Below are 56,244 nucleotides of genomic sequence, written 5' to 3'. Positions count from 1 at the left end.
TGACGCCGAGGTCGGCCATCGTGGCCACGTACGCGTCGCGCAGCCGCCTGTACCAGGCGTCCAGGTAGCGGCCGCTCCGGGTGCGCACGTACGCCTCGATCGGCGCGACGTCGAAGCCGAGCTCCACCGCGTAGGCGACGGTGGGCGTGGCGTACCAGGCCGGGCCCTCGGGCCTCTCGCCCCTGGGCATGAAGGGGCTGGGGAGCCGGTCGCCGTCGACGGTGCGACCGTTGACCTTCACGCGGGACAGGTCGACGTGGCTGAGGTCGACCAGCCACGAGCCGGGCAGCGCCGGGTCGAACGTCGAGTTGCCGCTCAGGCAGGTCGGCCCATTCAGTGTCGGGCCCCGAGTGAGTCCGGGTGCTGCGACCCAAGGCGATCGTCGACGGTGCGGGCGGCGTTCTGCCAGTCGGTGATCGCTCTCTCGGACATTCCGGCGTGCAAGAGGCTGGTGCCGGCATGGAAGAGCACTCTGCGCCCGTCCGGCCACCATGGGTGGGCCCCCGCCAGAGCGGTACGACGCCCGCCGGGAGCGCGAAAACGGCTACCCTGCGGCCCTGCGCCATGTCGGCAGCCACCTCTTGAGCGGCCTGCACCACTGTGTGGTGGCCAGCGTTCTCTACGACGAGTTTGCCATGTTCCCGGCACCGCCAGACTGACGGGCGGCCGGATCGACGCCTGCCGACACCACCAGCCTTGCGAGCCCTCAAGCGGAAAGGGCGCGCTCCGGCCGTCCGTCACCCTCGACGTCGACCGGGCCTGTCGACGGGCAGCCGACCCTAACCATCGCGGTACAACACGCACCACTACCACCAAGATCCGGACCATACGCGGGCCAACTCCCCACATTGAACCCGTCGGACCGACATCCTTGCTGGTCAGAAGGCTGTACCGCCAGTACCACTAGCAAACGAAGAATCTGCTGGCGGGTCTCCGCCTTCCCCACCAATACCAGTCACTCACCGTGCCTGAGACCGTGCCGCAGGTCGTCCGACTCCTCAGCGCATCCAGCGCGCCAGCACGGCCAACTCTGGGGAGAATCTGGGGAGTATGAGCGGCGCTGGGGAGCGCCTGGGGAGAATGGGCTGCATAACGCGGGACGAATCTGAAAGACACTGAAACATGCATCGGCGCAGGTCAGAAGCGCGGATATCCATATAGACGCAGGTCAGTGCGTCTAGGTAGGCAACTTCAAGAAGATCTCGTCCTGGGCCGCCATCCTGTTCGCACCGACCCTGGTCGGCACGATCTACGGCATGAACTTCGACCACATGCCGGAGTTGCACTGGGTACTCGGATACCCCTTCGCGGTCGCCCTGATGGCGGTTGTATGCACCAGCCTGTACGTCATCTTCAAGCGGCGGGACTGGCTCTGAGCAATCGGCTCACGAGTGCTCGCGCGCCGGGTTCGGCGGCGCGAGCACAGCCGCCACAGGCGCCGCTCAAACCGCTGGGGAGAATCTGGAGTACCCCGCCCTGGACGCGTCCGGACGGCCACCGCTTTCCTGACATGCCCTTGTCCCCTCGCGCTTGCGCGTCCAGGTAAGTCAGGCGACCCAAGAACCTCCCTCCGAGTTCCTCCCGGCTGAACCGGGAATACAGGCAGAGCGCCTCGTGGCGCACACGGATCTTTCCACGACCCGGCGGCGGGGCAGTGTCTGGATGCCCCGGACGTCGTCACTGCTGCGGACGCCGTCGGGCACGAGTCCGAGGTGCTGGCCGTCCCAGCCCTGGAGGTGGCCGCGGTGGCCGCCGTCGGCCCCTTCGAAAGCCGGCGAAAGTGGTGGCCGGCACTCCGCCCGCCATCACCCCGGCCGTCATCAGCACTGTTATGAAAACCCGCATGCCTAATCGAATTGGCACGCCGAAACCTTAGGAAATCGAGCAACCGTATGCGTAGAGCGCGGGAACGAACCGGTCTGGTTCCCGGGAACTATCCCCGCTGCTCCACGGCAAACATCAAGACGCGTTGTTCGTCTGCATATTGACTGCATATGGACAAGTGGCAGCCATGCCGGCACGAAACCCATCCGCCGTGGCACGAAGGGCAGCGGGCAGCGGGTGCCCTTACGGACGTACTCATCAATTGCGGCCTTCCCTTCACCCGGAAACGTGCGACCGGGAATTGTCAGGCAGGCCCTGGCCCCGCCGGTCAGCGGCTGTCCAGCCTCGTACAGAGCCAAGTACCTGATCCAGCCGAGCTCACTGTGTCGCCCTCATGGCGCGCAGGATGATCGGTCGGTGAAAGGCACCGGTCGCCTCGTCTGTCACCGTGGCGGTTGCATCAGGCCGGACTGGTAGGCGAAGGCGACGAGCTGCGCACGATCGCGGGCGCCCGTCTTGGTTTTGGCCCGCTGGACGTGGGTGCGGACGGTCAGGGGGCTGAGGAAGAGTGCGTCGGCGATCTCGTCGTTGGATTTGCCCTCCGCGACCACGGCCAGTACCTCGCGCTCTCGCGGAGTGAGGCTGCTGAATCGCTCGGGGGCAGGGGCGACGGAGCTGGGCACGGGCAGGGCGAGGAAACGGGTGATCAGTGAGCGGGTGGCTACGGGTGACAGCAGGGCGTCACCGGAGGCGACCGTGCGGATGCCGTCGAGGAAGGCGTCGGCGGTGGTGCTCTTGCCGAGGAAGCCGCTCGCACCCAGGTGCAGGGCCTGGGCGACGTGCTCGTCGGTCTGGAACGTGGTGAGGATGAGGACGCGTGTGTCCTGCAGCTCGCTCCGGTCGCAGATGGCGGCGGTCGCGGCCAGTCCGTCGGTGCCGGGCATTCGGATGTCCATCAGAACGACGTCCGGGCGGTGGAGGCCGGCCAGCGTGACGGCCTGCTGCCCGTCGGCGGCCTCGGCGACGACCTCCATGTCGTCACAGGAGTCGATCAGCACCCGGAAGGTCGCTCGCAGCAGGGCCTGGTCGTCGGCAATCAGTACGCGGATCGTCATGGAACGTGCTCTCTGGTCAGGTGCTGATGGGAAGTTCGGCCGTGACGGCGAAGCCGCCCTCCGGGCAGCGCCCCGCACGAAAGCTGCCCCCGGCGAACTGAGCACGTTCGCGCATGCTGATGAGACCGAAGCCTCCGCCGGGCGCCCGCGGGGGCGTGATCGGACTTCTGTCGTTGCTCACGGTGATCGTCAACTGCCCCCGGCCGTAGACGAGGCGGACATGTGCCGTGTTCACCGCGGCGTGTTTGGCAACGTTGGTGAGCGCTTCCTGCACTATCCGGAAGGCGGTCAGGTCCACCCCGGCCGACAGGGCCTTCACGGGGCCTTCGACGGCGATCGTGATGTGCAGTGCGGCGGCGGCGAAGGCCGCGACCAGGTCAGGGAGCCGGTCAAGTCCAGGTGCGGGGTTCAGCGATTCCTCGGCGGTCTCAGGCTGACGCAACAGGCCCACGGTTGCCTCAAGTTCGCGCAGCGCCGCCGTGGTCGTACCGGTGAGCTCGGTGAGGATGCGGCCGGTCTGCTCGGGACGAGTGGAGAACAGGTGGGCGGCTGTGCCGGCCTGGGCGTTGGCGAGGGCCATGTGGTGGGCCACCACATCGTGCAGTTCCCGGGCGATACGGACGCGCTCTTCGGTGACGCGGCGCTGTGCTTCCTCATGGCGGGTGCGTTCGGCGTCCTCGGCACGTGTACGGACGGTGTCCATGTACGCGCGGCGCGCTCGCACGGCCGATCCATGCAGGATGGGCAGCAGGATCCAGAAGGCCAGGCTCACCGCCTCGTTCGCCCAGGGCTCGTCCTCCGCATCCCAGCGCAGGGCAATGGGCACGAGGATGACGGCAACCAGGAGACCGTGGATACGGATGGCTCGCAGAGAGACCTGGAGAGTCAGTTCGTACAGGGCGACGATGACCGGGAGCAGCAGGAGTGGTCCGAAGGCGCTGCCCTGGGCACCTGCGACGGCGGTGCCGAGGGTGGTGAGGACGACTACGGCGCCGGGGCGTCGGCGGCGCGCCAGCAGGCTCGTACACGTGACTGCCGCGAGGGCGAAACCCGGCCACCACAGGGTGTCGTCGCCGGCCCGGCGGTACTGGTTACCGGTGGCCGCACATATCAACAGGAGGAAGGCCGCTTCGACCAGGCGGGGATGGCGATCGACGCGGCGTCGCAGACGGGTGACCATGGTTTCTCCGAGCAGTACCGTGACCGTGGGCTGAAGAAGTGGACGGAGCGGAGGCCGGTCCGGGCCGCTCTTGGACTGGAGTGGAGCGGCCCGGTCGGCATGTGCGTCAGACCGTCACGGAGGCCCGTGGATCGTCGGCGGGCAGATCATTCGGCGTGGAGACCCGCTGGGTGAGTGCTTCGCCCTCGACGTCGACACGGGGCATCAGCCGGTCCAGCCAGCGCGGCAGCCACCATGCCCGCTTGCCGAGGAGCGCCAGGACCGCGGGCACGAAGGCCATACGGACGACGAAGGCGTCGAAGAAGACGGCACTGGCCAGTCCGAAGCCGACCATCTTGACCAGGGATTCGCCGCCCGTCATGAACCCGCCGAACACCGCCATCATGATCAGCGCTGCTGCCCCCACGACCTGGGCGCTGTGCCGGAATCCGGTGACGATAGCGTGGTCGGCCCCTTCTCCGTGGATGTGCGCCTCCCGGATCCGGGAGACGAGGAAGACCTGGTAGTCCATGGCGAGGCCGAAGACGATACCCACCAGGAAGATGGGCATGGTGCTCATGATCGGGCCGGTTTCGTCGACGCCGAAGAGGCCGGCTCCGTGGCCCTGTTGGAAGACCGTGACGATCGCGCCGAGGGCCGCGCCGACGGACAGCAGGAAGCCGAGCGCGGCCTTGAGCGGCACCAGGATCGAACGGAAGACCAGGGCCAGGAGGAGGAAGGCGAGACCGACGACGACCGCGAGGTAGGGAATGAGGGCGTCCTGCATCTTCTGGCCCACGTCGATGTTCAGGGCGGTGGTGCCGGTGACCTTGAAGTCGGCGCCGGTGGAGGACTCCACCGCACTGCGTTCGCTGCGGATGGTGTGCACCAGGTCCTGCGTCTGCCTGCTGGTGGGTGCGGTTGAGGGGACAGCGGCGATCACCGCTGTGTCTTGGGCCTCGTTGAACCGTGCCGGGGAGACGGAGACAACTCCCTTGGTGCCGGTGAGCTTGTTGGAGACCGCTGTCACGGCCGCCTGCGGGTCCTTGGCCTCCTTGACGTCGACCACCACGGTCAGCGGGCCGTTGAAGCCGGGGCCGAAGCCCTCGGCGAGGGCGTCGTAGGCGCGGCGCTCGGTGGTCGCGGTCGACTTGGCCTCATCGCCAGGCATGCCCATCCGCAGGTCCAGCGACGGCACCGCGAGCGCCCCGAGACCGATCACCGACAGGAGCAGGACGGGCAGCGGGCGGCTCACCACGAACTGCGCCCAGCGAACACCCCAGGGGGCCTTCGTGGTGGTGCCGGCCGTCCTGGTCCTGCCGACGAGGCTGAGGATCTTGGTGCGGGAGCGACGTCCGCCCGTGCGGTCACGGCGCGAGAGCACCGCATTCGGCCAGAAACCCAGAAGTGCCGGCACCGCGGTCAGGGCGATCAGGACTCCGACCACGACGGCGCCTGCCGAGCCGACACCCATCTTGCTGAGCACCGGGACGCCGATGACGGAGAGACCCAGCAGAGCGATGACGACGGTGAGTCCGGCGAAGACGACCGCGCTTCCGGCCGTGCCCACGGCCAGGGCCGCGGACTCCTGCGGCTGGTGTCCCTTGGCCCGCTCCTCGCGGTAGCGCGAGACCACGAACAGGGAGTAGTCGATGCCGACGGCGAGGCCGAGCATCATCGCCAGTTCACCGACCGTCGAGGAGAATCCGAAGGCACTGCTCAAAGCGGTGATTCCGGCCAGGCTGATACTGACGCCGAGGATGGCGGTGAGCAGGGGGAGGCCGGCGGCGGCGAGTGAGCCGAAGGTGATCAGCAGAACCACTGCGGCGACGAGAACGCCGAGTACTTCACCCAAGCCCTGCGCGGCCTCGGTCTCCAGCGCGGAGCCGCCGACCTCGACGGTCAGGCCCGCGTCCCGGGCCTGCTCGACCGCCTTGGTCAGGTCCGTCTTGCTGGCGTCGGTGAGATCGTCGCCGACGACCTTGTAGGTGACGGTGGCGTACGCGGTCGACTCGTCCTTGCTGACCGCGTTCGTGTCGAAGGGGCCGGCCGCGTCGGCGACCTGCGGCCCGTCGGCCACCGCCGTGACGAGTTCATCGATGGCCGACCGGTCGGCGGCGGAGGTGACCTGCCCGCCGTGTTCCGCGACGAACACGATGCGGGCCTCCGCACCGTCCGCCTCGGCGCCCGGGAACCGCTCGTTGATCAGGTCGAATGCCTGCTGGGACTCGATGCCGGGCAGGGAGGACGAGTCCTCCGATGCCTCGGACGCGCTGGAGGCCCCGAGGAACACGGCAGCCAGTACGGCCACCCAGGCCAGCACCACGGTGCGGCGCCTTCGGAAGGCCCAGCGGCCCACCCGATGCAAGAAAGTCGCCATGAAAGACATCTCCATATCTGGATATCGGGAACGTCGTTCACCCTGCCGGGCCGGCCGCATTCGTGTCGTCGGCCGTATCGACGATCCCCCGTACTCAAAAACAAGTAGGGCTCGGCGGGGGTGTGATATCCCGCAGGTACTCCTCCTGCGATAAAAGGCAGGAGGCCGCACAGAACAGGACGGCGGCACACCTGGCGGCGCACGCCATCGGTTCTTTTGGAGGTGCTCGATGTGTCGGTTACCGCCCACTGGCCGCGACAGCGGACCGACGGGCTCGGGTGATCCTCAGGAATCGCCGACGGAGCTGTCGGAATACAACGGCAGCAGGACGCGGAACATGGCGCCCTCCCCGGGCTGAGAGCGCACCTCGACACGGCCTTGGTGAGCGGTCACCAGGGAGCGGACGATGGACAGACCAAGTCCGGCACCGCCGGTCTGTGTGCGGCCGCGGGCGGTGTCCGCACGGTAGAAGCGGTCGAAGACGTGAGTGACCTGTTCGGCTGTCATCCCTGGTCCCTCGTCGCTGAGTTCGAGGATGGCCTGGCCCCGCAGAGTGCCGACGCCGATACGTACCGGCGTGCCGGGCGGGGTGTGGGCGATGGCGTTGCCGACGAGGTTGGAGGTGACCTGTCGCAGGCGTGACTCGTCGCCCAGAACCGGGGCGCCACCGGGCGGGCCGCCGGCCGGGCCGGTCAGGGTGACAGGACGGTCGGGTGCCATGGCCCGCAGGTCGTGCAGGGCGTCGGCGGCCAGGGTGCGCAGGTCCATGGGAGTCAGGCGAAGGGTCAGATGCGCGTCAGCGGTGGCGTCTTCGTCGAGCCGGGCGAGCAGCAGCAGTTCCTCGACGATGCGGACCAGGCGGGCTGCTTCACGTTCGATACGGCTCATGGCAGCATCGACGTCCGCACGCTGGGGCATGCCGCCCATCCGGTACAGCTCGGTGAAGCCCTTGATCCCGAACAGCGGGGTGCGCAGTTCGTGGCTGGCGTCCGCGATGAAGGTACGCATGCGCGCGTTGGTGGCCGCGCGGGCGGCGTCGCCGGCTTCGATGCGGTCCAGCATGCCGTTGAGGGCGGCGGACAACCGGCCCAGTTCTGTGCGTAGGGTGGCCGGCTGCGGCACCCGGCTGGACAGGTCCCCGCCCGCGATGGCAGCTGCTGTCTTCTCCATGCGCCGCAGCGGCCGCAAGCCGGCCCGCACCGCGAACCAGGCGACGACGCCCAACCCGATGAGCACCACCGCATCGATCACCAGCATCCACACGCCCAGGTGCCGGATCGTCGTATGGACCGGAGCCAGGGAACCGGCCACGACGACGCTGCCGCCCTTGCCCGCCTCGACGTCCTGGCCCGGGGCCAAAGGAGTAGCGATGACACGCCACTCCTCGTCGTCGCCCTTGGCCGCCACCTGGAAGGGACGTTGTTCGCGGACGGCGACCGCCGCTGTGTCAAGGACGGGAAGACGTGGGGCGCTGTGCACGGCCGGACGCAGCGTACGCCGCAGTTGCCCGTCGGAATCGAGGTAGACGACGTAGACGTCGCCCGTCAGGTCGCGCTCCACTGCCTCGCGCAGCTCCGGTGCCGTCTCGCCGGGCACGTCCTCCAGGTTCGACAGCCGCGCCGCCGTCGCGCCAGCGGCGCGCAGCCGGTCTTCCAGTTGGTGCACCAGTTGCCGCTCCAGCAAGGTGACGAGTACGGCGTTGCTGGCCAGCAGGGCGGTGACGACCAGCAACAGCGTGATGGCCACGACCCGCCCGCGGAGCGACATCCGGCTGATCGGCCCGCGCGTGGAGGCGGTACTCATGCGCGGGACCTGCGCAGAACGTAGCCGGTCCCCCGCACCGTGTGGATCAGCTTCGGTTCTGCGATGTCGATCTTGCGGCGCAGGTAGCTGATGTAGGACGCGACGATGGAGTCGTCACCGTCGAAGTCGTAGTGCCAGACCTGGTCCAGAAGCTGATGCCTGGACAGGACCTGGCCCGCGTTTTCCATCAGCACGCGCAGCAGACTGAACTCGGTCGGAGACAGTTGCACGGGCCGGCCGCTGCGGGTCACCTGGTGGCTGCCGGGATCGAGCTCCAGGTCGTCCACCACCAGGAGCCCATCGGGCCGACGGCCGCTGGTTCGGCGCAGCACGGCCTGGATGCGCAGGATGAGTTCCTCCAGGTTGAAGGGCTTGGTGACGTAGTCGTCCCCGCCTGCCCGCAGACCGCTGATGCGGTCCTCCGCCGCGTCCCGGGCGGTCAGAAAGAGAATCGGCGGCTGCCCGGTTCCCAGACCGGAGGGGCCTTCACGCAGACGACGTGCCACCTCGAAGCCGTCGAGGTCGGGCAGCATCACATCCAGGACGATCAGGTCGGGTCGGTTGTCGCGGACCGCCTCCAGGGCCTGGCCGCCCGTCTGGGCCGCGGTCACCTCGAAGCCGGCCAGCCGCAAGCTGGCGGACAGCAGCTCACACAGCGTGGGCTCGTCCTCGACCAGCAGCAGTCGTTGTGTCGTCATCATGGCACCTGTCCCCGACCGATGATCTTCTGTCTTCACTGTGCCGTCCCGCTACGCGTCACGCTTGCGGAAGACAATGAACGCCGCCGCCATCAGAACCGCCACGGACCCCACCATGACACCCACCCCTGCCCAGGGACTCAGCAAGTCGGGGTCCTGATAGCTGGTGATGATCTGCCCGCCCGCGATCGGCGGCCAGTACTTCGACACCCAGTCACCCAGTTGTCCGGGCAGGGCCGGGGCGAATGCCTGAACAATCAGCATCACCCCGAACAGTGTGGTCACCGTTGCCGTCGTGGAGCGGATCACCGTGCCCAGAGCCAGTCCGAAGAGCCCGGCCAGTGCCAGGTACAAGCCACCACCAAAGATGCCGCGCAGCGCCACGCCGTCGGAGAGCGCCAGGTGCGGAGCGCCCGCCCCGGACAGCGACGCCTGCCCGACCAGAAACCCGGCCAGCGACACCGCGATCCCGACCGGGAGCGCCACGCCCACCAGCACCACAGCCTTGGATGCCAGCACCCGCGCCCGGTGTGGAACCCCGATCAGAGTGGGGACGATCGTTCGCGCGCCGTACTCAGAAGTGATGACCAGACCGCCCAGCAGACCGAGCGCGATCTGCGCGAGCAGGTAACCGCGCAGACTGGTGGCCAGCGGGTCGAACGACGCCTGGTCCGCGGGGCTCAGGTCCGCGAACTCGCTGCCTGCGGAGGAGCCGTTCAGCGCGGCGAGTCCGAGGCAGAACGCCAGGGTGCCCACGATCACGTACAACGTCGACCGCATCGTACGAATCTTGATCCACTCGGCGTGCAGGCAGTGCCAGAAGGTCACCCTCCGATCCTTCGCACGACGCGGTCGCGGCTGAAGTCGGAGCACGAGCGGGCGCCGGCGGGCTTTCGTCGCCCTGCCAGAGGTCTGCGTGGTCGAACATGTCATCGACTCGTCTCCCTCTCCGACTGGTATTCCACCGCATCCCGGGTCAGATCCATGAACGCCCTTTCCAACGACACCTGGCGCGGAGCAAGCTCATGCAGCTCCACTCCGTTGGCCGACGCCAACGCACCGATCTCGGCGGCCTCCAAGCCCGTCACCACCAGAGCGTCGCTGCTCTCAGTCCGCACCTCAACGGCTGCGCTGAGCATGCCGCGCAGTTCCTCGGCCTGGGGACTGCGGACGAAGACCTCACGCTCGGAGTGAGCCTCGATGAAGTCCTTCATCGAGGTGTCGGCGATCAGCCGTCCCCTGCCGATGACGATGAGGTGGTCGGCGGTCAGCTCCATCTCGCTCATCAGATGGCTCGACATCAAAACCGCGCGTCCTTCCGCCGCCATCCTCCGCATCAGCGAGCGGATCCACACGATGCCCTCCGGGTCCAGCCCGTTGAGCGGCTCGTCGAAGACCAGCACCGGAGGATCACCCAGCAGAGCCGCCGCGATCCCCATCCGCTGACGCATGCCGAGGGAGAACGTCCCCGCACGTCGGCGGCTCACGTTCGCCAAGCCGACTTCCGCCAGCACCGCCTTGACCCGGCTGCTCGGGATCCCGTTGCCGGCCGCCAGCGCCAGCAGATGGTGATAGGCGGTGCGGCTGGGCAGCACCGCGCCCGGGTCCAGGAGCGCCCCGACCTCCTTCAGCGGCGTGGGCTGCGCGACGTACGGCCGCCCACCCACAGTCGCGGTCCCGGAACTGGCGGCGTCCAGGCCCACGATCATCCGCAGGGTGGTCGACTTGCCGGCACCGTTGGGTCCCAGGAACCCCGTCACTTCCCCGGGCCGGACAGCGAACGTCAGATCGTCCACGGCCAGGACCTCGCCATAGCGTTTGGACAGGCCACGTACTTCGATCATCGAGACTCCAGACCGGCGGTGGTGCACGCGACCCTCGCGTGCACCACTCACTGTCCGCCGCCGCCGTGAACCGGATCTGGAAGAACATGAACGTCATATGGGAATGCCAAGCCTGTGACCTGGGAAGGCTCGGCAGGCTGCACCGGGGAGCCCTCTGACTCACATGAAACTCACATGCCGGCCTCCGGCCGGCCATGGAACGCAGGTGGCCTTGTTGACCGGCGAACACGAACCACTCAGCGTCACTACGGCAGGGCGCCGGCTGAGCCGTCCCCGCAGGTCGCCGCGTCCGGACAGCAGCCGTCCTTGGGAAGAATCTGGGGAGTAATCGCGGCCCTGGGGAGTCCGTGGGGAGACTGGACTTCCTAACGCCGCACGATCCCGAAAGACGCCGAAAGACGCGTCTGCGCGGCTCAGAGGCGATAGAAGTCGCATCGCTGCAGGTCACCACCCCTAGGCAGACGACTTCAAGAAGATCTCGTCCTGGGCCGCAATCCTCTTCGCGCCGACCCTGGTCGGCGCGAGCCGGAGGCCGCGGCTTCTGTTGGGAAGGCCGTGCAAAGGCCAGGACGAAGCTGGTCGAGTGTCGGAGTATGGGCAGTGGTATCGAGGGCCCGCCATGGGCTCCGCTGCGATTTCAGCAACAGGGGGAACGGAAATGCCTAAACGTATGACCACCATCCTCGTAGCCACCGCGGCCGTGGTGATGGGTGTGGCTCCGGCGGCGTCGGCGCTCCCACTGCCATGGGACAGCCACCGGGTTCAGCCCGCCGGTCACATTGACGGCGGCGTCGCACCCACCGGCCATCACGAGGGCAATAGCGCGCCTGCCGGTCAGCACGACGACTGAATCACCCCCGGAGTCCGCCATCTGCGGCCCCAGAGGCTCTCGGGAAGGCGCCGGTCACCTTGGCTCGCTCGCGGTCATCCTGCGACGGTGGCCGCGGCGTCGACGGCCGACAGGCGGCCGCCGTCCCGTGCACGCCGACCTCCGGCACATCAGCACAGGCATCACCCTCCACAGCACCACTCTTGAACCCGACGCCCCACGCTGAAAGGTGTGGACGACGAGGTCGTCGACGACCTCGTCGTAGCTCGGCGAGCGGGGTCTCGTCCTCTGTCCCTTCCTCGGGACCGTCCCGTCATCGCAGATAGTCGCCGGCCTCGGCTCCGAGGACGTTCAGCAGGGCGAGGGCTTCGGCGCTGCGGGATCCCTGCGGCGCGCTGTAGAGCACGAGGTTCTGGTCGCGGTCCGTGAGTGTGAGGGAGTCGCAGTCGACGGTGATCTCCCCGACGGCCGGGTGCCGGAAGGTCTTGGTGAGCATCGGCGCGGCGTGTACGTCATGCCGCTCCCAGAGCCGGGCGAATTCGGGGCTGGAGTCCCGGAGTTCGTCGACGAGTGCGGTCACCGCGGGGTCGGAAGGGTATCGGGCGAGGGCGGACCGGAGCCCCATGACGGCGTGGTGCCGGAACTCCGCGGTGTCGGCGACCCCGTACAGCGGCGCGTCGGCGCGGGCCGGCAGGAATGCCCGGCGTGCGAGATTGCGGTCCTCCGGGGCGAGTTCGGCGAAGTCCTCCATGAGCGCCGCCGCGAGGTCGTTCCACGCGAGTACCTCGAACACGGCGGAGGTCACGAAGGCGGCCGTCTGCGGCAGCCGCTCCAGGAGCGCGAGGATGCTCGGGCGGACGTCGCGCCGGTGCAGTGCGGTCCGGCTCGGCGCGGTGCCCGCGAGGACGTGGAGGTGGTCGGACTCGGCGTCCGTGAGCCGCAGCGCGCCCGCGATGCCGGCCAGGACCTCGCCCGACGGCCGTGGTGCCCGGCCCTGCTCCAGCCGGACGTAGTACTCCGTGGAGATGTGCGCGAGGACCGCCACCTCCTCGCGGCGAAGACCCGGTGTCCTGCGTCGCGGGCCCGAGGGGAGGCCGGCGTCCTCCGGCCGGAGCCGCTCGCGGCGGGTGCGCAGGAACGCCCCGAGCTCATGCTTGTCCATACCCCAAGTGTGCACGCCGCGCGGCGACGGATCCTGGTACCGCCTGTGCCTGAATGCGCTCCGAGGACCGAATGACACTGGCGGCATGACGAACACCATCGACACCGCACCCATCGGCCTGCTCACCGGCAAGGTCGTCTTCATCACCGGCGCCAGCCGCGGCATCGGCGCGGCCGCGGCCCGGCTCTTCGCGCAGGAGGGCGCCGCCGTCGTGCTCGCCGCCCGCAGCACCGACGCCCTCGACCGCGTCGTCACCGAGGTCCGCGCGGGCGGGGGCGTCGCCGACGCCGTCGCCCTGGACCTTGCCGACCGTGGCAGCGTCCGCGCCGCCGTCGACCGTGTCGAGGAACTGCATGGACGGCTCGACGGCGCCTTCAACAACGGTGCGGCCGGACAGCGGCAGCCCGGCCCGCTCGACGCCACGACCGACGAGGACATCGACGAGCAGTTCAACGTGAACTTCCGCTCGCACTGGACCGCCATGAACGCCGAGGCCGCACTCATGCGACGGAACGGGGGTGGGGCGATCGTCAACACCTCGAGCATCGGCAGCCGCCGTGCGAACCCCGCCCTTCCCGCATACGGCGCGATGAAGCGGGCGCTCAACAGCATCACCGAGACCGCCGCGGTGAGCTGGGCCCCTGACGGCATCCGGGTCAACGGCATCACCCCTGGCGGCACCGCCACAGAGATGATCGACGAATGGGAGGCGGCGACCCCCGGCATCGTCGGGCACATCACGGCGTCGATCCCGCTCGGACGGATGGCTGAGCCCCACGAGGTCGCGGAGGCGGCCGCGTGGCTGCTCAGCGACCGGGCGTCGATGGTGACCGGCGCGATCGTGCCGGTCGACGGCGGTGCGGGCGCCTGACAGACAGGCCCTGGCCGTGGCAGGAGGCCCTTGTCCGCCGACCTCGGCAACGACCCCGTACTGGACTTCCCGGAGCACCGCCCGCCCCGGCGGGCCGCCGCGAAACTCTTCAGGGTGCGGGGTCGGCGACGAGTTCGATCTCGAAGCGGTCGCGGTTTTCGAGGCAGGCGGCATAGGTGACGGGGCCGCCGGCGTGGGGGTGGCGGTCGGCGAAGAGGAGCTGCCAGCTGCCGCCGCCGAGAGCCTTCTCGGTCAGGATCACCCGAGTACGTCGGCCGGGTGATCCTGCGGGCCCTGCGCACCGGCGAGGAGCGGATCGACATTCCACACGGCCCTGAGCAACCGGAGTTCCCTCTGGCCGGCTGAGCCCCGTCTCGCAGGTCGGCTGAGCGGCGGTTCTCGGTCCAGGAGCGACGGCTACGGCCAGACCGGCGCGCAGGCGGTACTGCACTCCCGCCGGACGCCGCTGTCCACGCTGCTGGTCCTTGCCCGGCCCCACGCCGTCGGCCGGAATCGGAATTCGCCATCGCCACAACCCGCCCGGTCGAGTGCGCCCGCGGCCAGCGTTGAACGCCTGCTCTCGCTGCGACCCGGAGCTGACCGGGATGGCTGCTGCCCAACTCGACGCTCTGGTCGGTGCGTTGATCCAGGCACGAGTGCCGGGGGGCGAGCCCCGACGGACGCGAGGCGCGGGTGCCAAGGGCAGGCGCGAGCGTTCGCACGGGCGCCCGGTGTCTCGGCCGCGATCAGGTAGGCCGGGACGCCTTCAGCTACGTGCCGGGCCGGGTTCCCTCCAAGCTCCGTCCGTGGGGCGACACGCAGGTCGCTGCGGCGGGTGGGCCGGCGTGCGCGATGCACGAGGCCACCCGGGCAGTGATCTCCCTGGTCGACACCGGGCCGAGTGTCACCACGACTTGGGACCCGACGACGCCGTATTCGCAGGACGGGACACCGGTCGCCTTCATCGATCTCGACATGGCCCAACCGGGGAGCCCACTGGACGATGTGAGCTATCCGGCCTGGCTTTGGTGCGTGCCCCAAAAGGAGAACACGCCCTCGGTGGACGTCCAGGCTGCTCAGATTCGGGTGCCGGCCGACGCCTATGGTCTGGTGGATCCTGCGCGTGGCGGGATCGGGGCCATGGCTGCAAGGTCAGGGTTTGTAGCCGCGACAGCGCGTGGCTGACAGGATCTGAGGCTTCGAGCGCGAGGAGGCACGAGGATGAACCATCGGGACCGCGTGACAGCCCGATCCGTAGCTCGCCACTGGGCACAGTGGCTGTTCGGAATGGTCGCCATCGGTGCCTTCACGCTGTTGGGCCTGGTGGCGCTGACGCACGGACCAGAGTCGTTCATCTTCTTCCTCAAGCGAGGCAGCCTGTCGCCGTTCATCGCGATCTTCGTCGTAGCGACGTCGGCATGGCTGCTGCTCCTGATGGCTGGAGCGCGCACCGATCGACACGAAACGGCCTGAGGCCTGAGCTGTCCGCGGACGACGAGATGATCTCTTCTGATTCCATCCGATTCCGACTGAGCAATACATTGCTTCAGGATTTCAGGCGCAGCTCACTGGACCGCCTGCGGAAATCCGTTGGCAGTGAGGCGTCGGATCATGTCCGTGTACGCGGACCCGGCCCCCGGTCGTACGTCACTCGGACCGGGGCGCGGCCACTATCGGGTGCGGTGCCCCGCGGCCCACTCCGTCAGGGAGAGCAAGGTGGCCTCCGCGCTGTTCGCCATGTGGTCCCGCAGGGCGTGGAGGTCTTCGGGTGTGTCGCCCAGGACCGGGTCGGTCCGCAGCAGGCGCCAGGTCTGCTCGACGACGCTCCCGGTGCCCTGCTTGTGGAAGTGCCAGCCCCAGCGGACGATGCCGTGCTCGGCTCCGCCGACGACGAAGGCGAACGCGGAACCCGGATCCGCCTGGACCACTTCGGAGTGGGTGACCCATTCGCGTCCGTCGCGGCGATTGCGTCCGCTGAACCGTGCGCCGACCCAAGGGCCCTCTCCCGGCTCGTAGCTCACGGCGCTGGCGCTCGGGCTCCATGTCTCGATCAGGGACACGTCGCTGATCAGTTGGTATACGGAGTCCGGCGTCAGGTCGACCCAGCACCGCCTGGTGAAGGCGAAGGGTGTCAGATCGAGGCCGGCCAGCGAGTCGTGCGAAGCGGGGCGGGTGTTCTCGGACGTGGTGGTGGTCACCGGGTCTCCTGGAGGTGATGGCGACAGATGGGGTGTACGCCCCTCACCCTGAGGGCCGGTGCGGGGAGCAGCCAGACCCTGTGAATCCGTACCCCAGCAGGGTGAGGCGCGGTTCGGCGGTGCCGCGCATACTCCGTTTCATGAACAAGCACGGGCAGTTGGCCGACTTCCTCCAGGCACGTCGGGGCCTTCTGCATCCCGAGGACGTGGGGTTGCGGACCTACGGCGAGCGGCGCCGGGTGCCGGGGCTGCGGCGGGAGGAGCTGGCGATGCTCGCGGGCATCAGCGCGCCGTACTACGCCCGGCTCGAACAGGGTCAGTCACGCAACGCCTCGCGTGAGGTACTCGATGCCATCGCGACCGCCCTGCGTCTGGACGAGTCCGAGCGGGCCCATCTGCACGAGCTGGCCCGTGCGCCGAAGCGGGGGAAAGCCGCACCACGCCCCCGCCCCGAGCACATCACCCCGGCCACCGGCGCGTTGCTGGCGGCTCTCGAAGGCACCCCCGCCATCGTCATGGGCCTCCGCAGCGACGTTCTGGCCTGGAACACACAGGGTCACGCGTTGTTCGCCGGTCATCTCGACCCGGGCAGCCCCGACGAACCCGGGCAACGGCCGAACATGGCCGAGCTGGTGTTCCTCGACGCCCACACCCGCGACCTCTATACCGACTGGCCCGCCAAGGCCAGGTCCGTGGTCGGCAACCTGCGCATCACCGCCGGCCGGTACCCGCAGGACCCTCTGCTGGCCGGGCTCATCGGCGAACTGATCATGCGCAGCCCGGAGTTCGCCGGCATGTGGGCCGATCACCGGGTCCTGGCCTGCGATGCCGCCGACTACGAGATGCACCACCCCACGGTCGGAACCCTGACCGTCACCCAGCAGACGCTCCGGAGTCCGCAAGGCGGCGGGGGGTCCGTGGTGATCACCACGGCCGCCCCGGGGTCGCCCTCCGCGACCTCCCTGAAGCTGCTCGCCCACGGCGCCGCGCCTCGGGAAACGGTCTCCCCGCGCGAGGACGCTGACGCGGGGACCCCCACCGCCTGAACCCTCCTCGCCCACCCCTCTCGACGCCGCCCTCTCAACCACCAGTCACCAATCACCACGGCATCGCCGCAGCGCGGCTTCAGCCTGCCCAGAACCGGCAAATCAGCGAACCAACCAGCCAACCAGTGAAGTGAAGGAACCCCCGTGTCCCACCGAATCACCCGACGAAGCAGCAAGATCATCACTGCGGTCGCCCTGCTGGCCGCCACCACGTCCGCCGCGCTCCTGTCCGCCCCATCGGCACCGGCGGCACCGGCGGCACCGGCGACGACCCACGCCGCATCGCCCGCCCACAGCACCGCGGTTGCTCCGGGCCTCCTGAGCGACGTTCGCATCGCCGAGCACTTCGACCTGGCGGCCGGCCAGATGCCGGAGAACATCGCCCTGCTGCCCGACGGCACGGCCCACGTCACGTTCGCCGGCAGCCGCCAAGTCGCCCAGATCTCCCCTCGGGGCGACACCCGCATCCTGGCGACCCTGCCCGCGCCCGCCGACGGCGGAGTCAAGACACCCGTCCTCGGCTTCCCGCTGACCACCGGCATCGTCCACGCCGACGGCGCCACGTACGTGCTGTACGCGACCGGCACCGCCGACCTGACGGGCCTGTGGCGGCTGACCCCCGGCAAGGCCCCCCAGCGCATCACCGCGCTGCCCGCGAACGGCCTGCCCAACGGTCTGGCGCTGGACCCGCACTCCGAGCGGCTCTACATCACCGACTCGGTGCTCGGCACCGTGTCGACCGTCCCCCTCTCCGGAGGCCGGCCCACCACCTGGTCGACCGCGTCCGAGCTCGCCTCGACCGGCTTCCTCGGAGCCAACGGCGCGAAGGTGCACAACGGTGCGCTGTGGGTGACCAACCTCGACGAGGGCACCCTCCTGCGCATCCCGATCCACCCCGGGAACCGGGCGGGCGCACCGCGGGTGACGGCAACGGGCCTGACCGGCATCGACGACTTCGCCTTCACCGGTCGAGGCAACGAGGTGCTCGCCACCCTCAACGGCCCCAGCGAGGTCGTGAGCATCCAGCCCGACGGCACCAGCACCACCGTCCTGGACGCCGCCGACGGACTGCAGAACCCCACCTCCGTCGCCCTGCGCGGCAAGGAGGTGTACGTCCTCAGCGCCGCCTACACCACGCAGCAGGACCCCAACCTCCTGCGCGCCCGCCTGAACGGCCACCACCGCTGATACACGCCCGGCACCCGAGCGGCCCGGACGAACCAATGACAGACGACACAGGAGCACCGTCATGAGCGACATCACTCTCGGCGACGTCGAGATAACAAGGGTCGAGGAACTGCACGGGCCGGTCGGTATGACCCCGGACGTCTTCTTCCCCGCATCACCGAAGCAGGAGTGGGACAGGCACCGTTCCGTCGTCGTCCCGGACTTCCTCGACGAGGAGACCGGCATCTGCCGGGTCGCCGTGCAGACCTGGTTGCTGCGCAGCGAGGGCAGGACGATCCTGATCGACACCGGGGTCGGCAACCACAAGGAACGCCCCTACGCACCGGTCTGGAGCCACCTGGAGCTGGACTTCCTCGGCAATCTCGCGCGGGCCGGCGTACAGCCCGACGACGTCGACATCGTGATCAACACCCACCTCCACGTCGATCACGTCGGCTGGAACACCCGTCTGGAGGGCCAGACCTGGGTTCCGACCTTCCGCAACGCCTCGTACCTGATGCCCAAAGCGGACTTCGAGTTCTGGAACCCGGCCGACAACCCCAAGATCGCCGGCGGAGTCAACCAGAACGTCTTCGAGGACAGCGTCGCACCGGTACACGCGGCCGGCCAGGTCACGCTCTGGGAATCGAGCCTGCGCATCGACGCCAATCTCACTCTGGAGGCCGCACCCGGCCACACCCCGGGGTCGAGCGTCGTGATGCTGGCCTCCGGCACCGAGCGCGCCGTCTTCGCGGGCGACCTGCTGCACTCCCCCTTCCAGATCATGCAGCCCGAACACAACAGCTGCTTCTGCGAGGACGCCCACGCCTCCCGCAAGACCCGGCAGGAGATTCTCGGCTGGGCCGCCGACTCCAACGCGCTGGTCCTGCCCGCCCACTTCGCCGGCCACGGCGCGCTGGAAGTGGAGCGCAACGGCAGCGCGTTCGGCGTCAAGCGGTGGGCCTCGTTCGACCGGCTCTGACCGCTGCGCGGACCCCGGCTCTCCGGCCTGTGCCGGAGAGCCGGGGTCCGGCCCGGGGTCCGGGCGCCACTTCGCTCCGGACACCTTCGCCCCAACCGCCCGACCGCTCAACCACTCAACCGCGCCCAACCGCCCACCCGGGCCCGAGGAAAGGAACCGTCGTGAGCCACGACACCGATCCCGTCGTCACCACCGCTCAAGGGGCGGTCCGCGGTCTGCGCCAGGACACCACCACCGCCTTCCTGAACATCCCCTACGCCGCTCCGCCCCTCGGCACCGGCCGGTTCGCCCCGCCGCGGCCGCACGCACCGTGGGACGGCGTGCGCGACGCCACCGTGCCGGGGCCCAACGCGCCTCAGTCCGAGCGCAAGCTCGGCGCGGTCGACATGTCCCCCTACTTCGGTGCCGGCTGGAGCCGAGGAGCGGACTACCTCACCGTCGACGTCCGGCAGCCCGCCGCCATGGACGAGGACCTGCCTGTCGAGGACCTGCCTGTCATGGTCTTCGTCCACGGCGGCGGATTCGTCGCCGGGTCGACCCGGTCCCCGCTGTACGACGGCTCCGGCTTCGCCCGGCACGGCGTCGTCCTCGTCACCCTCAACTACCGTCTCGGCATCCCGGGGTTCCTCGACCTCCCCGGAGCGCCCGCCAATCGGGGCCTGCTCGACGTGCTGGCCGCGCTGCGCTGGGTGCGGGAGAACATCGCCGCCTTCGGCGGTGACCCGGGCAACGTCACGCTCTTCGGTCAGTCGGCCGGGGCCACCATCGTCGGCGGCGTCCTCGCCACCCCCGAGGCCACAGGCCTCGTCCACCGGGCGATCGTCCAAAGTGGCAGCGGACTGGGCGCGTTCACCCCTGAGCAGGCCCGCCGTGTCACACGGTCGGCGGCCGACACCCTGGGGATCGAACCGCACGCCGACGCGTTCGCGGGCATCTCCGACGAGCGCCTGGTCGAGGCCGCGGGCCGGCTCGCCGGCATCGACCTGCGGACCCGGACGCACTTCGACCCCCTTGTCGGGCTCAGCCCCTTCAGCCTGGTCCTTGAGACACAGCCCGCCGAATCTGTCGCCGCCGGACCGGGGCCGGACGTCGACCTGCTCATCGGAACCAACACGGAGGAGGGAAACCTCTACCTCGTCCCGGTGGGGAACTACACCGCGTCGACGGCGGCCGACGTCGACGCGGTGGCGGCGCGCTCGCACCCGGACCCCGCGCGGCTCATCGAGACGTACCGCACGTCCCGGCCCCAGGCCTCCTTCGGTGAGCTGAGGTCCGCGATCATGGGTGATGCCCTGTTCGGCGCGGGCACCCGGGCGTTGGCCGACGCGCATGCCGCACGCCGCGGGTCCCGCACTTTCGGCTACGAGTTCGCGTGGCGCTCCCTGGCCGTGGGAGGCGAACTCGGTGCCACCCACACGATGGAGCTTCCCTTCGTCTTCGACCGTACGCACCTTCCCCGGCTGCACGGCCCCGACGGCCTCCTCGGCCCGCGGCGGCCTCCCGCGGATCTCGCCGCACGGGTACAGGGGGCGTGGATCCGGTTCGCCCGGACCGGCAACCCCGGCTGGGAGCCGTACACCCGCGAGCGCCGGACCACCATGCGCATCGACACCGAGTGGACCCAGGTCGACGCCCCCCGCAGCCGGGAACGGCAGGCCTGGAGCGGGCCAGGCCGTTGACCGGCTCGTCGAGCACCGGGCACGCTCGAATCCGGGGCGCGGTCCGGGCCGGCCGCCGTCACAGCCGGCCGGTGAACACCTCGGCCAGCTCCCGCCACTCGGTCAGCGGCAGGCCGCCCCCGCCCTGGTCCGCGGTCAGCACCTGGAGAGCGACGTGGTCGGCCCCGGCGTCGAGGTACTCCAGGGTCCGGGCCCGTACGCGCTCTGCGTCGCCCAGGGCGAAGAGCGCGTCGAGGAGCCGTGCGCTGCCGCCGCCCTCGAAGTCGTTCTCCGTGAAGCCCAGGCGCAGCAGATTGCTGCTGTAGTTGGGCAGTTGCAGGTACATGCTCAACATGGCCCGTGCCGTGGTGCGGGCCCGGTCGAGGTCGGTGTCGAACACGACGGACAGTTCCGGGGCGAGCAGCGCGTCGGGGCCGAGCGCCTCGCGGGCCTCCGCCGTGTGCTCGACGGTGACGAGATACGGGTGGGCTCCCAGCGCCCGGCCGGTGGCGAGCTTCAGCATCTTCGGGCCGAGCGCCGCCAGAACCCGCCGTCCGGCGCCGACCGGCGCAGTGGCGGCGTCGAGGGCGTCGAGGTACGCCACCATCGCGCTGTAGGGCTTCGCGTACTGCGGCGCCAACACGCTGTGGCTGACGCCCAGACCGAGGACGAACCGGTCGCGTGAGCTCGCGTCGAGCCCCGCGATCCGCGCGCCGACCTCCTGCGCGGTGTGTTCCCAGATGCTCAGGATCCCGGTGGCCACCGTGACCGTACGGGTGGCGGCGACGACCGCCGCGGCGTCGTCCGGGGAGGGGTTGCCCCCCAGCCAGAGCGTGCCGTACCCCAGCTCCTCCAGCTCGGCGACCGCCTCCGCGATCGCTCCCCAGCCGGTCTCGTCCACTTGCGATCTGCGCAGGGCACCGCTCCAGATACCGATGCGGCCGAAGGACTGGTGTGTCTCTGAAGTCATGCTGTGATCAACTCCGATCCTTCGCCTGCTGTTCCCGGCGTTCCCCGCACCGACCCGGCCAATCGACCCGGCCAATGGCCACCTCCTGATATCCTTTCGCGCATGAGTCGCGCGGCCGGAGACGTCTTCTTCGCCGATTGCCCCGCTCGGCTGGCGATCGAGATCATCACCGACAAGTGGGCCGTCGTCGTCCTGTTCGCGCTCAGCCGCAGACCGTGCCGGCACGGCGAACTCGTCGACCTCATCGGCGGCATCTCGCGCAAGGTACTGACTCAGACACTGCGCCGACTCCAGGGTTACGGGCTCGTCGACCGCCAGGTGTACGCCGAAGCGCCCCCGCGGGTCGAGTACAGCCTGACCGACCTCGGCCGGACACTCGTCGAACCCATCTCCGTGCTCACGGATTGGGCGAGGTCGTACGGCGAGGCCATCGTCAGCTTCCAGGCCGCCACGGAGACGGCCACGGAAACCGCGACCGAGGCCGCGACCGAGACCGAGACCGTGACGGAAGCCGCGCCGGAACCGAAAAGCAGCGGACAACACGGCGGACGCCGGTAAGGGTCGAGCGCGTAGGTCCGCGCGGACACCGGGCGGGTGCCGAACACACGACTGTCGCGCCCCCCGTCAGGGTGAGCGCGACTGCCGTGTACGCACCGGCACTACCGGCGAGGGCGGCGGCCCTTGTCCATACCCTTCATGTCCTCGTCGACTCCTTCGACGACGATCTGCTCCTTGCGGACCTGACCGGTGACGGTCTCGTCCTCCATGACCTCCTCGGTGGCCAGCCGCACCCGCTCCACCGGAACCGCCTCGGTCTGCACGACGGCACGCTCGGCGTGCAGGGTGACCTCGCGCTCGCCCTCGGCGATCTCCGTGGCCCTGACATCGCCACGGTTGGCGTCCGTGATCGGCTCCCGCACGACGTGCACTTCCTCGTGGCGCAGGGGAACCGTCTGCTGGACCTCCTCCGTCACGACGTACTTGCGCAGCCGCGCGCGCCCCGTCTCGTACCGCTCCGTGGCGACGCGCAGGTGCTCCTCGGACCGGGTCATCGCCACGTCCTCGGACGTACCGCCCCGGGCCTTGCCCATGTCCTTGGCCTTGCCCTTGACACCCGTGCCCGCGGTGCCGGCCGCCGCCCTCTTGGTGCCGGACGTGTCGGCGAGCCCGCGCGTTCCCGCGGTGCCCTTGCCGCCGGCGGTGCCGGCGATCCCGGCGGCCCCGACCGTGCCCGCGGCGCCCGCGGCACCGGTGGTGGCCCAGCCGTCGCCCGGCTTGTTGGCCTGCTGCCAGGCGTCGTCCCAGCGTATGCCGTAGTACTCGTACAGCCGGACCTCTTCCGACTCGGAGAGATGGCCGCCGCTGTCGACGTCGACGTTGGGTGCGTCCTTGACCATGTCCTTGCGGTAGGGCACCTCAAGGTGGTCCTCGACCATGACCGCTTCGCGGATCGGCACGAACGACTCGCTGGTGCCGAAGAAGCCAGTCTTGATGCTGACCCATTCCGGGCGACCGGTCGCGTCGTCGAAGAAGACGTGGCTGGCGTCCCCGATCTTGCTGCCCTCGGCGTCGTACACGGGGTGTTCCAGTACTGCCGGGATCTGCTCCTGGGTGATCATCCTTCAGCACCCTCCTTCTAAGTCCGGTGTCCTGCCCGAGTCACCTCAACAGAAGGTACGAAACATCTAAAAAGCGACAATAGATGTAGAAAGCGAAACTATCGCCCACCGTAAGAACCTCCGTCATGGAGGGGGCGAGGGCGGAGTATCGGCCGGCGCCGGCACACCCCACCCTCGCTTCCCCTCTCTCTTCCACCTCTCTTCGTGAGGTCTCCTACACCTCTCCTCGTGAGGCTCTTCGTCAGGCCGCCAGCGCCGCCGGCGCACCCGCCTCGGCCAGCAGGCCGATCAGGGTGGCCCTGGCTCGGGCCACCCTGGAGCGGACGGTTCCGATGGGGCAGTCGCTGAGCTCGGCCGCCTCCGCGTACGGCAGCCCCATCATCTGGGTGAGGACGAACGCCTCACGCCGCTCGTCGGGCAGCGCGGCCAGCAGGTCGAGGAGTACGACCCCGTCGTCGAAGCCCGGCAGGTCGCGCGGCTGAGCCCGTTCCACCGCCAGACGCCAGTCCGGTACGTCGGACAGACGAGGCCGGGCGGCGGCGTACCGAATGCTGTCGACCACGGCGCGACGCGCGATGGCCAGCAGCCACGTACGGGCCGAGCAGCGGCCCTCGAAGCGGTGCAGGCTGCCGAGCGCCCTCAGGAACGTGTCCTGGGCCAGGTCGTCGGCGGCCTGGGGGTCGGCGGACAGGTACGCCACGTAGCGCACGACGTCTCGGTGCAGGGCCCGCACGAACCGGTCGACGGCCTCCGGGTCACCGGTCCGCGCGGCCAAGGCCCAGGCCGTTATCGACTCGTCGGCGGACGCCGCCGCGTCGCTCGGGCGGCCGGAACCGCTCGGACGGTGCGGGCGGCTCGCGGCCCCCCGGTCGCTTCCGTCGCTCGTATCGCTTCTGTCGGGTGAAACAGGGAGGGCAGGAGTGATCACAAGGTGTCCTTCTCGGGTCATCCGTGATCCGGACCGACGGCGCGTGCGCGCAGGGTCGGTCCGGCGAGGGGGATTCGGCCGTACACGGAGGTACGGCCGATGCCCGAGGCACGCGTGTGGCGCCTCGGGGATCCGGCTGTCTCAGATGGCAGCGGACCCCGCGGGCGGACCCCGAGAAGTGATGGCGTGGGCGAGCAGGAGCCGCCGCGGCGACCGGTCGGAGGAGTCGCGGCGAACACGGACACGCGGGCGGTGCGGGGGCGTGGGCAGCGCGAGCAGCAACCGCAGCGGGGCGACGAGCCGGCCGGCGACCGCGCGCAGGATACGGAAGGCGGCGCGCTCTCCGTACGCCAGCCAGAGGCCGCACAGCAGCGCGGCCACCAAGTGGGCGGCGAGCATGCCGAACGAGGACGTTCCGGCCATGTCGTGCGCCGGCCCGCCCATGGAGCCCGAGGGGGAGCCCGAGGTCAGGTGTCCGGGCCCCATGGATGCCATGTGCCCCGCGTGTCCCATGTGCATGGCACCCATGTCACCCATGGTGTCCATGGTGTCCGTCGTAGGCGTGCGCGCCCGACTCGACGGCCCCGCGAGCGAGAACGACGTGTGGAGCAGGCCCTGGGCGACGACCACCACCGAGACGATCAGGGGGAGGCCGCGCTCCCGGCCGGCCAGGCACCAGCCCGCGCCGCCCGTCGCCACCGCCCCGGCCGCCATGGTCCACCAGGACACCGGGGAGCCGGACATCATCACGTGTCCGAGGGCGGCGAGCAGCACACAGACGACCGCGAACACCGCGGCCCGTACTGCGCGAACACCCCACCCAGCAGTCATGACGAGCCTCATCCTCGCATTCGTCGTGCGTGCGTCATGGGGAGGTACGGGAATTGCCCCCTCTCCCCGCTCAACACGCGACCCGTGATCCAGAACACAGGGACCGGCCGGAACTCCACACGGGTCCGGAACGACGTCGGCCGTGGGCGGGAGCGTGACCGGAAGTCACGCTCACCGCAACCGAGTTGTTCAGTGCCCAGCCCGTACGTTCCGTACGTCCACCGCCGTCAGCGCCAGTGCCAGCGGGCCCGGCGCCAGGAACGCCAGCGGCAGCAGCATCCACGCGCACAGCACGGCCGCCGCGAGGGCGAGCAGCACGAGGCCGCTGCCGCCCACGTCCCTGACGGAGTCCCGCGCGGCGCCCGCCACCGCCGCCCGCCAGTCCGTGAGCGACTCGGGGCGCCCGCACGCGCGCAGGCCGACGACGGCCGCGGACCCGCCGATCGCCGCCGCGACGACCGCGAACAGCGGGGCGCCGGGCAGTCCGGCGCGGGCCATGGCCAGGTCCGCCCAGCACAGCAGCACGCCGGCCAGGGTCACCGTTCCGGCCACGAGGTCGCCGCCGCGCAGCCGTTGCCGCAGGACCGCCGAGTACCGTGCCGCCGTGGCCGGCCGGTCCTCACGCGCGCCGCGCACGACCGCGCACGCCGACGACAGCGCGGCGGGCAGCGTGACGACCGGCAGCGACGCGAGCGCCGTGCACACCCCCACCATCAGCACGTCCGCGAACAGCGTCATGCGCGGCCCGAAGATCTCCCCCGCCTCACGAGACTGCCCACCACCCGTTCCTCGGTTTCCGCTCATCCCTTGATCCCGGAGTTCGCCATGCCCTCGACCAGGAACCGCTGGAAGGCGAGGAAGAACAGCACGATCGGCAGCAGGGCGATCACCGACATCGCGAACATCGGTCCGAAGGCCGAGGTGCTCGACGCATCCACGAACGACCGCAGGGCCAGCGTGAGCGTGAACTTCTCCGGTGAGAAGAGGTAGATCAGCTGAGTGAAGAAGTCGTTCCAGGTCCAGATGAAGGTGAAGATCGCCGTGGTGATCAGCGCCGGCCGGGTCAGCGGCAGGATGACGAGGAAGAAGCTGCGGAACGGGCCGCAGCCGTCGATCCGCGCCGCCTCCTCCAGTTCGCGCGGCAGCCCGCGCATGAACTGCACGATGAGGAAGACGAAGAACGCCTCCGTGGCGAGGAACTTGGGCAGGATCAGCGGCCAGTAGGTGTTCACCATGCCCAGTTGGTTGAAGATGATGTACTGCGGGATCAGCACCGCGTGGTGCGGCAGCATGATCGTCGCGATCATGAAGGCGAAGAGCGGCCCGCGGAAGCGGAACCGCAGCCGGGCGAAGGCGTACGCGGCCAGCGAGCAGCTCAGTACGTTGCCGACGACCGCGCCGCCCGCGATCAGCAGCGAGTTGCCGAGCAGCCGCCACACGGAGACGTCGTTGACCCCGTCGAGGGCGGTCGAGTAGTTGGACCACTCCAGGCTGCTGGGCAGCAGGTCGAGGCTGGCGATCACCTCATCGGCGGGCTTGAGCGAGGTCGCGAGCAGCCACGCCAGTGGGTACAGCATGACGAGGAGCGCGGCGAGGGCGCCGAGGTGCAGGGCGACTCGGCGCCGGGCGACCGGCCCGCGTGCGACGGCGGTTGAGGTGGTGGTGGTCATCGGTCCCCCTCGGACGCGTAGAAGACCCAGGTGCGTGACGTGCGGAACAGCACCGCGGTGACGGCGCCGATGGCGAGGAGCAGCACCCAGGCCATCGCGGAGGCGTAGCCCATGTGCGAGGCGACGAAACCGCGGTCGTAGAGGTAGAGGGTGTAGAAGAGCGTCGAGTCGGCCGGGCCGCCCTTGCCGCCGCTCACCGCGAACGCGGGCGTGAAGACCTGGAACGCCTGGATGGTCTGGAGCACCAGGTTGAAGAAGATCACCGGGGAGAGCATGGGCACGGTGACGGACAGGAACCGCCGCCACGGGCTCGCCCCGTCCACGGCCGCGGCCTCGTACAGCTCCGGGGGGATCTGCTGGAGTCCGGCGAGGAAGATGACCATCGGGGCGCCGAACTGCCACACCGTCAGGAGCGCCACGGCCAGCAGCGACCAGCCCGGCTGGTTGACCCAGCCGCCGGTGCCCAGCAGGTTGTCGACCGTGCCGCCGTCGTTGAAGATCGCCCGCCATACGAGGGCGATGGACATGGAGGCGCCGAGCAGGGAGGGCGCGTAGAACGCCGAGCGGTAGAAACCCCGGCCGCGCCGCATGGACTTGAGGGCGAGCGCGACGACGAGGGCCAGGCCGAGCTGGAGGGGTACGGCGATCACGACGTAGGTGAGGGTCGCGCCGACCGAACGCCAGTAACGCGGGTCCTCGGTGAACATCTGCGTGTAGTTGCGCAGGCCCACCCATTTCGGCGGGTTGAACAAGTCGTAGTCGGTGAAGGAGAGATAGAGCGACACGGCCATCGGGAGCAGGGTCAGCACCACCGCGCCGAGCACCCATGGCGAGAGGAACACCCAGGCGGCGCCCTCGCGTCGGCGTCCAGCGGGTCGTCGCTTCGTGGCGGTGGTCCGCGCGGCGCGGGCGGGGACCGGTGTCTCGGTGGTGGTCATGACCTCAGCTCCGCCTTCGCCTCGGTGATGTAGTCCTCGGCCGCCTCACGGGGCGACATCTGCTCGAACGACACCTGTTCGTAGTCCCGTTGGAAGGTCGTCTGCAGTGCGCTGTCCCCCGAGGGCGGGGCCTGGGGCGGCGCCTTGAGCTTGCCTTCCACGGACGCCTGGTAGTCGAAGACCGTCTTGTCGAAGTCCTTGAGCCCGGGGGCGATCCGCTCGCGGAGCGACTCGTTGACCGGGATGCCGCGGGTGGCCCCGAGGATCTTCGCGGCGTCCGGGTCGTTGAGCATGAAGTCGACGAGCTGGACGGACTCCTTCGGGTGGCCGGAGTCGGCGGCGACCCCCATGAACATCGAGGGCTTGAAGTACTGCCCCGGGGTGCCGTCCTCGCCGGACGGCATCGGCCCGAGGGTGACCCCGTCCGGCACCAGCGCGAGGAACCCGCTCGACGGCGCGTCCCAGTTGTGGTCGGAGAAGGCCTTGCCGCGCCCGAGCGGGGTGTTCTCCACCGTGCCGTCGAGCTGGGTGGTCTGCTCGGCCGGCGAGACGGCGCCCTCCCTGCGGAGCCCGTCGGCGAAGGTCCACCAGCGGGTCAGGTCGTCGACGGTGAAGCCGAGCCGGCGGTCCTCGGTGTAGAGGACCTTGCCCCGGCCTCGCAGCCACACCTCGAAGGCGTCCTCGCTCTGCCCCGGGTCGGTGCCGCCGGGCTTGCCGGTCCGTTTCGCCAACTCCCGCATGGCGTCGGCCCATTCGCTCCAGGTCCAGCCCTGGCGCGGCAGTTCGACCCCGGCCCGCCGCCACCCCGCGGTGTCGTACACCACGGTCTCGGTGCCGCGGGCCTGCGGGATCGCGTACTGCCTGCCGTCCACCACGCCGGTGGCCAGCAGGCCCGCGTCGAACTCGCCGGTGTCCAGGGCGGCGCGCTGCCGGGCGAAGTCCAGCAGGACGTCTCCGGAGGCGTACTGGTCGATCATCCGGTAGTCGAGCTGCATGACGTCGGGGGCGTCACCGCCCGCCGCCTGGGTGGCCAGCTTCTGCTTGTAGGCGTCGTAGCCGGAGAACGACGTCTGCACCTCGACGCCCGGGTGCTTCTTCTCGAAGAGGTCGACGGCCTCCTGGGTTCTGGCCGCCCGGTCCGGGTTGCCCCACCAGGTGTAGCGCAGGGACACCTTGCCGCCGGCGCCGCCCGCCCCGTCCGACCCGGTGCAGCCCGTGAGGGCCGAGGCGAGGACCGAGCAGAGCGTGAGCACCGCCGTGGCCGTCGCGACGCGGGGTTTCCAGGACTTCCTTGTCCTGTTTCCGGGCATGAGTGGGTCACCTCATTCGCTAGAAAGCGCTTCCCCGTGCCTGACCCGCCCGACCCTAAGGATGGTCCTGATGTCAGAACAAGCCCCCTGCACCGGTTCCCCTGCCGGCTCCGCCAAGGGTGCCGGCCAGGGCTCCGGTTCGGGTTCCGCTTCGCGTCGCCGTTGTGCCGTGGTGGGGCTCGGCGCGCGGGCCCGGATGTTCACGGAGGCGCTGGCCGGGCCGTACGCGGACAGCGTCGACCTGGTGGCCTTCTGCGACGTCAACACGCACCGGATGGCGGTCCACAACGGCTGGCTCGCGGACGACCACCCCGGTCGTGAGCCCGTGCCGGCGTACGCCGCCGAGGACTTCGCCCTGATGCTGCGGCGCGAGCGGGTGGACCTGGTCGTGGTGTGCAGCGTCGACCGGACCCATGACGACTACATCGTGGGCGCTCTGGAGGCGGGCTGCGACGTGGTCACCGAGAAGCCGATGACCACCGACGCGGGGCGGGCCCGGCGCATCCTGGAGGCGCGGCGGCGCTCCGGCCGCGAGGTGCGGGTGGCGTTCAACTACCGCTACAACCCGGTGCATTCGGCCGTACGGGAACTCATCGCGGCCGGTGAGATCGGCGAGGTCGGCTCGGTGCACTTCGAGTGGCTGCTCGACCTGCGGCACGGCGCGGACTACTTCCGGCGCTGGCACCGGAACAAGGCAGACTCGGGCGGTCTGATGGTCCACAAGGCGACCCACCACTTCGACCTGGTGAACTGGTGGCTCGGCACCGAGCCGGAGACGGTCTTCGCGCAGGGCGGCCTCTTCTTCTACGGCGACGAGGCGGGCCGGCGCCGGGGGCTCGCCCGGCCCTACGCCCGCGCCCACGGCTCCCCCGCCGCCCAGGGTGACCCCTTCGCCGTACACCTGGCGGACTCGTCGGTGCTCAGCGCGCTGTATCTGGACGCCGAGGGCGAGGACGGCTACCACCGCGACCAGAACGTGTTCGGTCCCGGGGTGACCATCGAGGACGACATGGCGGTCCTCGTGCGGTACGCGTCCGGGGCGTCCCTGACCTACCACCTCACGGCGTACGCCCCCTGGGAGGGCTATCGCGTCGCGTTCAACGGGAGCGAGGGCCGCCTCGAACTGCTCGTCGAGGAGTCGACGTGGCTACGGCCCGAGGTACGGACGGACGGCGCGAACCCCGTCATGCACGGCGCCGAGGTGGGCGACGAGGCCGGCCGCACGGAGGTGCTGCTGCGCCGGCACTGGGAGCCGCCGCGTGAGGTGAAGGTGCCGGTCGGGGAGGGCGGGCACGGGGGCGGGGACGTACGGATGCTGGACGACCTGTTCGGGCCGCGGCCCGATACGGATACGGACCCGCTGGGCCGGGCCGCCGACGCGATCGACGGGGCCAGGTCGCTGGTCACGGGGCTGGCGGCGAACGAGTCGTTCGAGACGGGGGCACCGGTTCGGGTGCGGGATCTGCTGGACGTCTGAGCGGGTGGGGAGCCGGGCGGTGACGCGGCCGGGATCCGGGGCTGGTCGTGCGGTCGGGGCACGAGGTCGGGGACGTGAGGTCACGGGCGAAGCGGGGGTCGGGTGCATACGATCCTGAGGTGGTTCTCTTTCTTGTGCGCCGGGACACCCCGCTCGGCACCGACGAGGCATGGCGGCGGCTCACCACGTGGGATCGGCACGCGGAAGTGGTGCCGCTGACGCGGGTCCGGGTCCTCACGGCGGCGCCGCGCGGCGCCGGCACCGTGTTCGTGGCGCGGACCGGGGTGGGGCCGGTGGCGTTCGACGACCGTATGGAGGTCGCCGACTGGCAGCCGCCTCGGGACGGCGCCCCCGGTCTGTGCCGGCTCGTCAAGCGGGGCCGACTCGTCGTCGGGTGGGCCGAGATCGAGGTGCGCCCGGCGGCGGAGTCGGACGGCGGTTCGCGGGTGCTGTGGCGGGAGGAGCTGGGGGTACGAGGGCTGCCGCGGGCCTTCGACCCCGTACTGGGCCGGGCGGGCCGGTGGATGTTCGGGCGGGCGGTGGACGGGTTGCTGTCGCGTCCCTGAAACCGGGCCGGGCCGGGCCGCCACCCGGATCCGGGCCCCGGTCGGCCCGGCTAGGCCTGCGCGGTGGGGCGTACGACGATGTCACCCACGTCGACCCCGGCCGGCTGCTCGATGGCGAAGGCGATGGTGCGGGCCACCGCCTCCGGCGCGATCGCGATCTTGCCCATCGTGTCCAGGATCTGGGCCTTGGCCTCGGGATCCGAGATGGGTTCCGCGAAGTTCGTGCGGACGAAGCCCGGTGAGACGACGGTGACGCGCAGGCTGTCGCCCGCCTCCTGCCGCAGCCCCTCGGAGACGGTGCGGACGGCGTTCTTCGTACCGGCGTACACCGACATGAGCGGGCTGATGCGCAGTCCCGCGGTGGACACGGTGTTGACGAAGTGCCCGAAGCCCTGCTCCCGGAAGACGGGCAGGGCTTCGGCGATCCCGTACAGCACGCCCTTCAGATTGACGTCGATCATCTCCTCCCAGTCCTCGACGCGGAGTTCGTCGAGGGGGGAGATCAGGCCGACCCCCGCGTTGCTGACGAGGACGTCGAGCTTGCCGAACCGGTCGCGTGCCAGCTCGACCAGGCCCGCCAGGTCCTCGCGCCGCTTCACGTCCGTGCGGGCCCAGACGGCTTCGCCGCCCGCCTTCTCGATACGGGCGGCCAGGGCCTCAAGGGGCTCAGGTCGGCGCGCGCCGAGGACGACCTTCGCGCCGCGCTCGGCGAGCAGCAGTGCGGTCGCCTCGCCGATGCCGCTGCTGGCACCGGTGATCGCCACGACCTTGCCCTCGATGCCTTCGACACCGTCGACGCCTTTGACGCCGTTGATTCCCGACATGGCGGAGAGTCCTTCCAGAGGGGGAACGAGGGCAGACCCGCGGTCACGCGGTCATGCCCTACAGTGAAAGTCGAACGAAAGTGGAGGCGCCGCCACTTCGACCACCATAAGCGGCGACGCCTCCACTTAGCAAGCCGGCGAATCGATGACGAGGGAGAACCACTGATGGCCCGAGCCGCAGAGCGTCCGCTGAGGGCCGATGCGCAGCGCAACCGGGAAAAGATCCTGGCCGCGGCGGTGCGGGTGTTCAGCGAGGAGGGGCTGGACGCGCACTTCGAGCGCATCGCCAAGGAGGCCGGGGTCGGGAGCGGCACCCTCTACCGGAACTTCCCGACCCGGGAGGCCCTGATCGAGGCGGCCTACCGCAACGAGGTGGCCCGGCTGTGCGACGCCGTCCCCGGGCTTCTCGCGGACCTGCCGCCGGCCGAGGCCCTGCGCGCGTGGACGCGTCGCTTCATCGACTACGCCACCGCCAAGTTCGGCATGGCCGACGCGCTACGAGCCGTCGTCGCCTCGGGCGGCAACCCCTACGCCGACAGCCGCGAGCTGATCCAGGCCGCCCTCTCCTCGCTCATGGAGGCCGGTACCGCGGCCGGTGAGATCCGGTCCGACATCCGCCCGACCGACATGTTCGCCGCGCTCGCGGGCATCGCCCTCACCTCGGCGCGGCCCGAGCAGCGGGAGCAGGCCGAACGCCTCCTCGACCTCACTCTGGACGGGCTGAAACCCGCGGCCGCGGGCCGGGAGCGCGACCCGCGCCGGTGACGGCGGCTGCTGTCCGGCAGCTGCTCACGGGGTCTGGTCGTCGCCGGTGAACATGGCGACCAGGCCGTGGGGTGCGCTCTCGCCGTAGAGCAGCTCGTGCAGCTCCACGCCTTCGGCGGCGGCCTCGGCGCCTCGGGGGAACATGGCCTGCTCGTACTCGGTGAGCGCGGCCTCGACGTCGTCCGGGTGTGCGGCGATGGCCTTGCCGAGTTCGGCGCCGTCGTACATGGCCAGGTTGGCGCCCTCGCCGTTCGGGGCCGAGAGATGGGCGGCGTCGCCGACCAGGGTCACCCCGGGCACCCGGTCCCACCGGAGTTCGACGGGCAGGGCGTTGAGGGTGCGCAGGACCGGTGCGCTCTCGCCGTCGGTGATCAGCGCGGTGAGTTCCGGCGCCCAGCCGTCGAACTCCCGCACGACCCGCGCGGTGACCGCGGCGGCGTCCGTGAAGTCGATGTCCGCGAACCACTCCCGCGACTCGGTGAGCATCACATAGGTGTGGAGGGTGTCCCCGCGCTCCCGGTGGGCGAGGATGCCCTTGCCCGGCACGAGCGCGAACAGCGAACCGCCGCCGACCGCCTTCACGCTCGCCGGATGCCGGGTGTCGCCGTCGAACAGGTAGGTCTCGACGAACGCCATGCCGATGTACTCGGGTGTCGCGGGGGTGAGCAGCGGCCTGACCCGGGACCACGCGCCGTCCGCGCCGACCAGCAGGCCCGTGGTGACGGTGGTGCCGTCGGCGAAGGTCACCTCGTGGCGGCCGTCGCCGAGGGCACGGGTGGCACTGACCTTGTGGCCCCAGCGGACCGTGCCGGCCGGGAGCGAGTCGAGCAGCACCTGTCGCAGCTCGCCGCGCAGCACCTCGGGGCGGCCGCCCGTACCGTCGTCGTCCTTCTCGAACAGCACGGACCCGTCCTGGCCCAGGACGCGTATCGCCTGGCGGCCCTCCAGGACGAGGGCACGGAACTCGTCCGTCAGACCGGCCGACTCCAGGGCGAGCTGGCCGTTGTAGTCGTGGATGTCGAGCATCCCGCCCTGGGCGCGAGCGGTCGGGGAGGGCTCCGCCTCGTAGACCGTGGACGCGATGCCGTGGACGTGCAGAACGCGGGCCAGTACGAGTCCGCCGAGCCCGGCGCCGATGATCGTGACGTCGGTGGCCGTAGGGGTGTCGGAGGACTCAGGAGTCTGGTGGTTCGTAGGGTTAGCGGAGTTCGTGAGGTTCGTGGGGTTCATGGTGATTCCTTACGTGTCTGTCGTACGTATGCGTATGCGTGTGCGTACGTACTCCTGCCGGACGGGCTCCCGGCGAGGTCATGGAAAAGGTCCCAGGACACGCCGACAGACCACCGACATCGGTCCGACAGCCCTCGACACGCACCCGACACCGCAGCTCCGCCACCCGGTCAGCCCGGCGAGGACCCGCGCAGACGCCTGATCCACGGGTGCGGTCCGTACGTCCGCGTGATCGCGCCGACGAGCCAGCCGCGCTGCCGCTCCGTGAGCACGGGCAGTACCGCGTCGAAGTCCGCTTCGTCCTTCGGCCTCGGCGCCTTGGCCTTGTAGTAGAGCTGCACGTCCGGGGCCAGGAACGGAACGCCCTCCTCGGACACCGCCCCCAGCGTGCTGATCGGCCTGCGCACTCGGGGGTCGCGCCGTGACACCCACTCCGGTTCCTGACCGTGGGAGTCACCCTGGGACTCGTCGAGCATGACCTGGACCCGCCAGGGGGCGTCCGGCCCGGGTCGGCACCAGATGTCGTGAACACCGAGGGGCAGCACCTCGCCCGGCGCCCACGGACGCAGGCTGCCCGGCGGATCGGCGGCCCACCACTGCCAGCCGGCCAGAGCCCGCTGGGCCACGAGTTGGTCGCGCCTCAGCAGCAGGACGTCGATGTCGCCATGGCTCCGGATCGGATGACCCACCGCGAGCTCGATCGCGAGACCGCCGGCCACCCACCAGCCGGGCCCCGGACCGGAAGACCCACAGGCCCCGGAAGACCCACAATCCGCGGATGCCCCGCGGACCCCGGCGAACATCTCGACCACTTCACTCAGGGGAGCGGGATCCCACCTCCCGAAGGGAGCCTCAAGGCGCGTCATGCCACAGGACTTCCCGGCAGCTCCGTGTACTTGGTGAACGCCGTACGGCTGTCGGGCACGAACGGCCACTGCCACAGCACCCGTCGGAACTCCGCCTCGGGCAGCCAGCCGTACCAGGCGATCTCCGCCGGGTCCGGGGCGAACTCCCCCACCGTGACCGCCTCGTGCACCGCCATCCAGTACGGGCCGATCGCGCCGTGACACAGGTACTTGAAGGCGAACCTGACCATGGCCCGGACGCCCAGCTCCTCACCCAGCTCCCGGACCGCGGCCCGCGCGTAGGACTCACCGACCTCGACGGCTCCACCCACCAGCCAGTCGTACCGTCCGGGGAACCGCGCGGCGTTGTCCGGTCTGCGGTGGACGAGTACGCGTCCGTCGGCGTCACGGCACACCGTCGCCGCCACCCGGTGCGGCCAGCCGCGGCGCACCGCCTCGGCCCGGTCGACCACGCCCACCACCCGGTCCAGTTCGTCGACGCGTTCCACCGGCTCACTCATGGGACTCGTCGGGGCTCATGAGGGTCACTCTGTCAAAAGTCCGTGGAACGTGTCCGCTCGGAGTTGCGAGACTGGGACCCATGAACGACATGGGGCGGTTCCGTCAGGCGGTCGTCGAGTGGGCCGCCGGTGGCGCGGGGGCAGCGCGGGCAGGCGCGAGCGCGCGCGACCTGGCCGACGGCGCCGGGCTGCGTACGGTCGTGCTCGTCGAGGGCGGCAGCGACCAGGTCGCCGTCGAGGCGCTGGCCGCCCGGCACGGCCGGGACCTCGACGAGGAAGGGGTCTCGGTCGTCCCGCTCGGGGGCGCGACCAGCATCGGGAGGTTCGTGGACCTGTGCGGGCCCCAAGGGCTCGACGTACGCCTCGCGGGGCTGTGCGACGTCGCGGAGGAGAGGTTCTTCCGGCGCGCGCTCGAACGGGCCGGGATCGGCTCCGACCTCACCGTCGACGGGCTGGAGTCACTCGGGTTCTACATGTGCGACGCGGATCTGGAGGACGAGCTGATCCGGTCCCTGGGCGCCGACGTCATACAGCAAGTCGTCGAGGAACAGGGCGAGTTGCGCGCGTTCCGCACCTTCCAGAACCAACCCGCCCAGCGGGAGCGGACCGTGGAGCAGCACCTCCACCGCTTCATGGGCACCCACAGCGGCCGCAAGGCCCAGTACGCGCGGGAACTCGTCGCGAGCCTGGACCTCGACCGGACACCACCCCCCTTGGAACGCCTCCTCGCCCACCTCTGACACGCCGAGGCCGGACCAGCCCTCAGGCCACCGACCCGATGCGGCGCGCCGGCGTCGACGACGCCTCGTGGTGGATCGGGGTGTGCGCCCCGGTGAGCGACACCCCGCTCCCGCCCCGCCGGTTCGCGACGATCTCCGAGGCGATGGACAGAGCGGTCTCCTCCGGCGTACGGGCGCCCAGGTCGAGCCCGATGGGTGACCGCAGCCGGGCCAACTCCAGCTCGGACACGCCGACTTCACGGAGACGTGCGTCGCGGTCGAGGTGTGTACGGCGGGAGCCCATCGCGCCGACGTACGCGACCGGCAGCCGCAGCGCGAGCCGCAGCAGCGGCACGTCGAACTTGGCGTCGTGGGTCAGCACGCACAGGACGGTGCGGGCGTCGACCTCCGTGCGTTCCAGGTACGTGTGCGGCCACTCGACGACGATCTCGTCCGCCTCCGGGAAGCGCGCCGCCGTCGCGAAGACGGGACGCGCGTCGCAGACCGTGACGCGGTAGCCGAGGAAGGCTCCGATACGGACCAGGGCCGAGGCGAAGTCGATCGCCCCGAAGACGATCATCCGGGGCGGCGGGACCGACGACTCGACCAGCACGGTCAGCGGTGCTCCACAGCGGGAGCCCCGCTCCCCGATCTCCAGGGTGCCGGTGCGGCCCGCGTCGAGGAAGGCCCGCGCCTCCTCCACCACCGTGCGGTCCAGTTCGGGGTGCGCGCCGATCCCGCCCTCGTACGAGCCGTCGGGGCGTACGAGCAGGGCGCGGCCCAGCAGTTCGGCCGGGCCGGAGACCACGCGTGCGACCGCCGCGGCCTCGCCCCGGGCGGCGGCGGACAGGGCGGCGGCGAACACCTCGCGGGCGGGTGCGGCGGCGTGCACCGGGGTCACCAGGATGTCGATGACCCCGCCGCACGTCAGGCCCACCGCGAAGGCGTCCTCGTCGCTGTACCCGAAGCGTTCGAGGACCGACTCCCCGTCCTCCAGCGCCTGTTGGCACAGTGCGTAGACCGCGCCCTCCACGCAGCCGCCGGAGACGGAGCCGATCGCCGTGCCGTCGGCGTCCACGGCGAGGGCGGCGCCGGGGCGCCTCGGCGCGCTGCCGCCGACGGCCACGACGGTGGCCACGGCGACGTCGCGGCCCTCCGCCAGCCACCGGTCCAGCTCTTCGGCGATGTCCAGCATCTCTCGGACCTCCCTCTGTCCGCGGTGCGTCCAGGGCCTGTTGCGCGAGTGGCCCTAGCGGACGCCCAGCCAGCTCTCGATCGGGCTCAGTGCGAAGAAGACCAGGAAGATCACCGTCAGGCCCCACATGAAGGCCCCGATCTCCCGCGCCTTGCCCTGGGCGACGCGGATGGCGACGTAGCTGATGACTCCGGCCGCGACACCCGCGGTGATGGAGTACGTGAACGGCATGATCACGACGGTCAGGAAGACCGGGATCGCGGTCGCGCGGTCGGCCCAGTCCACATGGCGGGCGTTCGTCATCATCATGGCGCCGATGACCACCAGCGCCGCCGCCGCGACCTCGCCGGGGACGATCGCCGTCAGCGGGGTGAAGAAGAGGCAGGCCGCGAAGAACAGTCCGGTGACGACCGAGGACAGCCCCGTCCGGGCGCCCTCGCCGACCCCGGTCGCGGACTCCACGAACACCGTCTGCCCCGAGGCGCCCGCGACGCCGCCGATCGCACCGCCCGCGCCGTCGATGAACAGCGCCTTGGACAGGCCCGGCATCCGGCCCTTGTCGTCGGCGAGTCCGGCTTCCGTGCCGACGCCGATGATGGTGGCCATCGCGTCGAAGAACCCGGCGAGGACGAGCGTGAAGACGATCATGCCGACCGTCATCGCGCCGACCTGGTCCCAGCCGCCGAACTCGACATCGCCGAAGATCGAGAAGTCGGGCATCGACACCGCGCCGCCGTGCAGTTCGGGCGCGCCGGTGGCCCACTGCCTCGGGTCGATGACACCGAGGGCGTTGAGGATCACGGCGAGCACGGTGCCGCTGACGATGCCGACGAGGATCGCGCCGGGGACCCCGCGGGCCTGGAGCATGAAGATGAGCAGCAGGGTCGCCGCGAAGAGCAGGACGGGCCAGCCGGTGAGTTCGCCGTGCGGGCCGAGGGCGACCGGGGTCGACTCGCCCGGGTGCACGAAGCCCGCCTTCACCAGGCCGATGAGGGCGATGAACAGGCCGATGCCCATCGTGATCGCGTGCTTCAGCGCCAGCGGGATCGCGTTCATGATCATCTCGCGTAGCCCGGTGACCACCAGGAGCATGATCACCACGCCGTACATCACGCACATGCCCATGGCCTGGGGCCAGGTCATCTGGGGTGCGACCTGTGAGGAGAGGACCCCTGAGACGGACAGTCCCGCCGCGAGGGCGAGCGGCACCCTGCCGACGAAGCCCATCAGGAGCGTGGTGAGGGCCGCCGCGAACGCGGTCGCGGTGATCAGCGCCTGCCGGCCGAGCGTGTCCCCCGCCGCGTCCTTGCCGGACAGGATGAGGGGGTTGAGGAGGAGGATGTACGCCATCGCCATGAAGGTGGTGACGCCGCCGCGCACCTCACGCGCGATCGAGCTTCCTCGCGGGGATATGTGGAAGTACCGGTCGAGCCAGGACCGGCCGGCCGGGACGCGGGTTCCTTCACCCGCGTCGCCGTCGGTGGTCCCGGGGTCCGGTGATTTCCTGGAGTCCAGTGACTGCTGGTGGGTCATGGTGCCGTCTCCCAAGGTTCACAGGGGCACCCGTGTGGGACCGCCGTGGCGGCACGGGTTTTGGGAAGGTGCACGACCCGGGGGACGGCCCAGGACGAACAAGGGGGTGGGAGAGGGGACGAAGTCCCCCTCCGCCGAACCACATCTGAACTGCGTCCGAACCAGATCTGAGCCAGATCTGAACCGGATGTGCACTACATCCCGGTGAGATGCTCCGGGCGGACCGGTGTGCGGTTGAGCTCCAGGCCCGTCGCTGCGCGGATCGCCGCGAGGACCGCCGGGGTCGACGACAGGGTCGGGGCCTCGCCGATGCCACGGAGCCCGTACGGCGCGTGGTCGTCGGCGAGTTCGAGCACGTCGACGGGGATCGTCGGCGTGTCGAGGATCGTGGGGATGAGGTAGTCGGTGAAGGAGGGGTTCCTGACCTTCGCCGTCACGGGGTCGACGATGATCTCCTCCATGACCGCGATGCCGAGCCCCTGAACCGTGCCGCCCTGGATCTGGCCCAGGACCGACAGCGGGTTGAGCGCCTTGCCGACGTCCTGGGCGCAGGCCAGTTCGATGACCTTCACCAGGCCCAGTTCGGTGTCCACCTCGACGACGGCGCGGTGTGCCGCGAACGAGTACTGGACGTGCCCGGAGCCCTGCCCGGTGCGCAGGTCGAAGGGCTCGGTCGGCCGGTGCCGCCACTCCTCCTCGACCTCGACGACCTCGCCTTCGAGGACGTCCACCAGGTCGGCCAGCACCTCACCGCCGTCGGTGACGACCTTGCCGCCCTCCAGGAGCAGTTCGGCGGTGGCCCAGGCGGGGTGGTACGTGCCGAACTTGCGGCGGCCGATCTCCAGGACCTTCTCGCGGACGCACTCGCACGCGTGCTTCACGGCGCCACCGGTGACGTACGTCTGCCGCGACGCCGAGGTCGAACCGGCGGACCCCACCTGCGTGTCGGCCGGCTGGATGGTCACCTGGGCGACACCCAGCTCGGTGCGGGCGATCTGCGCGTGGACGGTGACCCCGCCCTGGCCGACCTCGGCCATCGCGGTGTGCACGGTCGCGACGGGTTCGCCGCCGACGACCTCCATACGGACCCTGGCGGTGGAGTAGTCGTCGAAGCCCTCGGAGAAGCCGACGTTCTTGATGCCGACCGCGTAGCCGACCCCGCGTACGACGCTCTCGCCGTGCGTGGTGTTGGAGAGGCCGCCGGGCAGCTGGCGCACGTCCGCCGCCTCGCCGGCCGCGAGCCACTGCTGCTCCGGCGGCAGGGGCATCGCCTTGACGCGGCGCAGGAGTTCGGCGACCGGGGCGGGCGAGTCGACCGGCTGTCCGGTCGGCATGACGGTGCCCTGCGACATCGCGTTGAGCTGACGGAACTCGACCCGGTCCATGCCCACCTCGTCGGCGAGCTTGTCCATCTGCGCCTCGTACGCGAAGCACGCCTGGACGGCGCCGAAGCCCCGCATGGCCCCGCAGGGCGGGTTGTTGGAGTAGAGGGCGACGGCCTCGATGTCGACGTCGTCCAGCACGTACGGGCCGACCGACAGGGAGGCGGCGTTGCCGACGACCGCCGGGGAGGCCGACGCGTAGGCGCCGCCGTCCAGGACGATCCGGCACTTCATGTGCGTGAGCCTGCCGTCCTTGGTCGCCCCGTGCTCGTAGTGGAGTTTCGCGGGGTGGCGGTGGACATGGCCGAAGAAGGACTCGAAGCGGTTGTAGACGATCTTGACCGGCTTGCCCGTGCGCAGGGCCAGCAGGCAGGCGTGGATCTGCATCGACAGGTCCTCGCGGCCGCCGAACGCGCCGCCGACCCCGGAGAGCGTCATCCGGACCTTGTCCTCGGGCAGCCCGAGCACCGGGGCGATCTGGCGCAGGTCGGAGTGCAGCCACTGGGTGGCGACGTAGAGGTCCACACCGCCGTCCTCGGCGGGCACGGCGAGGCCCGACTCGGGGCCCAGGAACGCCTGGTCCTGCATGCCGAAGGTGTACTCGCCCTCGACGACGAAGTCGGCTCGCCGCCGGGCCGCCGCCACGTCGCCGCGGACGATGGGCTGGCGGTGCACGATGTTCGGGTGGGGGACGTGGCCGGCGTGGTGGTCGTCGCGGCCCTCGTGGATCAGCGGGGCGTCCGGCGCGGTGGCCGACGCCTCGTCCGTGACCACCGGCAGTTCCCTGTACTCCACCTTGATCTTGGCGGCGGCACGGCGGGCGGTCTCGGGGTGGTCGGCGGCGACGATGGCGACGGGCTCGCCGTGGTGGCGTACGCGGCCGTGGGCGAGTACGGGGGTGTCCTGGATCTCCAGGCCGTAGTTCTTCACGGCGGTCGGCAGGTCGTCGTACGTCATGACGGCGTACACGCCTGGCGTCGCGAGCGCCTCGCCGGTGTCGATGGAGAGGATCTCGGCGTGCGCGACCGTGGACCGCAGGAGCTGGCCCCACAGCATGTCCTCGTGCCACATGTCGGACGAGTACGCGAACTCACCGGTGACCTTGAGCGTGCCGTCCGGGCGGAGCGTCGACTCGCCGATGCCGCCCTTGGCCGGGGAACCCTGGGTGACCTCGGTCGGCGTACCGACGGGAGCGGTGGCGCGGGTGATGTGAGTCATCGTCAGACCGCCTCTCCCTGTCGGGCGGCCGCCAGGCGGACCGCGTCCATGATCTTCTCGTAGCCGGTGCAGCGGCAGAGGTTGCCCGACAGCGCCTCGCGGATGTCCGCGTCGGTCGGGGTCGGGTTGCGCTCCAGCATCTCGTCGGCGGCGACGAGCAGACCGGGGGTGCAGAAGCCGCACTGGACGGCGCCGGCGTCGATGAACGCCTGCTGGATCGGGGCGAGTCCGGCGCCCTCCCCGGTCCGCGAGTCGGAGGTCCCGGGCGCCTCGGAGGCGCCATCCGCGCCAGTCGCGCGGCCCGCGCGCTCCGCCCGCTGTTCGGCGAAGTCGGCGAGGCCCTCGACGGTGACGACGTCGCGGCCCTCGGCCTGTCCGGCCGCCACCAGACACGAACACACCGGCACGTCGTCGAGGCGGACCGTGCAGGAACCGCACTCGCCCTGCTCGCAGGCGTTCTTCGAGCCCGGCAGGCCCAGGCGCTCCCGCAGCACGTACAGCAGGGACTCGCCCTCCCACACGTCGTCGGCTTCCTGCGGACGGCCGTTGACCGTGAAACTGACGCGCATTACGCGACCCTGCCCTTCTGCTGTGTGCCACCGGCGGTGCCGCGGTACGACTCCCAGGTCCAGGTCAGCGTGCGGCGCGCCATGACGCCCACCGCGTGGCGGCGGTAGCTCGCCGTGCCCCGGACGTCGTCGATGGGGTTGCAGGCGGCGGCGCACAGCTCGGCGAACTGTTTGGCCACCGACGGGGTGACGATCCTGCCGTTGTCCCAGAAGCCGCCCTCCTCCAGCGCCGCGTCCAGGAATTCCTCGGCCGTCCTGGCCCGTACGGGTGTGGGCGCGGCCGAGCCGATCCCGGTGCGGACCGTGCGGGTGTCGGGGTGCAGCGCCAGGCCGAAGGCGCAGACCGCGATCACCATGGCGTTGCGGGTGCCGACCTTCGAGTACTGCTGTGGGCCGGCCGCCTTCTTGACGTGGACGGCCCGGATGAGTTCGTCGGCGGCGAGCGCGTTGCGCTTCACGCCGGTGTAGAACGCGTCGATCGGGATCAGCCGGGAGCCCCGTACGGACTCCGCCTCGACCTCGGCGCCCGCCGCGAGGAGCGCGGGGTGGGCGTCACCGGCGGGGGAGGCGGTGCCGAGGTTGCCGCCGACCCCGCCGCGGTTGCGGATCTGCGGCGAGGCCACGGTGTGGGCGGCCAGGGCCAGGCCGGGCAGCTCGCCGCGCAGGTTTTCCATGATCGCCGTGTACGGGACCGAGGCGCCCAGGCGGACCGACTCCTCGCCGACCTCCCAGTCACCCAGCTCACCGACGCGGTTCAGGTCCAGCAGGTACTCGGGCCTGCGGTGGTCGAAGTTGATCTCGACCATCACATCGGTGCCACCCGCAATCGGCACAGCGGTGGGGTGCGCTGCCTTCGCGGCAAGCGCTTCCTCCCAGCTGGCGGGGCGAAGGAAGTCCATGACCGGCTCTCTTCTTCGTCTCGTGGATCGTGCTGTTCAAGCCAAGATCGTGTGCGGCGGGCCCGGCTCGTTCATGAGTTGTTCACGTGGATCGGAGTCAGTACACAGCGTGTTCCTCCACCAGGGTCAGTCACCGAAACCATGAAGGAGTTGGCTGGCCACGGCACCCATCTTGTAGATTCGTATGAACGGAGGGCCTCAGTAACCCCTTGGCCTTCCTCTGGAAACATCCGACGCAGCCCTCCGGAAACATCCGATGCGGTCCCCCCTCCCCGACCATCGGCCTCTCCCCCATACACCGTAGATTTCGAGACAGAACGGCGGCGACGAGATGCGGCTGCGCGCACTGCTGGACACGGACGCGCTGGGCCTGCGGCTGCTCGGCGGCCAGGACGAGCTGGACCGCGCCGTGCGGGGCGTGATGACCACGGACCTGCGGGACCCGAGCCGCTATCTCTCGGGCGGTGAGCTGGTGCTCACCGGGCTCGCCTGGCGCCGGAACGCCGCCGACTCGGAACCCTTCGTACGGCTGCTGGCGGGCGCCGGGGTCACGGCGCTCGCCGCGGGCGAGGCCGAGCTGGGCCCGATCCCGGACGACCTGGTGGCCGCCTGCGCCAAGCACCGGCTGCCGCTGTTCGCCGTCAACGAGTCGGTGGCCTTCGCGACGATCACCGAGCACGTCGTACGGCAGGTGTCGGGCGAGCGTGCCGGGGACCTGGCGGCCGTGGTGGACCGGCACCGCCGGATGATGACCTCGGGACCCGCGGGCGGCGGCCCGGACGTGGTCCTGGACCTGCTGGGCTCCGACCTGGACCTGCGGGCCTGGGTGCTGTCCCCCGCGGGCCGGCTGGTCGCGGGCTCGCACCGCGCGGAGGCGGAGCTGCCCCCGGGGGTGGGCGCGACGCTGGCCGGCGCGCACCTGGCGGCGGTCCGCTCGGGCCGGCGCGGGCCGTACCGGGTGACGGTGGGCCCGACGACGTACTCGCTCTTCCCGGTCCGCGGCGGCGGTCGCGGCGCGGCGGGCACCGCGGGCACACCGGGCGCCGCGGGCACTTCGGTGGCACCGGGCGTACCGGCCGGGGCGGGCGGGCGCGACGTGCGCGAGACGGTCCTGTCGGAGTGGCTGCTCGCGGTCGAGGCGGACGCCGGGGACTGGCCGGAGGGGCGTCTCGACCTGCTGGAGGGCGTGACGCAGCTGATAGCGGTGGAGCGGGACCGCCGGGACGCGGCCCGCACCGTGCGGCGCCGGCTCGCGCAGGAGATTCTGGAGCTGGTGCAGAACGGCGCGGCGCCCGCCGAGATCGCCGCCCGGCTGCGGGTCGCGGCGCCCGTCCTGCTGCCGGGGCTCGGCGCGGCACCGCACTGGCAGGTCGTGGTCGCCCGCGTGGAGTGGGACGTGACGAAGGGCGGGCAGCCCGCCGCGGAGACGGGCGGCGGGACGCCGGCCGACGGGCTCCGGGGCGGCCCGGTCGCGCAGTCCCTCCTGGAGGAGATCCTGGTCGACCCGCTGTCGGCGGGACCGGAGTCGTCCGACCGGATCGCCGTCGCCCACACGGGTGACGAGGCGGTCGCGCTCGTACCGCTGCCCGCTGTCTCCTCGGAGCACGACGGCTCGGAGACCGGGCTGCTCGCCGACACGATCCTGGAGGCCGTACGCGATCCGCTGTCGGCCGGGCTCGACGGCGACGGGCGGCTCACGCTCGGCGTCAGCGCGGCCGTGCACTCGGCTGAGGGGCTGCGCGGCGCCCTGGAGGAGGCCCGGCACGCGCGCCGGGTGGCCGCGGCCCGGCCGGGGCGGGTGTGCGCGGCCGGCCACCAGGAGCTGGCGTCGCATGTGCTGCTGCTGCCGTTCGTGCCGGACGACGTGCGCCGTGCCTTCACCGCCCGGCTGCTGGACCCGCTCCGCGACTACGACCGGCGGCACCGCGCCGAGCTGGTCCCGACCCTTGAGGCGTTCCTCGACTGCGACGGTTCCTGGACCCGCTGTGCGGCCCGTCTGCACCTGCACGTCAACACGCTGCGCTATCGCGTCGGACGGATCGAGCAGTTGACGAGCCGAGATCTTTCCCGGCTGGAGGACAAGCTGGACTTCTTCCTGGCGTTGCGGATGAGCTGAGGTCACAGGGCTGCGGACGGCGCGGCCCCCGTCGTGGGGACACGGCGGGGAGCCCGCAGAAGGCACCAAGTGTCGTCTCTGTCCCACGATCTGTCCCACGACTTTGTGAAATCCTTCACCTACCCCCTTGGCCGGGTGCTCTGATTCGTGCTGAGATGCCGCCACCACTCAACAGCTCAATGGCGTGCTCGGGGAGGGCAACGTGGCGCATCCCGCCATGTCTGGTTACGGAACGAATGCCGGAGACGATCCACTCCAGACCGCGGTATGGCGGTTGCGCTCGCGCGCCTGCTGGGCCGACGCGGCCGCACTCCTAGAACCGATCACGGCGGCGGCCGCTCTGCAACGGGCCTCGCTCCTCGTCGAGCGGTGCCTCTACACCGAGAAGGGGTGGGCGGAGGCGGAGGACGCGCTGCGGACGGCGGAGGCGCTGGCCCAGAGCGACGACGAGCGGGGGGCCGCGGCGTGCGAGCGCGGACAGCTCGCCTACGCGTCCACGCTGCTCGCGGTGCGTGACCGTGCCGACGAGGCGCGGGCCGCGCTCGGCCGGGCGGCGGCCCTGATCGCGCCGGGCGCCCGGGGCCGGGCCCTGCTCGACTTCCGGCGCGGGCTGCTCGCCGAGAACCTCGCCCACTCCCCGCAGTCCGCGCGGGCCGCCTACCGCCGCGCCCACGCAGGCGCCACCGCGCACGACGCGCCACTGCTGCTCTCCTTCACCTGGCGGCACCTCGCCGGACTCGCTCTGCGGGAGGGCGAGTTGGCGGAGGCCCGGCACGGCTTCGCCGAATCCCTGCGCATCCGGGAGGAGTTGGGCTACCTCGTCGGCACGGCCCCGGCGCTGGCGTCGCTCGCAGACGCGGAGACCGAGCCGGAGGCGTCCCGGCTGCGGGCGGAGGCGGGCCGGCTGTTCCGGCTCCTCGGGGGCGTACCCACGTGGCTGGCCGGTCAGTTGGCACCACCGGCGGCCACGGCCTGACGACGCATGCCGTCCGGGTGGGGGCCGCCCGGTGGGGTCTTGACCGACCGGCCCGGCCGGTCGGACCCCCGGCCGCGGCCACCCTCCGGTCGCCGCCGACGTCGGGCCGGTGCGTGCGTGCCGCGCGCCGCTGTACGCCGGTGTCCTACGCGCCGGCGAAGTGTTCCCGTATCAGGGACTGCGCGGTCGGGATGTCCTGCGCGGTCAACGCGTCGAGCACGGCCGTGTGTTGGGCGGCGTCGGCCAGCAGGTCGGCGCGCGGGCGGCGGACGGGGGCACCGGCCATGGGCCACTGGGCACGGCGGTGGAGGTCGTCCGCGAGCTGCACCAGCTGGCGGTTGCCCGAGAGGGCGAGGACCGCGGCGTGGAAGACCCGGTCCGACTCGGCGTAGCACGCGTGGTCGCCGGTGGCGGCCGCCGTCACCGTCGCGTCGGCGAGCGGGCGCAGTTCGTCCCAGCAGGGCGCGCCGACGGTACGGGTCAGTCGCAGCATGACCGGCATCTCGACGAGGGCCCGGATCTCGGCCAGCTCGGCCAGCTCCCTGGCCCCGCGCCGTATGACACGGAAACCCCGGTTCGGTACGACCTCGACGGCCCCCTCGTTCGCGAGTTGCTGCATGGCCTCGCGCACCGGGGTCGCCGAGACGCCGAAGCGTTCGCCGAGGGCGGGGGCGGAGTAGACCTCACCCGGGGCGAGGTCGCCGGCGACGAGGGCGGAACGGAGGGCGTCGAGGATCTGGCCGCGCACGGAGGCCCGCTGGATCACGGGCCGACGGGCCGCCACGGAGGCGAACGCGGAGCCGGAGCCGGCGGCGGATCCGGCGGCGCGCCTGCCGGGGGCGTCGGCCGGGCCCGGGGTCCGCGGGTCCCGTACGGCCTCCTGGGTCACGGCGGACAACCGTGGCTGGGGGATCGGGGTCTCGCTGTGGGTGTGCTCGCCGCGGGCCGCCTGCTCGGCCGGGACGGTGGGGACCGCCGGGGCCGCGGGGCCCGTCCGCGCCACGGTGTCGTCGCGCGGGGCCTCGGCACGGCCGGTCCCGCGCTGCCGCGGACCGCCGTCCGGCCGCGCCTGCGGCGGGACCCGCACGGCGGCCGCGCCGGTACGGGCCCGGGCGGTACGGGCCTCGGGGGCGCGCGCTCCCGAGGGAGGGACCTCCGCGGGAAGAGCCTCCGCGGGACAGACCTCGAACGGGTCTCCGGCAGTGCCGTACGCCTCGCGTGAACCGGCCTTCTCCACGGGAGCCTCCTCCGGGGTTGGCGAGTGGTGGTGGGCAAGTGGCGGGTAATTCGGGTGGGGTACGTCGTGACCCCGACAGAACAGGGTAAACCCCGACCCTATCGGGTAAGGTAAGCCTTACCTGTTGATCATCCCTGCCGATCATCGTGAAACGGGGTCCCGCATGCCCGCTCCCGCGCCCCGCACCGTCGTCGCGCACTCCGTCCTCACCGAGGCGTACACGCGGATGACCGAGGTGTTCCCGGCCCTGGGAGTGACGGAGCTCGCCCCCGGCGAACCCGCCCCGACGGGCGACGGCCGGATCGCCGTCACCGAGCTCGCGCGGGCCGGCGCCGGGCTCGACTCCTATCTCGCGTGGGACGACGAGCAGGTGCTGGCCGACCACGGACGGCGGGGGCGCCCTGACGTCATCGCCAGTTTCGGCCTGCACCGGTACGCGTGGCCGGCCTGCCTGCTGATCACGGTGCCGTGGTTCGTGCTGCGCCGCGTGCCCCGTTTCCCCGTACGGGACGTCACGTTCCAGCGGATGCCCGGCCGTATCGCGGTGCGCGTGGGCGAGTTCGCCTGCCTGCCGGACGACCCGGCGGCGGCGCTGCCCGGCGCCCGGGTCGTCCCGGACGAGGAGGCCCTGCGTGCGGCGGTACGGGCCTCCGTGGCCGAGCACCTGGAGCCGGTGCTCGGCGGTTTCGGCCCCCGGATGCGCCGCCGGGGTCATGCGCTGTGGGCCATGGCGACCGACGAGGTCGTCGAGAGCCTCTGGTACGTCGCCGGTCTGCTGGGCGAACAGCGGCGCGCGACGGAGGAGTTGGCGCGGCTGTTCCCCAGGACCACCCGGCCGTACGTCGGCCCGGCCGGCTTCCGCGAGGTGACCGGTGCGAACGGCGAGTGCCTGCCCACCCGGGACCGGGCCAGCTGCTGCTTCTACTACACCCTCGACGCCGAGGACACCTGCGCGAACTGCCCGCGCAACTCCGAGGCCGTCCGGATAGCGAAGCTGACGGCGGAGGCAGCCGAGGCGGCCGAAGCGGCCCGGACGAGCGAGGTGGCCGGGGCGGCGGGCTGAGCCCCGCGTTCGCGCACCACCCGCGTCCCGTAAGATCAACTCAGCTTGGACCCCGCCGTTTTGGCCACGGACGGGGTCGCTTAGGTTACGGCTGATTCACAATATCCTCACTCGACGCAGGAACTTTCCGTTGAACCACCCGTACGGGTAATCTAACTCGAACTCAGCTCCCGCTCCTCAAGCGGCAGTTCGAGGAGAATGCCGCCCACGCGCATCCCCTTGCACTCTCTTGGCGGCCTCTTGCCCCGAAACCCCCTGAGGACCCGCGGGATTGGGCCACTATGACGGGCGTTACGCCCTATCCCAATGCAAGGGACCCCATATGAGACTGACCGACATATCGCTGAACTGGCTGCTACCCGGCGCCGTGCTGCTCCTGGGCCTGCTGGCGGCGGTTGCGGTGCTCGCGCGTGGAAAGCGCGCCGGGGAAAAGACCCGCTCCGAAGACTCGTGGGAGCGCACGGAAGAACGCCGCAGGCGCAAGGAGGCCGTCTACGGCACCGCTTCCTATGTACTGCTGTTCTGCTGTGCCGCGGTCGCCGCCGCTCTCTCCTTCCACGGCCTGGTCGGCTTCGGCGAGCAGAACCTGAACCTCTCCGACGGCTGGCAGTACCTGGTGCCGTTCGGCCTGGACGGCGCGGCCATGTTCTGCTCCGTACTCGCGGTGCGCGAGGCCAGCCACGGCGACGCGGCGCTCGGCTCCCGGATACTCGTGTGGACGTTCGCGGCCGCCGCCGCCTGGTTCAACTGGGTGCACGCCCCCAGGGGTCTCGACCACGCCGGCGCCCCGCACTTCTTCGCCGGCATGTCCCTTTCGGCCGCCGTCCTGTTCGACCGTGCCCTGAAGCAGACCCGTCGTGCCGCCCTGCGTGAGCAGGGTCTGGTGCCCCGGCCGCTGCCGCAGATCCGGATCGTACGGTGGCTGCGTGCCCCTCGTGAGACGTACGCGGCCTGGTCGCTCATGCTCCTCGAGAACGTGCGCAGCCTGGACGAGGCCGTCGAGGAGGTCCGCGAGGACAAGCGGGACAAGGAGCAGAACCGACTGCGCCGGCGCGACCAGGAGAAGCTGGACCGTGCCCGCATCAAGGCGATCACCCGCGGCCACCGCGGAATGATCGGCCGCGGCGGCCGTCAGGCGGAGCTGCAGGCGGCGCAGGCGGCCCCGCAGGCCGCTTCGGAGCCTGCCATAGCGACGCCGGAGCTGCCCGCACGCGCCGCCCGGCCCTCGCTGCAGCCCGTTCGCCGCAGCGGTGAGTCCGGGACGGTCGACCTCACCGCGGAGGACGACACAATGGCCCTCCCCCGGCTCGACTCCCTCGAGCGCAAGCTGAAGGACCTGGAGCAGCAGTTCGGCTGACCGGGACCGGGCCGTTCGACGGCCTCACCTCTGGACGGGGGCGCGGCAGTTCATGCCGCGCCCCCGTCCAGTTCGAACCACACCGCCTTGCCCACCCCGTGCATCCGTACGCCCCACGCGTCCGCGAGCGACTGCACCAGGATCAGACCTCTGCCGTGGGTGCCCTCGTCGGCGTTCGGCACCCGGAGCCTGGGCCTGCGGGAGTCGAAGTCCCGTACCTCCACGCGGAGTCCGCGCGGTCCGACGGTCGCCGTCAGCAGCGCCTCCTGATCGGTGTGGACGAGCGCGTTGGTGACGATCTCGCTGGTCAGCAGTTCCGCCGTCTCGGACCTGCCGGGCCGCCCCCAGTGGGCGAGCAGTTCCCGCAGCGCCCTGCGGACCTCGGGCACCGCCCTCAGGTCGCAGCGCCGGAGCCTGCGCCTGAGGTGCGACAGACCCTGTTGGCCGGGTGCGCTCTCCGCCGTGTCCCCCGCGGTCGTGGCCGTGTTCACCGTCTCTGCCGAGAAGGCCCCGGATAAAACGGGACCGCCCCCTCGTACGTACCTCTTCATGACCCCCGCCGTCACTGTCGGTACCCCTCGTGCTCGAACACCTTCACGGGATGCATGCCCCGCCGGGAAAGGCCGCAGTCATGTCGAATCTTGAATCGCCGGGTGTACGGGGGCCGGTGGCCCGCGCCTGACCCGGACGCGCCGCGGGCCCGGCGCGCCGCGGCCCGGTGTCCGTCCCCGGCCTCCCCGCGAGGGTTCACTCCTGCGAAAACTTTCGACGCGGCCCGTGGACGGCGACCGGGGCGGGCAGGGCTCGTACGGCGGACGTCGGCGACTCGGCGCCGCGCGGCGGATTCCGTACCCGTACGCCGGGGCTGCCGAGGAAAGCCATGGTCGACTCGGAGGTTCCGTTTGGATGCCAGGCGCCTCGGCCGGGCAGGCCGTCGCGCACGGTGACCGCGGCCCGCGCGGTGGTCCGGTACGACGCCCCCGAGCCGCGCCGGGAAGGCGGCTCGGGCGCGAGCCACCCGGCCGGTCCGCCGCGCGGTGCGGCCCCGAATCCGGCGGGGTCGTACGGCTCCGGGCCGGCCGGTCCGTCTGACGGACCGTCCACCGGCGCTCGGCCCAACTGCCCACACCCGTCTGCCGCACCGGCCGTACGCGGGTCGGCCGAGAGCCGTCGGGGACAGGAACGGGGGCCGCCCTCTCGACCCCCGTGACGGGAGGGCGGCCCCGGCTTTTCGGGCGGTCAGTACAGCTTGTCGACCGCGGTGACGGTGGTCTGTTCGAAGGCCTCTACCGGTGCGTCGGAGAAGTCACCCATCTGGCCCCACTTCACGACCGTGACGGCCCTGCCGTCACGGCCGACCGAGTAGAGGTTGATGTCGGTGGCCCCCCAGGAGGTGCTGGTGTGCACCCCGTACACATGGGCGCCCTCCTCGACCGGCAGCGTGCCGTAGTCCCTGAGGGTGGCCTCGATCTCGGAGTCGGCCCGTTCGGACTTCGCCGCGCAGTCCTCGATCGCCGTGTTCAGCCGCGCGGCGAGAGCACCCGCCTTGGCGTAGCTGCCGACGACCACGGTGAGCTGCTGGGCGTTGGTCTCCAGGTCCGTCCGGAAGTCGCGGTACGAGGAGTTGTAGCCCGGCAGCGCCTCCTCCAGACAGAACACCAGCTCGCCGGGGACACCGGGCGTGACCCGGCCCGCCGTCCAGGCGGACGTGGGGTGCGGGGGCAGCTGCGAGGCCGACAGGAACCCGGTGGTGCCGCGTGACGTCGTCGGGCCGGACACCGAGGTGGGCGCGGCGGTGTGCGCCGTGGCACCGGCGGGGCCGGCGAGAGCCGTCCCCGCAGCCAGGGCCGCGACGGTGAGTACGGTGGACGCCGTGGTTCTGGTGCGCCTGGTCATCGAGTGTTCCCCCTTGTTCCCCTACGGACGTGCTGTCCCACGAAGCCCGTCGTGGGCCCCCGCCGACTGGTCGGTGCGGCGGTGGCCGGTGCGACACCAGAAGCATCAGCCGCCACTCGGGGCCTGTGCAACAGACGGCGGCGTTTCCGCGACGGTGGAACCATCCCATCCCTCCTGACGTGCAGGTATATGGGGTGCCTGGGATGCTCTCCCAGGCCGGCAGATGCCCCGCACGCCGGGGTGACGACGAGTACGGGGGCACGGTGTCGACTCGGGACCACGACGTCGAGGAGTTCGCGGCACTGCTGAGACGTCTGAAGGCACGGACGGACCGCAGTTACGGCGCCCTCGCGCGCCGGGTGAACATGAACACCTCGACGCTGCACCGCTACTGCGCCGGTGACGCGGTGCCGCTGGAGTTCGCGCCCGTGGAGCGGTTCGCGGCGTTGTGCGGGGCGACCGCGGCCGAGCGGCTGGAACTGCACCGCCTGTGGATCCTGGCGGTCGAGGCGCGACAGCGTCCGCGGACACCCGGCCCACCGGAAAACCGCGAGCCGGGTGAGAACCCGGAGGCGGGGGTCGACGGAGGCGGGGCTGTCATGGACCGGGTCGGCGCAGGTGGGGTTGCCGTGGACGGCGCCGGCGCAGGTGGGGTTGCCGTGGACGGCGCCGGCTCGGGCGAGGCCGACGCTCGTGGCGCCGACACGGACGGGACCGCCGCAGGCACGGCCGGCCCAGACGGGCCCGCCACGGACAAGGCCGCCGCCGCAGGCAAGGCCGATACGGACGGGGCAACCGCAGGCGGTGACGTCACAGACGAAGCCGACGCGGACGAGACCGCCGCAGGCAAGGCCGGCACGGACGAAGCCGGCGTGGACGGGCCCTCCACACACAAGACCGGCACGGACGAAGCCGGCGTGGACAGGCCCGGCTCGGACGGCGCCCGCGCAGGCAAGCCCGGTGCAGTTGGAGCCGGCGTGGACGAAGCCGGCGCGGAGGCGCCCGGCTCGGAGTCGTCGGGCTCGGAGGCGTCGGGCTCGGCCGAGCTCAGTGCCGCCGGCGGGCTCGTGTCCGGCTCGGGCGGCGCCGGCCGGCGCCCCCGGCAGCGACGGCGGATCGCCCTCACCCTGGCGGCCGTGTCCGCGCTGCTCGTCACGCTCGGCGCGCTGGTGTCCCTCCCCGGCGACCGGCCCTCCGACGACGCCTCCGACATCGTCGGCCCCTCCCCGGCCCCGACCGCGAAGGCCACCTCGGAGGACGCGCGCAAGCGCCCCTCGACGAGTCCCTCCCCCAGCAGGCCGGGACCGTCGCCCTCGGCCGGTGCCACCGGCAAGGCGGCCGGGGCCCCCGGCAAGAGCGGCGCACCGTCGAAGGGCGCGAAACCCAAGGGGAGCGGATCCGGCGCCGTACCGCTCACCTGGACCGCGAACTCGCACGTCTGGCAGAACGGCTGTTCCCACGACTACGTCATCCGGAAGGACCCCGAACAGGTCCCGCCACCGCCCGCCGCGCAGGACGCCGGGACCTGGGCGGCGTCCCAGGACGCCGTGCACGGACGGCAGACGAGCGTGCAGATCTCGGTACAGGGCCGGACCTCCACCGCCGTCGTGCTGACGGCGCTGCGGGTCCGGGTGGTCGGCCGCACCGCCCCCGTCGCCGGCACCGTCTACGCCATGGACCAGGGCTGCGGCGGTTCGCTCACCCCTCGCTCCTTCGCCGTCGACCTCGACAAGGACCGCCCGATCGCCCGTTCCGTCCCCGGCAACGACGAGGGCACGCCGATCCCGGCGGTCCGCATGCCCTACCGGGTGTCGGACAAGGACCCGGAGGTGCTGCTCGTCAACGCGACGACCGAGACCTGCGGCTGCTCCTGGTACCTGGAGCTCGACTGGTCGTCCGAGGGGCGCACCGGCACGACCCGCGTCGACGACCACGGCAGTCCGTTCCGTACCAGCGCCATCGAGGGGCTGCCGCGCTACTGGTACGGCTCCGACGACTCGGAGCGCCGGTGGGTCCCCGCGGTCGAGTGACCCCGGCGCCCCGGCCGCCGCCGGCGCGGCCTACGGCCGGGGCACGTTGCGGAGGTTGGAGCGGGCCAGCTGCGCCATGCGGCCCACTCCCCCGTCGAGGACGATCTTCGACGCCGACAGGGCGAAGCCCGTGACCATCTCCCGGCTGATCTTCGGCGGGATGGACAGGGCGTTCGGGTCGGTGACGATGTCCACGAGCGCCGGGCCCTTGTGCCGGAAGGCGTCCTTCAGGGCGCCCGCGAGCTGCTTGGGCTTCTCGACGCGTACGCCGTAGGCACCGCAGGCCCGTGCGACGGCGGCGAAGTCGGGGTTCTTGTTGCCCGTCCCGTACGCGGGCAGCCCGGCGACCATCATCTCCAGCTCGACCATGCCCAGGGACGAGTTGTTGAAGAGGACGACCTTCACCGGCAGGTCGTACTGGACGAGGGTGAGGAAGTCGCCCATCAGCATGGAGAATCCGCCGTCGCCCGACATGGAGACGACCTGGCGGCCGCGGTCGGTGAACTGCGCGCCGATGGCCTGCGGCAGGGCGTTGGCCATGGAGCCGTGCGAGAAGGAGCCGATGATGCGGCGGCGGCCGTTGGGTGAGATGTAGCGGGCCGCCCACACGTTGCACATACCGGTGTCGACCGTGAACACGGCGTCGTCGTCGGCGAGTTCGTCGAGCACCGAGGCCACGTACTCCGGGTGGATCGGGATGTGCTTGTCGACCTTGCGCGTGTAGGCCTTGACGACCCCGTCGAGCGCGTCGGCGTGTTTCTTGAGCATCTTGTCGAGGAAGCGGCGACTGCTCTTGGGGCTCACCTTCGGGGTGAGACAGCGCAGGGTCTCCTTCACGTCGCCCCACACCGCGAGGTCCAGCTTCGAGCGGCGCCCCAGGCGCTCGGGCCGCACGTCGACCTGCGCGATCTTGACGTCGTCCGGGAGGAAGGCGTTGTACGGGAAGTCGGTGCCCAGCAGGATCAGCAGGTCGCACTCGTGGGTGGCCTCGTAGGCGGCGCCGTAGCCGAGCAGTCCGCTCATACCGACGTCGTACGGGTTGTCGTACTGGATCCATTCCTTCCCGCGCAGGGCGTGCCCGACCGGGGACTTGATCTTCTCGGCGAACGCCATCACCTCGGCGTGCGCGCCCGCGGTGCCGCTGCCGCAGAAGAGGGTCACCTTGCCCGCCTGGTCGATCATCTCGGCGAGCTTGTCGATCTCGGTGTCGCCGGGGCGCACGGTGGGGCGGGAGGTGACGAGGGCGGACTCGGGTGCCTTGTCCGGGGCCTCCTGGTCGGCGATGTCGCCCGGCAGCGTCACGACGCTCACGCCGCCCTGGCCGACGGCGTGCTGGATGGCGGTCTGCAGCAGCCGCGGCATCTGCTTCGGGTTGGAGATCATCTCGCTGTAGTGGCTGCACTCACGGAACAGCTGCTCGGGGTGGGTCTCCTGGAAGAACCCGAGGCCGATCTCGCTGGACGGGATGTGCGAGGCGAGGGCCAGCACCGGGGCCATGGAACGGTGCGCGTCGTAGAGCCCGTTGATGAGGTGGAGGTTTCCCGGACCGCAGGAGCCCGCGCAGGCGGCGAGCCCGCCGGTGATCTGGGCCTCGGCACCCGCCGCGAACGCCGCCGTCTCCTCGTGCCGGACATGGATCCAGTCGATGGCGGAGTTGCGCCGGATGGCGTCGACGACCGGGTTGAGGCTGTCGCCGACGACTCCGTACAGGCGTTTGACGCCCGCACGGACGAGGATGTCGACGAACTGCTCGGCGACGTTCTGCTTGGCCATGAGTCACGCGCCCCTTGCTGTCGTTCGCTGTCACGGGATTCCTCTCGTATCCCATCTGTTCACAGCGGGCGCGGTTACGCCTCCCAAACGGCGGCGGCCGTCCGGTCGTCGGCGTATCCCTTGACCCGGACGGTGCTGTCCGCGAGGAACGTGGCGAGGCCGGGCGGTTCGGGGGCCGACCAGCGGGAGGTGAGGTGGTCGACCAGGCTCGGTTCGCCGCGCAGCGGGTCGGCGAGGCCGCCGGTGCACAGCAGGAGCGTGTCGCCCGGTCGGGCGACGGAGGCCCGGAATCGGAAGGGGGCGCGGGGCGGCGGCTCGGGGGCCGGCTCGTACGGGCTCGGGGGTGTGGCGATGCCCAGGTCCATGGTGAGACGGTCGCCGTCGGGTGTCTCGTGGGGCAGCGAGCCGAAGCCGACGACGGCCTCGCCCGTGGTGTCGGCGACGCGCGGTTCGATGTCCTGCCACTCGCCGTCGCGCAGCCGGAAGAGGCCGCCCGCGCCGACGCCGAAGAAGACGCGCGTACGGCACGCGGGGTCGGCGGGCAGGAGGAGACAGCGCAGGCTCGCGGTGTACTCCTCCGGTTCGACGCCCTGCTCGGCGGCGCTGGCCCGCAGTTTGCCGAGGCTGCGGTCGGTGAGCCGCTGCAGGCCCGACTTCAGGTCGCCGCGCCGGGCGGCCCTGATGTCCTCGGCGAGCCGTGCGTGGCTGCGGCCGACGGCCCGCCCGATCCACTGGCAGGCCTCGGCGGCGGCCCGGTGGGCGTCGGGGGTGGCGCGGGCGCCGGTCGCCATGGCCACCAGGACGAGGGCGCCGGCGCCGGTGCCGAAGCGGGCGGTGAGCAGGGAGTCCCTGCGCGGCTCGCCACGGAACCGCGCGGAGTCGCCGCGCACCGATGCGGCGCGCAGGGTGCTCGTTCCGTACGACGCGCCGTCCAGCACGGTGTCGGCCACGAGGTCGTCGAGGTCGTCCGGGTCGGCGAGGGGGAGTGCGGTGGGTTCGGGGTCGTAGGTGGGGGGTCCGGAACCGACGTGGTCGAGGACCGTGGGGGGTC

49 protein-coding genes and 2 pseudogenes (1 of these 51 only partly in view) are annotated in these 56,244 nt (G+C 71.1%); 18 read left to right on the top strand and 33 right to left on the bottom strand.

Features of this window, described 5'->3' with window-relative positions; genetic code table 11:
* Positions 1-364: pseudogene (locus ACLVWQ_RS39110) on the bottom strand (transcriptional regulator); its annotated part reaches 524 nt to the left of the window's first position; the annotation flags it as partial.
* A gap of 829 nt (positions 365-1,193) precedes the next feature.
* On the opposite strand from ACLVWQ_RS39110, the pseudogene ACLVWQ_RS39105 reads away from it, so the two are divergent.
* Positions 1,194-1,376: pseudogene (locus tag ACLVWQ_RS39105) on the top strand (CorA family divalent cation transporter); the annotation flags it as partial.
* 891 nt (positions 1,377-2,267) lie between these two features.
* Here ACLVWQ_RS39105 and ACLVWQ_RS39100 read toward each other — a convergent pair.
* The 8 genes from ACLVWQ_RS39100 to ACLVWQ_RS39065 all read right to left on the bottom strand — a co-directional run bounded on the left by ACLVWQ_RS39100 (position 2,268) and on the right by ACLVWQ_RS39065 (position 12,814).
* Positions 2,268-2,939: a response regulator gene (locus ACLVWQ_RS39100; protein WP_414114082.1), complete on the bottom strand. Its 672-nt coding sequence runs from the start codon at positions 2,937-2,939 to the stop codon at positions 2,268-2,270.
* Positions 2,940-2,955: 16 nt separating this feature from the next.
* Positions 2,956-4,119: a sensor histidine kinase gene (locus tag ACLVWQ_RS39095; RefSeq protein WP_414114081.1), complete on the bottom strand. Its 1,164-nt coding sequence runs from the start codon at positions 4,117-4,119 to the stop codon at positions 2,956-2,958.
* Positions 4,120-4,225: 106 nt separating this feature from the next.
* A complete protein-coding gene (locus ACLVWQ_RS39090; protein ID WP_414114080.1) occupies positions 4,226-6,478 on the bottom strand; it encodes an MMPL family transporter in 2,253 nt (750 codons plus the stop codon).
* 285 nt (positions 6,479-6,763) lie between these two features.
* Positions 6,764-8,281: an ATP-binding protein gene (locus ACLVWQ_RS39085; protein ID WP_414114079.1), complete on the bottom strand. Its 1,518-nt coding sequence runs from the start codon at positions 8,279-8,281 to the stop codon at positions 6,764-6,766.
* Complete coding sequence (locus ACLVWQ_RS39080) at positions 8,278-8,982, bottom strand: response regulator transcription factor (RefSeq protein WP_414114078.1); 705 nt, start codon at positions 8,980-8,982, stop codon at positions 8,278-8,280. The genes ACLVWQ_RS39085 and ACLVWQ_RS39080 overlap by 4 nt, the downstream gene beginning before the upstream one ends.
* A gap of 48 nt (positions 8,983-9,030) precedes the next feature.
* On the bottom strand, positions 9,031-9,807 hold the full coding sequence (locus ACLVWQ_RS39075) for an ABC transporter permease (protein WP_414114077.1): 777 nt from the start codon (positions 9,805-9,807) through the stop codon (positions 9,031-9,033).
* Positions 9,808-9,908: 101 nt separating this feature from the next.
* Entirely contained in the window at positions 9,909-10,823 is a 915-nt protein-coding gene (locus ACLVWQ_RS39070; protein WP_414114076.1) for an ABC transporter ATP-binding protein, read from the bottom strand.
* Positions 10,824-11,965: 1,142 nt separating this feature from the next.
* Complete coding sequence (locus ACLVWQ_RS39065) at positions 11,966-12,814, bottom strand: helix-turn-helix transcriptional regulator (RefSeq protein ID WP_414114075.1); 849 nt, start codon at positions 12,812-12,814, stop codon at positions 11,966-11,968.
* Between the two features lie 85 nt (positions 12,815-12,899).
* Here ACLVWQ_RS39065 and ACLVWQ_RS39060 point away from each other — a divergent pair, with 85 nt between their 5' ends.
* Positions 12,900-13,685, top strand: coding sequence for an SDR family NAD(P)-dependent oxidoreductase (locus ACLVWQ_RS39060; RefSeq protein WP_414114074.1), 786 nt, complete (start codon positions 12,900-12,902; stop codon positions 13,683-13,685).
* Between the two features lie 109 nt (positions 13,686-13,794).
* On the opposite strand, the gene ACLVWQ_RS39055 is transcribed toward ACLVWQ_RS39060, so the two are convergent.
* Entirely contained in the window at positions 13,795-13,947 is a 153-nt protein-coding gene (locus ACLVWQ_RS39055; RefSeq protein WP_414114073.1) for a hypothetical protein, read from the bottom strand.
* Positions 13,948-14,537: 590 nt separating this feature from the next.
* Here ACLVWQ_RS39055 and ACLVWQ_RS39050 point away from each other — a divergent pair.
* Together ACLVWQ_RS39050 and ACLVWQ_RS39045 are read left to right on the top strand one after the other, a co-directional pair.
* Complete coding sequence (locus tag ACLVWQ_RS39050) at positions 14,538-14,870, top strand: hypothetical protein (protein WP_414114072.1); 333 nt, start codon at positions 14,538-14,540, stop codon at positions 14,868-14,870.
* Positions 14,871-14,906: 36 nt separating this feature from the next.
* Complete coding sequence (locus ACLVWQ_RS39045) at positions 14,907-15,158, top strand: hypothetical protein (protein WP_414114071.1); 252 nt, start codon at positions 14,907-14,909, stop codon at positions 15,156-15,158.
* Positions 15,159-15,355: 197 nt separating this feature from the next.
* Here the strand turns inward: ACLVWQ_RS39045 and ACLVWQ_RS39040 are convergent, their stop codons facing one another.
* A complete protein-coding gene (locus ACLVWQ_RS39040; protein ID WP_414114070.1) occupies positions 15,356-15,883 on the bottom strand; it encodes an SRPBCC family protein in 528 nt (175 codons plus the stop codon).
* Between the two features lie 140 nt (positions 15,884-16,023).
* Here ACLVWQ_RS39040 and ACLVWQ_RS39035 point away from each other — a divergent pair, with 140 nt between their 5' ends.
* The 4 genes from ACLVWQ_RS39035 (at position 16,024) to ACLVWQ_RS39020 (ending at position 20,757) form a co-directional block, all read left to right on the top strand.
* Positions 16,024-16,929 (top strand): helix-turn-helix domain-containing protein, encoded by a 906-nt coding sequence (locus tag ACLVWQ_RS39035; RefSeq protein ID WP_414114069.1) that lies wholly within the window; start codon positions 16,024-16,026, stop codon positions 16,927-16,929.
* Positions 16,930-17,109: 180 nt separating this feature from the next.
* Positions 17,110-18,117 carry a hypothetical protein gene (locus ACLVWQ_RS39030; RefSeq protein WP_414114085.1) on the top strand — a complete coding sequence of 336 codons (1,008 nt, stop codon included), beginning with the start codon at positions 17,110-17,112 and terminating at the stop codon, positions 18,115-18,117.
* A 61-nt stretch (positions 18,118-18,178) separates the two neighbouring features.
* Complete coding sequence (locus tag ACLVWQ_RS39025) at positions 18,179-19,078, top strand: MBL fold metallo-hydrolase (protein WP_414114068.1); 900 nt, start codon at positions 18,179-18,181, stop codon at positions 19,076-19,078.
* A gap of 161 nt (positions 19,079-19,239) precedes the next feature.
* Complete coding sequence (locus ACLVWQ_RS39020) at positions 19,240-20,757, top strand: carboxylesterase/lipase family protein (RefSeq protein ID WP_414114067.1); 1,518 nt, start codon at positions 19,240-19,242, stop codon at positions 20,755-20,757.
* A gap of 58 nt (positions 20,758-20,815) precedes the next feature.
* Here the strand turns inward: ACLVWQ_RS39020 and ACLVWQ_RS39015 are convergent, their stop codons facing one another.
* Positions 20,816-21,706 carry a TIGR03620 family F420-dependent LLM class oxidoreductase gene (locus ACLVWQ_RS39015; RefSeq protein WP_414114066.1) on the bottom strand — a complete coding sequence of 297 codons (891 nt, stop codon included), beginning with the start codon at positions 21,704-21,706 and terminating at the stop codon, positions 20,816-20,818.
* A gap of 102 nt (positions 21,707-21,808) precedes the next feature.
* Here ACLVWQ_RS39015 and ACLVWQ_RS39010 point away from each other — a divergent pair, with 102 nt between their 5' ends.
* Positions 21,809-22,264 carry a winged helix-turn-helix transcriptional regulator gene (locus ACLVWQ_RS39010; RefSeq protein WP_414114065.1) on the top strand — a complete coding sequence of 152 codons (456 nt, stop codon included), beginning with the start codon at positions 21,809-21,811 and terminating at the stop codon, positions 22,262-22,264.
* A 101-nt stretch (positions 22,265-22,365) separates the two neighbouring features.
* On the opposite strand, the gene ACLVWQ_RS39005 is transcribed toward ACLVWQ_RS39010, so the two are convergent.
* The 7 genes from ACLVWQ_RS39005 to ACLVWQ_RS38975 all read right to left on the bottom strand — a co-directional run bounded on the left by ACLVWQ_RS39005 (position 22,366) and on the right by ACLVWQ_RS38975 (position 29,002).
* Entirely contained in the window at positions 22,366-23,325 is a 960-nt protein-coding gene (locus ACLVWQ_RS39005) for a PRC and DUF2382 domain-containing protein (protein ID WP_414114064.1), read from the bottom strand.
* Positions 23,326-23,566: 241 nt separating this feature from the next.
* Positions 23,567-24,253 (bottom strand): sigma-70 family RNA polymerase sigma factor, encoded by a 687-nt coding sequence (locus ACLVWQ_RS39000; protein ID WP_414114063.1) that lies wholly within the window; start codon positions 24,251-24,253, stop codon positions 23,567-23,569.
* A gap of 141 nt (positions 24,254-24,394) precedes the next feature.
* Positions 24,395-25,084: a hypothetical protein gene (locus ACLVWQ_RS38995; protein WP_414114062.1), complete on the bottom strand. Its 690-nt coding sequence runs from the start codon at positions 25,082-25,084 to the stop codon at positions 24,395-24,397.
* A gap of 189 nt (positions 25,085-25,273) precedes the next feature.
* Positions 25,274-25,888 (bottom strand): hypothetical protein, encoded by a 615-nt coding sequence (locus ACLVWQ_RS38990; protein ID WP_414114061.1) that lies wholly within the window; start codon positions 25,886-25,888, stop codon positions 25,274-25,276.
* A complete protein-coding gene (locus ACLVWQ_RS38985) occupies positions 25,885-26,754 on the bottom strand; it encodes a carbohydrate ABC transporter permease (RefSeq protein WP_414114060.1) in 870 nt (289 codons plus the stop codon). The genes ACLVWQ_RS38990 and ACLVWQ_RS38985 overlap by 4 nt, the downstream gene beginning before the upstream one ends.
* Positions 26,751-27,692 carry a carbohydrate ABC transporter permease gene (locus ACLVWQ_RS38980; RefSeq protein WP_414114059.1) on the bottom strand — a complete coding sequence of 314 codons (942 nt, stop codon included), beginning with the start codon at positions 27,690-27,692 and terminating at the stop codon, positions 26,751-26,753. Before ACLVWQ_RS38980 ends, ACLVWQ_RS38985 begins: the two co-directional genes overlap by 4 nt.
* Positions 27,689-29,002, bottom strand: a complete 1,314-nt coding sequence (locus ACLVWQ_RS38975) for an ABC transporter substrate-binding protein (RefSeq protein WP_414114058.1) — start codon at positions 29,000-29,002, stop codon at positions 27,689-27,691. The genes ACLVWQ_RS38980 and ACLVWQ_RS38975 overlap by 4 nt, the downstream gene beginning before the upstream one ends.
* A gap of 70 nt (positions 29,003-29,072) precedes the next feature.
* Here ACLVWQ_RS38975 and ACLVWQ_RS38970 point away from each other — a divergent pair, with 70 nt between their 5' ends.
* Both ACLVWQ_RS38970 and ACLVWQ_RS38965 read left to right on the top strand, forming a co-directional pair.
* On the top strand, positions 29,073-30,479 hold the full coding sequence (locus ACLVWQ_RS38970) for a Gfo/Idh/MocA family protein (protein WP_414114057.1): 1,407 nt from the start codon (positions 29,073-29,075) through the stop codon (positions 30,477-30,479).
* A gap of 119 nt (positions 30,480-30,598) precedes the next feature.
* Entirely contained in the window at positions 30,599-31,045 is a 447-nt protein-coding gene (locus ACLVWQ_RS38965; protein WP_414114056.1) for an SRPBCC family protein, read from the top strand.
* 50 nt (positions 31,046-31,095) lie between these two features.
* Here ACLVWQ_RS38965 and ACLVWQ_RS38960 read toward each other — a convergent pair whose 3' ends face one another.
* Positions 31,096-31,869: an SDR family oxidoreductase gene (locus tag ACLVWQ_RS38960; RefSeq protein ID WP_414114055.1), complete on the bottom strand. Its 774-nt coding sequence runs from the start codon at positions 31,867-31,869 to the stop codon at positions 31,096-31,098.
* Positions 31,870-32,034: 165 nt separating this feature from the next.
* Between ACLVWQ_RS38960 and ACLVWQ_RS38955 the strand changes: the two genes are divergently transcribed.
* Positions 32,035-32,634, top strand: a complete 600-nt coding sequence (locus ACLVWQ_RS38955; protein ID WP_414114054.1) for a TetR/AcrR family transcriptional regulator — start codon at positions 32,035-32,037, stop codon at positions 32,632-32,634.
* Positions 32,635-32,658: 24 nt separating this feature from the next.
* Here the strand turns inward: ACLVWQ_RS38955 and ACLVWQ_RS38950 are convergent, their stop codons facing one another.
* From ACLVWQ_RS38950 to ACLVWQ_RS38940, 3 genes are all read right to left on the bottom strand, one after another.
* On the bottom strand, positions 32,659-33,864 hold the full coding sequence (locus tag ACLVWQ_RS38950; protein WP_414114053.1) for an FAD-dependent oxidoreductase: 1,206 nt from the start codon (positions 33,862-33,864) through the stop codon (positions 32,659-32,661).
* Positions 33,865-34,034: 170 nt separating this feature from the next.
* A complete protein-coding gene (locus ACLVWQ_RS38945) occupies positions 34,035-34,730 on the bottom strand; it encodes a nucleotidyltransferase domain-containing protein (protein WP_414114052.1) in 696 nt (231 codons plus the stop codon).
* Positions 34,727-35,230, bottom strand: a complete 504-nt coding sequence (locus ACLVWQ_RS38940; RefSeq protein ID WP_414114051.1) for an NUDIX hydrolase — start codon at positions 35,228-35,230, stop codon at positions 34,727-34,729. Before ACLVWQ_RS38940 ends, ACLVWQ_RS38945 begins: the two co-directional genes overlap by 4 nt.
* A gap of 80 nt (positions 35,231-35,310) precedes the next feature.
* On the opposite strand from ACLVWQ_RS38940, the gene ACLVWQ_RS38935 reads away from it, so the two are divergent.
* Positions 35,311-35,970: a TOPRIM nucleotidyl transferase/hydrolase domain-containing protein gene (locus ACLVWQ_RS38935; RefSeq protein WP_414114050.1), complete on the top strand. Its 660-nt coding sequence runs from the start codon at positions 35,311-35,313 to the stop codon at positions 35,968-35,970.
* Between the two features lie 22 nt (positions 35,971-35,992).
* On the opposite strand, the gene ACLVWQ_RS38930 is transcribed toward ACLVWQ_RS38935, so the two are convergent.
* The 5 genes from ACLVWQ_RS38930 to ACLVWQ_RS38910 all read right to left on the bottom strand — a co-directional run bounded on the left by ACLVWQ_RS38930 (position 35,993) and on the right by ACLVWQ_RS38910 (position 42,745).
* Positions 35,993-37,144, bottom strand: coding sequence for an XdhC family protein (locus tag ACLVWQ_RS38930; RefSeq protein ID WP_414114049.1), 1,152 nt, complete (start codon positions 37,142-37,144; stop codon positions 35,993-35,995).
* 54 nt (positions 37,145-37,198) lie between these two features.
* Entirely contained in the window at positions 37,199-38,677 is a 1,479-nt protein-coding gene (locus tag ACLVWQ_RS38925; protein ID WP_414114048.1) for an NCS2 family permease, read from the bottom strand.
* Between the two features lie 194 nt (positions 38,678-38,871).
* On the bottom strand, positions 38,872-41,277 hold the full coding sequence (locus tag ACLVWQ_RS38920) for a xanthine dehydrogenase family protein molybdopterin-binding subunit (protein ID WP_414114047.1): 2,406 nt from the start codon (positions 41,275-41,277) through the stop codon (positions 38,872-38,874).
* A 2-nt stretch (positions 41,278-41,279) separates the two neighbouring features.
* Positions 41,280-41,846: a (2Fe-2S)-binding protein gene (locus ACLVWQ_RS38915; protein WP_414114046.1), complete on the bottom strand. Its 567-nt coding sequence runs from the start codon at positions 41,844-41,846 to the stop codon at positions 41,280-41,282.
* A complete protein-coding gene (locus ACLVWQ_RS38910; RefSeq protein WP_414114045.1) occupies positions 41,846-42,745 on the bottom strand; it encodes an FAD binding domain-containing protein in 900 nt (299 codons plus the stop codon). The genes ACLVWQ_RS38915 and ACLVWQ_RS38910 overlap by 1 nt, the downstream gene beginning before the upstream one ends.
* Before the next feature lie 331 nt (positions 42,746-43,076).
* Here ACLVWQ_RS38910 and ACLVWQ_RS38905 point away from each other — a divergent pair, with 331 nt between their 5' ends.
* Positions 43,077-44,861 (top strand): PucR family transcriptional regulator, encoded by a 1,785-nt coding sequence (locus ACLVWQ_RS38905; RefSeq protein WP_414114044.1) that lies wholly within the window; start codon positions 43,077-43,079, stop codon positions 44,859-44,861.
* 202 nt (positions 44,862-45,063) lie between these two features.
* Positions 45,064-45,837 carry a hypothetical protein gene (locus tag ACLVWQ_RS38900; protein WP_414114043.1) on the top strand — a complete coding sequence of 258 codons (774 nt, stop codon included), beginning with the start codon at positions 45,064-45,066 and terminating at the stop codon, positions 45,835-45,837.
* 145 nt (positions 45,838-45,982) lie between these two features.
* Here ACLVWQ_RS38900 and ACLVWQ_RS38895 read toward each other — a convergent pair whose 3' ends face one another.
* On the bottom strand, positions 45,983-46,840 hold the full coding sequence (locus ACLVWQ_RS38895) for a GntR family transcriptional regulator (protein WP_414114084.1): 858 nt from the start codon (positions 46,838-46,840) through the stop codon (positions 45,983-45,985).
* A 397-nt stretch (positions 46,841-47,237) separates the two neighbouring features.
* On the opposite strand from ACLVWQ_RS38895, the gene ACLVWQ_RS38890 reads away from it, so the two are divergent.
* Positions 47,238-48,137 (top strand): (2Fe-2S)-binding protein, encoded by a 900-nt coding sequence (locus tag ACLVWQ_RS38890; protein ID WP_414114042.1) that lies wholly within the window; start codon positions 47,238-47,240, stop codon positions 48,135-48,137.
* 322 nt (positions 48,138-48,459) lie between these two features.
* A complete protein-coding gene (locus ACLVWQ_RS38885; RefSeq protein WP_414114041.1) occupies positions 48,460-49,494 on the top strand; it encodes a DUF2637 domain-containing protein in 1,035 nt (344 codons plus the stop codon).
* A gap of 50 nt (positions 49,495-49,544) precedes the next feature.
* Here ACLVWQ_RS38885 and ACLVWQ_RS38880 read toward each other — a convergent pair whose 3' ends face one another.
* Together ACLVWQ_RS38880 and ACLVWQ_RS38875 are read right to left on the bottom strand one after the other, a co-directional pair.
* Positions 49,545-50,045 (bottom strand): ATP-binding protein, encoded by a 501-nt coding sequence (locus ACLVWQ_RS38880; protein ID WP_414114040.1) that lies wholly within the window; start codon positions 50,043-50,045, stop codon positions 49,545-49,547.
* A gap of 688 nt (positions 50,046-50,733) precedes the next feature.
* A complete protein-coding gene (locus ACLVWQ_RS38875) occupies positions 50,734-51,390 on the bottom strand; it encodes a hypothetical protein (protein WP_414114039.1) in 657 nt (218 codons plus the stop codon).
* A 263-nt stretch (positions 51,391-51,653) separates the two neighbouring features.
* Here ACLVWQ_RS38875 and ACLVWQ_RS38870 point away from each other — a divergent pair, with 263 nt between their 5' ends.
* Complete coding sequence (locus ACLVWQ_RS38870; RefSeq protein ID WP_414114038.1) at positions 51,654-53,420, top strand: helix-turn-helix domain-containing protein; 1,767 nt, start codon at positions 51,654-51,656, stop codon at positions 53,418-53,420.
* A 30-nt stretch (positions 53,421-53,450) separates the two neighbouring features.
* Here the strand turns inward: ACLVWQ_RS38870 and ACLVWQ_RS38865 are convergent, their stop codons facing one another.
* On the bottom strand, positions 53,451-55,193 hold the full coding sequence (locus ACLVWQ_RS38865) for a pyruvate dehydrogenase (protein WP_414114037.1): 1,743 nt from the start codon (positions 55,191-55,193) through the stop codon (positions 53,451-53,453).
* A gap of 74 nt (positions 55,194-55,267) precedes the next feature.
* Positions 55,268-56,244 (bottom strand): protein phosphatase 2C domain-containing protein (locus ACLVWQ_RS38860; protein ID WP_414114036.1); only part of this gene is annotated, 977 nt, incomplete at its 5' end.

Source organism: Streptomyces sp. CWNU-52B, assembly GCF_047444975.1.
Classification (GTDB): Bacteria; Actinomycetota; Actinomycetes; order Streptomycetales; family Streptomycetaceae; genus Streptomyces.
This window is presented reverse-complemented; position numbering and strand designations above follow the sequence as displayed.

Bases quoted from the DNA above. Each gene is read 5' to 3' on its own strand.
- ACLVWQ_RS39100 (WP_414114082.1), bottom strand. From the start codon at position 2,939: ATGACGATCCGCGTACTGATTGCCGACGACCAGGCCCTGCTGCGAGCG.
- ACLVWQ_RS39095 (WP_414114081.1), bottom strand. From the start codon at position 4,119: ATGGTCACCCGTCTGCGACGCCGCGTCGATCGCCATCCCCGCCTGGTC.
- ACLVWQ_RS39090 (WP_414114080.1), bottom strand. From the start codon at position 6,478: ATGGCGACTTTCTTGCATCGGGTGGGCCGCTGGGCCTTCCGAAGGCGC.
- ACLVWQ_RS39085 (WP_414114079.1), bottom strand. From the start codon at position 8,281: ATGAGTACCGCCTCCACGCGCGGGCCGATCAGCCGGATGTCGCTCCGC.
- ACLVWQ_RS39080 (WP_414114078.1), bottom strand. From the start codon at position 8,982: ATGATGACGACACAACGACTGCTGCTGGTCGAGGACGAGCCCACGCTG.
- ACLVWQ_RS39070 (WP_414114076.1), bottom strand. From the start codon at position 10,823: ATGATCGAAGTACGTGGCCTGTCCAAACGCTATGGCGAGGTCCTGGCC.
- ACLVWQ_RS39065 (WP_414114075.1), bottom strand. From the start codon at position 12,814: ATGGACAAGCATGAGCTCGGGGCGTTCCTGCGCACCCGCCGCGAGCGG.
- ACLVWQ_RS39060 (WP_414114074.1), top strand. From the start codon at position 12,900: ATGACGAACACCATCGACACCGCACCCATCGGCCTGCTCACCGGCAAG.
- ACLVWQ_RS39050 (WP_414114072.1), top strand. From the start codon at position 14,538: ATGCACGAGGCCACCCGGGCAGTGATCTCCCTGGTCGACACCGGGCCG.
- ACLVWQ_RS39045 (WP_414114071.1), top strand. From the start codon at position 14,907: ATGAACCATCGGGACCGCGTGACAGCCCGATCCGTAGCTCGCCACTGG.
- ACLVWQ_RS39035 (WP_414114069.1), top strand. From the start codon at position 16,024: ATGAACAAGCACGGGCAGTTGGCCGACTTCCTCCAGGCACGTCGGGGC.
- ACLVWQ_RS39025 (WP_414114068.1), top strand. From the start codon at position 18,179: ATGAGCGACATCACTCTCGGCGACGTCGAGATAACAAGGGTCGAGGAA.
- ACLVWQ_RS39015 (WP_414114066.1), bottom strand. From the start codon at position 21,706: ATGACTTCAGAGACACACCAGTCCTTCGGCCGCATCGGTATCTGGAGC.
- ACLVWQ_RS39010 (WP_414114065.1), top strand. From the start codon at position 21,809: ATGAGTCGCGCGGCCGGAGACGTCTTCTTCGCCGATTGCCCCGCTCGG.
- ACLVWQ_RS39005 (WP_414114064.1), bottom strand. From the start codon at position 23,325: ATGATCACCCAGGAGCAGATCCCGGCAGTACTGGAACACCCCGTGTAC.
- ACLVWQ_RS38995 (WP_414114062.1), bottom strand. From the start codon at position 25,084: ATGACTGCTGGGTGGGGTGTTCGCGCAGTACGGGCCGCGGTGTTCGCG.
- ACLVWQ_RS38990 (WP_414114061.1), bottom strand. From the start codon at position 25,888: ATGAGCGGAAACCGAGGAACGGGTGGTGGGCAGTCTCGTGAGGCGGGG.
- ACLVWQ_RS38985 (WP_414114060.1), bottom strand. From the start codon at position 26,754: ATGACCACCACCACCTCAACCGCCGTCGCACGCGGGCCGGTCGCCCGG.
- ACLVWQ_RS38980 (WP_414114059.1), bottom strand. From the start codon at position 27,692: ATGACCACCACCGAGACACCGGTCCCCGCCCGCGCCGCGCGGACCACC.
- ACLVWQ_RS38975 (WP_414114058.1), bottom strand. From the start codon at position 29,002: ATGCCCGGAAACAGGACAAGGAAGTCCTGGAAACCCCGCGTCGCGACG.
- ACLVWQ_RS38970 (WP_414114057.1), top strand. From the start codon at position 29,073: ATGTCAGAACAAGCCCCCTGCACCGGTTCCCCTGCCGGCTCCGCCAAG.
- ACLVWQ_RS38960 (WP_414114055.1), bottom strand. From the start codon at position 31,869: ATGTCGGGAATCAACGGCGTCAAAGGCGTCGACGGTGTCGAAGGCATC.
- ACLVWQ_RS38955 (WP_414114054.1), top strand. From the start codon at position 32,035: ATGGCCCGAGCCGCAGAGCGTCCGCTGAGGGCCGATGCGCAGCGCAAC.
- ACLVWQ_RS38950 (WP_414114053.1), bottom strand. From the start codon at position 33,864: ATGAACCCCACGAACCTCACGAACTCCGCTAACCCTACGAACCACCAG.
- ACLVWQ_RS38945 (WP_414114052.1), bottom strand. From the start codon at position 34,730: ATGACGCGCCTTGAGGCTCCCTTCGGGAGGTGGGATCCCGCTCCCCTG.
- ACLVWQ_RS38940 (WP_414114051.1), bottom strand. From the start codon at position 35,230: ATGAGTGAGCCGGTGGAACGCGTCGACGAACTGGACCGGGTGGTGGGC.
- ACLVWQ_RS38935 (WP_414114050.1), top strand. From the start codon at position 35,311: ATGAACGACATGGGGCGGTTCCGTCAGGCGGTCGTCGAGTGGGCCGCC.
- ACLVWQ_RS38930 (WP_414114049.1), bottom strand. From the start codon at position 37,144: ATGCTGGACATCGCCGAAGAGCTGGACCGGTGGCTGGCGGAGGGCCGC.
- ACLVWQ_RS38925 (WP_414114048.1), bottom strand. From the start codon at position 38,677: ATGACCCACCAGCAGTCACTGGACTCCAGGAAATCACCGGACCCCGGG.
- ACLVWQ_RS38920 (WP_414114047.1), bottom strand. From the start codon at position 41,277: ATGACTCACATCACCCGCGCCACCGCTCCCGTCGGTACGCCGACCGAG.
- ACLVWQ_RS38915 (WP_414114046.1), bottom strand. From the start codon at position 41,846: ATGCGCGTCAGTTTCACGGTCAACGGCCGTCCGCAGGAAGCCGACGAC.
- ACLVWQ_RS38910 (WP_414114045.1), bottom strand. From the start codon at position 42,745: ATGGACTTCCTTCGCCCCGCCAGCTGGGAGGAAGCGCTTGCCGCGAAG.
- ACLVWQ_RS38905 (WP_414114044.1), top strand. From the start codon at position 43,077: ATGCGGCTGCGCGCACTGCTGGACACGGACGCGCTGGGCCTGCGGCTG.
- ACLVWQ_RS38890 (WP_414114042.1), top strand. From the start codon at position 47,238: ATGCCCGCTCCCGCGCCCCGCACCGTCGTCGCGCACTCCGTCCTCACC.
- ACLVWQ_RS38885 (WP_414114041.1), top strand. From the start codon at position 48,460: ATGAGACTGACCGACATATCGCTGAACTGGCTGCTACCCGGCGCCGTG.
- ACLVWQ_RS38880 (WP_414114040.1), bottom strand. From the start codon at position 50,045: ATGAAGAGGTACGTACGAGGGGGCGGTCCCGTTTTATCCGGGGCCTTC.
- ACLVWQ_RS38875 (WP_414114039.1), bottom strand. From the start codon at position 51,390: ATGACCAGGCGCACCAGAACCACGGCGTCCACCGTACTCACCGTCGCG.
- ACLVWQ_RS38865 (WP_414114037.1), bottom strand. From the start codon at position 55,193: ATGGCCAAGCAGAACGTCGCCGAGCAGTTCGTCGACATCCTCGTCCGT.